At 72.6% G+C, this 57,671-nt stretch carries 43 protein-coding genes (1 of these 43 running past the window's edge); 22 read left to right on the top strand and 21 right to left on the bottom strand.

Annotated elements, in window-relative coordinates:
- The first annotated feature begins 285 nt into the window (after positions 1-285).
- The 6 genes from ACFVXG_RS15750 (at position 286) to ACFVXG_RS15775 (ending at position 6,921) form a co-directional block, all read left to right on the top strand.
- Positions 286-1,677, top strand: a complete 1,392-nt coding sequence (locus ACFVXG_RS15750) for an MFS transporter (protein WP_387927870.1) — start codon at positions 286-288, stop codon at positions 1,675-1,677.
- Between the two features lie 81 nt (positions 1,678-1,758).
- Positions 1,759-3,693, top strand: coding sequence for a helix-turn-helix domain-containing protein (locus ACFVXG_RS15755; protein WP_387927872.1), 1,935 nt, complete (start codon positions 1,759-1,761; stop codon positions 3,691-3,693).
- A gap of 108 nt (positions 3,694-3,801) precedes the next feature.
- A complete protein-coding gene (gene lipB / locus ACFVXG_RS15760) occupies positions 3,802-4,596 on the top strand; it encodes a lipoyl(octanoyl) transferase LipB (RefSeq protein WP_387928415.1) in 795 nt (264 codons plus the stop codon).
- A gap of 164 nt (positions 4,597-4,760) precedes the next feature.
- On the top strand, positions 4,761-5,714 hold the full coding sequence (locus ACFVXG_RS15765) for a lipoyl synthase (RefSeq protein WP_387927873.1): 954 nt from the start codon (positions 4,761-4,763) through the stop codon (positions 5,712-5,714).
- A 210-nt stretch (positions 5,715-5,924) separates the two neighbouring features.
- Positions 5,925-6,122, top strand: coding sequence for a hypothetical protein (locus ACFVXG_RS15770; protein ID WP_387927875.1), 198 nt, complete (start codon positions 5,925-5,927; stop codon positions 6,120-6,122).
- 109 nt (positions 6,123-6,231) lie between these two features.
- Positions 6,232-6,921, top strand: coding sequence for a DUF4191 domain-containing protein (locus ACFVXG_RS15775; protein ID WP_350504592.1), 690 nt, complete (start codon positions 6,232-6,234; stop codon positions 6,919-6,921).
- 106 nt (positions 6,922-7,027) lie between these two features.
- Here the strand turns inward: ACFVXG_RS15775 and ACFVXG_RS15780 are convergent, their stop codons facing one another.
- Positions 7,028-7,495 carry an RDD family protein gene (locus ACFVXG_RS15780; RefSeq protein ID WP_387927877.1) on the bottom strand — a complete coding sequence of 156 codons (468 nt, stop codon included), beginning with the start codon at positions 7,493-7,495 and terminating at the stop codon, positions 7,028-7,030.
- 384 nt (positions 7,496-7,879) lie between these two features.
- On the opposite strand from ACFVXG_RS15780, the gene glnA (ACFVXG_RS15785) reads away from it, so the two are divergent.
- Positions 7,880-9,292: a type I glutamate--ammonia ligase gene (gene glnA / locus ACFVXG_RS15785; protein WP_387927878.1), complete on the top strand. Its 1,413-nt coding sequence runs from the start codon at positions 7,880-7,882 to the stop codon at positions 9,290-9,292.
- 167 nt (positions 9,293-9,459) lie between these two features.
- Here glnA (ACFVXG_RS15785) and ACFVXG_RS15790 read toward each other — a convergent pair whose 3' ends face one another.
- The 3 genes from ACFVXG_RS15790 to ACFVXG_RS15800 form a co-directional block, all read right to left on the bottom strand.
- Positions 9,460-11,937, bottom strand: a complete 2,478-nt coding sequence (locus ACFVXG_RS15790) for a SpoIIE family protein phosphatase (RefSeq protein ID WP_387927880.1) — start codon at positions 11,935-11,937, stop codon at positions 9,460-9,462.
- 109 nt (positions 11,938-12,046) lie between these two features.
- The gene (locus ACFVXG_RS15795) at positions 12,047-13,141 is read right to left on the bottom strand and encodes a PP2C family protein-serine/threonine phosphatase (protein ID WP_387927882.1); all 1,095 of its coding nucleotides are present in this window, start codon (positions 13,139-13,141) and stop codon (positions 12,047-12,049) included.
- Positions 13,142-13,306: 165 nt separating this feature from the next.
- A complete protein-coding gene (locus ACFVXG_RS15800) occupies positions 13,307-14,524 on the bottom strand; it encodes a cytochrome P450 (protein WP_387927883.1) in 1,218 nt (405 codons plus the stop codon).
- Between the two features lie 134 nt (positions 14,525-14,658).
- Between ACFVXG_RS15800 and ACFVXG_RS15805 the strand changes: the two genes are divergently transcribed.
- The gene (locus tag ACFVXG_RS15805) at positions 14,659-15,015 is read left to right on the top strand and encodes an arsenate reductase family protein (RefSeq protein ID WP_387927884.1); all 357 of its coding nucleotides are present in this window, start codon (positions 14,659-14,661) and stop codon (positions 15,013-15,015) included.
- Between the two features lie 41 nt (positions 15,016-15,056).
- Here the strand turns inward: ACFVXG_RS15805 and ACFVXG_RS15810 are convergent, their stop codons facing one another.
- Positions 15,057-15,527, bottom strand: coding sequence for a pyridoxamine 5'-phosphate oxidase family protein (locus ACFVXG_RS15810; RefSeq protein WP_387927886.1), 471 nt, complete (start codon positions 15,525-15,527; stop codon positions 15,057-15,059).
- Positions 15,528-15,671: 144 nt separating this feature from the next.
- Between ACFVXG_RS15810 and ACFVXG_RS15815 the strand changes: the two genes are divergently transcribed.
- Complete coding sequence (locus ACFVXG_RS15815; protein ID WP_387927888.1) at positions 15,672-16,214, top strand: DUF1697 domain-containing protein; 543 nt, start codon at positions 15,672-15,674, stop codon at positions 16,212-16,214.
- Between the two features lie 149 nt (positions 16,215-16,363).
- Positions 16,364-16,909, top strand: a complete 546-nt coding sequence (locus ACFVXG_RS15820; RefSeq protein WP_350504601.1) for a DUF1707 and FHA domain-containing protein — start codon at positions 16,364-16,366, stop codon at positions 16,907-16,909.
- 37 nt (positions 16,910-16,946) lie between these two features.
- On the opposite strand, the gene ACFVXG_RS15825 is transcribed toward ACFVXG_RS15820, so the two are convergent.
- Entirely contained in the window at positions 16,947-17,909 is a 963-nt protein-coding gene (locus ACFVXG_RS15825) for a DUF1152 domain-containing protein (protein ID WP_387927890.1), read from the bottom strand.
- 69 nt (positions 17,910-17,978) lie between these two features.
- On the opposite strand from ACFVXG_RS15825, the gene ACFVXG_RS15830 reads away from it, so the two are divergent.
- Positions 17,979-18,590, top strand: coding sequence for a DUF6891 domain-containing protein (locus ACFVXG_RS15830; RefSeq protein ID WP_387927892.1), 612 nt, complete (start codon positions 17,979-17,981; stop codon positions 18,588-18,590).
- A 168-nt stretch (positions 18,591-18,758) separates the two neighbouring features.
- Here the strand turns inward: ACFVXG_RS15830 and ACFVXG_RS15835 are convergent, their stop codons facing one another.
- On the bottom strand, positions 18,759-19,553 hold the full coding sequence (locus ACFVXG_RS15835; RefSeq protein WP_387927894.1) for a hemerythrin domain-containing protein: 795 nt from the start codon (positions 19,551-19,553) through the stop codon (positions 18,759-18,761).
- Between the two features lie 182 nt (positions 19,554-19,735).
- Positions 19,736-20,797 carry an alpha/beta hydrolase gene (locus ACFVXG_RS15840; protein ID WP_387927895.1) on the bottom strand — a complete coding sequence of 354 codons (1,062 nt, stop codon included), beginning with the start codon at positions 20,795-20,797 and terminating at the stop codon, positions 19,736-19,738.
- A 429-nt stretch (positions 20,798-21,226) separates the two neighbouring features.
- Here ACFVXG_RS15840 and ACFVXG_RS15845 point away from each other — a divergent pair, with 429 nt between their 5' ends.
- Complete coding sequence (locus tag ACFVXG_RS15845; protein ID WP_387927897.1) at positions 21,227-21,979, top strand: SDR family oxidoreductase; 753 nt, start codon at positions 21,227-21,229, stop codon at positions 21,977-21,979.
- A 118-nt stretch (positions 21,980-22,097) separates the two neighbouring features.
- On the opposite strand, the gene ACFVXG_RS15850 is transcribed toward ACFVXG_RS15845, so the two are convergent.
- From ACFVXG_RS15850 to pulA, 3 genes are all read right to left on the bottom strand, one after another.
- On the bottom strand, positions 22,098-23,843 hold the full coding sequence (locus ACFVXG_RS15850; RefSeq protein WP_387927899.1) for a carbohydrate-binding module family 20 domain-containing protein: 1,746 nt from the start codon (positions 23,841-23,843) through the stop codon (positions 22,098-22,100).
- 273 nt (positions 23,844-24,116) lie between these two features.
- Complete coding sequence (locus tag ACFVXG_RS15855) at positions 24,117-26,447, bottom strand: M4 family metallopeptidase (RefSeq protein WP_387927902.1); 2,331 nt, start codon at positions 26,445-26,447, stop codon at positions 24,117-24,119.
- 656 nt (positions 26,448-27,103) lie between these two features.
- Positions 27,104-32,674, bottom strand: a complete 5,571-nt coding sequence (gene pulA, locus ACFVXG_RS15860; protein ID WP_387927903.1) for a pullulanase-type alpha-1,6-glucosidase — start codon at positions 32,672-32,674, stop codon at positions 27,104-27,106.
- A gap of 316 nt (positions 32,675-32,990) precedes the next feature.
- Here pulA and ACFVXG_RS15865 point away from each other — a divergent pair, with 316 nt between their 5' ends.
- Complete coding sequence (locus ACFVXG_RS15865) at positions 32,991-33,956, top strand: phosphatase PAP2 family protein (protein ID WP_387927904.1); 966 nt, start codon at positions 32,991-32,993, stop codon at positions 33,954-33,956.
- 71 nt (positions 33,957-34,027) lie between these two features.
- Here ACFVXG_RS15865 and ACFVXG_RS15870 read toward each other — a convergent pair whose 3' ends face one another.
- The gene (locus ACFVXG_RS15870; protein ID WP_387927906.1) at positions 34,028-37,054 is read right to left on the bottom strand and encodes a bifunctional [glutamine synthetase] adenylyltransferase/[glutamine synthetase]-adenylyl-L-tyrosine phosphorylase; all 3,027 of its coding nucleotides are present in this window, start codon (positions 37,052-37,054) and stop codon (positions 34,028-34,030) included.
- Positions 37,055-37,138: 84 nt separating this feature from the next.
- The gene (glnA, locus tag ACFVXG_RS15875; protein ID WP_387927908.1) at positions 37,139-38,500 is read right to left on the bottom strand and encodes a type I glutamate--ammonia ligase; all 1,362 of its coding nucleotides are present in this window, start codon (positions 38,498-38,500) and stop codon (positions 37,139-37,141) included.
- A gap of 185 nt (positions 38,501-38,685) precedes the next feature.
- Between glnA (ACFVXG_RS15875) and ACFVXG_RS15880 the strand changes: the two genes are divergently transcribed.
- Complete coding sequence (locus ACFVXG_RS15880) at positions 38,686-40,443, top strand: NAD+ synthase (protein WP_387927910.1); 1,758 nt, start codon at positions 38,686-38,688, stop codon at positions 40,441-40,443.
- A 227-nt stretch (positions 40,444-40,670) separates the two neighbouring features.
- Here ACFVXG_RS15880 and ACFVXG_RS15885 read toward each other — a convergent pair whose 3' ends face one another.
- The 3 genes from ACFVXG_RS15885 to ACFVXG_RS15895 all read right to left on the bottom strand — a co-directional run bounded on the left by ACFVXG_RS15885 (position 40,671) and on the right by ACFVXG_RS15895 (position 44,336).
- A complete protein-coding gene (locus ACFVXG_RS15885) occupies positions 40,671-41,714 on the bottom strand; it encodes an endonuclease/exonuclease/phosphatase family protein (RefSeq protein ID WP_387927912.1) in 1,044 nt (347 codons plus the stop codon).
- Positions 41,715-41,910: 196 nt separating this feature from the next.
- A complete protein-coding gene (locus ACFVXG_RS15890) occupies positions 41,911-42,540 on the bottom strand; it encodes a TetR/AcrR family transcriptional regulator (protein WP_387927914.1) in 630 nt (209 codons plus the stop codon).
- A 152-nt stretch (positions 42,541-42,692) separates the two neighbouring features.
- Positions 42,693-44,336: an MFS transporter gene (locus ACFVXG_RS15895; RefSeq protein WP_387927916.1), complete on the bottom strand. Its 1,644-nt coding sequence runs from the start codon at positions 44,334-44,336 to the stop codon at positions 42,693-42,695.
- A 277-nt stretch (positions 44,337-44,613) separates the two neighbouring features.
- On the opposite strand from ACFVXG_RS15895, the gene panB reads away from it, so the two are divergent.
- The 3 genes from panB to ACFVXG_RS15910 all read left to right on the top strand — a co-directional run bounded on the left by panB (position 44,614) and on the right by ACFVXG_RS15910 (position 47,484).
- Complete coding sequence (panB, locus tag ACFVXG_RS15900; RefSeq protein ID WP_387927918.1) at positions 44,614-45,483, top strand: 3-methyl-2-oxobutanoate hydroxymethyltransferase; 870 nt, start codon at positions 44,614-44,616, stop codon at positions 45,481-45,483.
- Between the two features lie 154 nt (positions 45,484-45,637).
- A complete protein-coding gene (locus tag ACFVXG_RS15905; protein WP_387927920.1) occupies positions 45,638-46,663 on the top strand; it encodes an ATP-binding cassette domain-containing protein in 1,026 nt (341 codons plus the stop codon).
- Positions 46,660-47,484, top strand: a complete 825-nt coding sequence (locus ACFVXG_RS15910; protein ID WP_387927922.1) for an ABC transporter permease — start codon at positions 46,660-46,662, stop codon at positions 47,482-47,484. The genes ACFVXG_RS15905 and ACFVXG_RS15910 overlap by 4 nt, the downstream gene beginning before the upstream one ends.
- 151 nt (positions 47,485-47,635) lie before the next feature.
- On the opposite strand, the gene ACFVXG_RS15915 is transcribed toward ACFVXG_RS15910, so the two are convergent.
- The gene (locus ACFVXG_RS15915) at positions 47,636-51,022 is read right to left on the bottom strand and encodes a BTAD domain-containing putative transcriptional regulator (protein WP_387927924.1); all 3,387 of its coding nucleotides are present in this window, start codon (positions 51,020-51,022) and stop codon (positions 47,636-47,638) included.
- A 226-nt stretch (positions 51,023-51,248) separates the two neighbouring features.
- On the opposite strand from ACFVXG_RS15915, the gene ACFVXG_RS15920 reads away from it, so the two are divergent.
- A complete protein-coding gene (locus tag ACFVXG_RS15920) occupies positions 51,249-52,064 on the top strand; it encodes a site-2 protease family protein (RefSeq protein ID WP_387927926.1) in 816 nt (271 codons plus the stop codon).
- A gap of 3 nt (positions 52,065-52,067) precedes the next feature.
- On the opposite strand, the gene ACFVXG_RS15925 is transcribed toward ACFVXG_RS15920, so the two are convergent.
- Both ACFVXG_RS15925 and npdG read right to left on the bottom strand, forming a co-directional pair.
- Positions 52,068-52,259, bottom strand: coding sequence for a hypothetical protein (locus ACFVXG_RS15925; protein WP_387927927.1), 192 nt, complete (start codon positions 52,257-52,259; stop codon positions 52,068-52,070).
- Between the two features lie 113 nt (positions 52,260-52,372).
- Positions 52,373-53,065 (bottom strand): NADPH-dependent F420 reductase, encoded by a 693-nt coding sequence (gene npdG, locus ACFVXG_RS15930; RefSeq protein WP_387927928.1) that lies wholly within the window; start codon positions 53,063-53,065, stop codon positions 52,373-52,375.
- 47 nt (positions 53,066-53,112) lie between these two features.
- Between npdG and ACFVXG_RS15935 the strand changes: the two genes are divergently transcribed.
- Together ACFVXG_RS15935 and ACFVXG_RS15940 are read left to right on the top strand one after the other, a co-directional pair.
- Positions 53,113-53,754, top strand: coding sequence for a hypothetical protein (locus ACFVXG_RS15935; RefSeq protein WP_387927930.1), 642 nt, complete (start codon positions 53,113-53,115; stop codon positions 53,752-53,754).
- Between the two features lie 46 nt (positions 53,755-53,800).
- Positions 53,801-55,129: an MFS transporter gene (locus ACFVXG_RS15940; RefSeq protein ID WP_387927931.1), complete on the top strand. Its 1,329-nt coding sequence runs from the start codon at positions 53,801-53,803 to the stop codon at positions 55,127-55,129.
- A 22-nt stretch (positions 55,130-55,151) separates the two neighbouring features.
- Here ACFVXG_RS15940 and ACFVXG_RS15945 read toward each other — a convergent pair whose 3' ends face one another.
- Positions 55,152-55,382, bottom strand: coding sequence for a hypothetical protein (locus tag ACFVXG_RS15945; protein WP_387927933.1), 231 nt, complete (start codon positions 55,380-55,382; stop codon positions 55,152-55,154).
- A 117-nt stretch (positions 55,383-55,499) separates the two neighbouring features.
- Here ACFVXG_RS15945 and map point away from each other — a divergent pair, with 117 nt between their 5' ends.
- On the top strand, positions 55,500-56,345 hold the full coding sequence (gene map, locus ACFVXG_RS15950) for a type I methionyl aminopeptidase (RefSeq protein WP_350504627.1): 846 nt from the start codon (positions 55,500-55,502) through the stop codon (positions 56,343-56,345).
- Between the two features lie 70 nt (positions 56,346-56,415).
- Here map and ACFVXG_RS15955 read toward each other — a convergent pair whose 3' ends face one another.
- Entirely contained in the window at positions 56,416-57,114 is a 699-nt protein-coding gene (locus ACFVXG_RS15955) for a bifunctional DNA primase/polymerase (RefSeq protein ID WP_387927935.1), read from the bottom strand.
- A gap of 448 nt (positions 57,115-57,562) precedes the next feature.
- On the opposite strand from ACFVXG_RS15955, the gene ACFVXG_RS15960 reads away from it, so the two are divergent.
- Positions 57,563-57,671: the beginning of a hypothetical protein gene (locus ACFVXG_RS15960; protein WP_387927937.1), read on the top strand. The gene runs 167 nt beyond the window's last position; 109 of the gene's 276 nt are visible here — the first part of the coding sequence; its start codon is at positions 57,563-57,565; its stop codon lies off the right edge, out of view.

The raw sequence follows: 57,671 nt of genomic DNA on the forward strand, positions 1-57,671 counted from the left end.
GTGCCGAAGCGGCGACGGGGCGACCGGGCAGGAGCGGGTGGGGGGGTGGGGGGGGTGGGAAACGGCGAGGAGCGGAGGTGGTCATGGGGTGGGGGGTGGGGGGTGGGGGGGTGGGGGGGTGGGGGGTGGGGGGTGGGAAACGGCGAGGAGCGGAGGTGGTCATGGGGTGGGGGGCCATAGGGGGGCGGTGGGATGTGTGGGTTGGGCACATGGGCCGGGGGGCGTGGGGTTCCTACCTTGTGGCGACACCGTCCCCCCGTTCCCCTGGACCTGGAAGTGGTGACCATGAACGCCCCTGCACGTGGTTCGGCGGCGCCCAGTTCACTCCCCCGAGTGGTGGCCGCGAGTCTGATCGGCACGACGATCGAGTGGTACGACTACTTCTTGTACGGAACGGCGGCGGCGCTGGTGTTCGGGAAGCTGTTCTTCCCGCACAGCGATCCGCTGACCGGGACGCTGCTGTCGTTCCTGACCTACGCCATCGGGTTCGCGGCGCGGCCGGTCGGGGCCCTGGTGTTCGGGCACTTCGGGGACCGGGTGGGGCGGAAGAAGCTGCTGGTGGTGAGCCTGCTGCTGATGGGCGGCTCGACCACGGCGATCGGGTTGCTGCCGACGTACGACTCGGTCGGGGTGGCGGCGCCGGTGCTGCTGACGGCGCTTCGGCTGGTGCAGGGGTTCGCGCTCGGCGGGGAGTGGGGCGGGGCGGTGCTGCTGGTGTCGGAGCACGGGGACCAGCGGCGGCGGGGGTTCTGGGCGTCGTGGCCGCAGGGCGGGGCGCCGGCCGGGAACCTGTTGGCGGCGGGGGTGTTGTCGCTGATGACGGCGGTGCAGTCGGAGAGCGCGTTCCTGGCCTGGGGGTGGCGGGTGCCGTTCCTGCTGTCGGCGGTGCTGGTCGGGGTCGGGATGTGGATCCGGCTGGCGGTGGAGGAGTCACCGCTGTTCCAGCAGGCGGCAGCGAGGCGGAAGAGCCGGCCGGAGGCCGAACAGGCGCCGCTGGTCGGGGTGTTGAGGCACCACTGGCGGGAGGTGCTGGTGGCGATGGGGGCCCGGATGGCGGAGAACATCTCGTACTACGTCATGACCACCTTCGTGCTGACCTACGCCGTGACCCACGCCCACTTCGACAAGCAGAGCGCGCTGAACGCCGTACTGATCGCCAGCGCCGTGCAGTTCGCGCTGATCCCGCTCTTCGGGGCGCTGTCGGACCGGGTCGGGCGCAAGCCGGTGTACCTGGTGGGCGCGGCCGGGGTCGGGGTGTGGGCGTTCGTGTTCTTCGGGATGGTGGACACCCACTCGTTCGGGCAGTTGGTCGTCGCGGTGACGGTCGGCCTGGTGTTCCACAGCGCGATGTACGCGCCCCAGGCGGCCTTCTTCTCGGAGCTGTTCGCGACCCGGCTGCGGTACTCGGGGGCCTCGATCGGCGCCCAGTTCGCCTCGGTGGCGGCCGGCGCGCCCGCGCCGCTGATCGCCACCGCGCTGCTCAAGGACTACGGGAGCGCCACGCCGATCTCGGTGTACGTGGCGATCGCGGCGGCGATCACCGTACTGGCGGTGCTGTGCGGGCGGGAGACCAGGGGGCAGGACCTCGCGGAGGTCGACGAACGGTCGCCGGAGGGACGGGCGGTGGACGGCGGCGCGGTGGACGGCGGCGCGGTCGGAAAGCCTGCTGTCACCTGAGGTTCGAGCCGATAGCATCGCGAGTTCTCGGCACCGACGGATCCGACGCCGATTGGCGGCCCGCACCATGAACCACCCCGGATGAACCACCCCGACGAGAGTGCCGCGCCCGCACTGCGGCAGCTGCTCGACCTGCTCGCCTCCGGCGCCGCCACCGAGGACTTCGCCGAGGTGCTGGCCGGCGCCCGCCGCCGCGGGGCGCCGGCCGGCGTCCTCGCCGAGCTCGACGACGCCACCTGGCAGGCCCTGCGGGTGCACCGCACGCTGCGTCAACACCGGCGCCGCGAGGCCGAGTTGACGGCCCTGTTCGACACTGCCGGGGACCTCGCCGCCTCCCGGGACCTGGACGCCGTGCTACAGGCGATCGTCCGCCGGGCCCGGCTGCTGCTCGGCACCGACACCGCGTACCTGACCCTGCCGGACGAGGCCGCCGGCGACACCTACATGCGGGTCACCGACGGCTCGGTCTCCGTCCTGTTCCAGACCCTGCGGCTCAGCCTCGGCGACGGCCTGGGCGGGCTGGTCGCGCAGACCGCCCGCCCGTACGCCACCCCCGACTACCGCGCCGACGAACGCTTCCACCACACCGGCACGATCGACGCGGGCGTGCTGGACGAGGGCCTGGTGGCGATCATCGGCGTGCCGCTGCTGCTCGGCGGGGAGGTCATCGGCGTCCTGTTCGCCGCCGACCGCTCACCGCGCGCCTTCTCCCCCGACGAGGTCGCGCTGCTCTGCACCCTGGCCGCGCACGCCGCGATCGCCCTGGACACCGCCAAGGCACTGGCCGACACCCGGGCCGCACTGGCCGAGCTGAACGCCGCCAACGAACTGGTCCGGGCCCACTCCGCCGCCGTCCAGCGCGCCGAACAGGCGCACGACCGGCTCACCGACCTGGTGCTGCGCGGCGCCGAGGTGCCGGACGTGGCCGCCGCCGTCGCCCACCTGCTGGACGGGGAGATAACCGTCCTGGACGCCGAGGGCGAGCCGCTGGCCGGACGGCCCGCCGCCGCGGCCGAACTCGCCGGGGCGATGGCCGCCTCCCGGGCCGAGGGCCGGTCCGTACGGCACGGCGGGCTGTGGGTGTGCGCCGCGCTGGCCGGGCACGACGCGCTCGGCACCCTGGTGCTGCGCGGCCGGCCCGACCTGGACGACGCCGACCGCCGGCTGTTCGAACGGGCCGGTGTGGTGACGGCGCTGCTCCTGCTGCTGCGCCGCTCGGTGGCGGAGACCGAGAACCGGGTCCGCGGCGAACTGCTCACCGACCTGCTCACCGCCCCCGACCGCGACCCGGCCGGGCTCACCGCGCGCGGCCGCCGGCTCGGGGTCGACCTCGCCCGCCCCCACCTGGTGCTGGCCGCCGAGCCCGCCGACGGCGACGGCGACGACCGGGGACGGCTGGCCGGCGCGGCCCGGCGGTACCTGTTCGGCTCCCGCGGCGTCAGCGCCGAGCACGGCGAGGCGGTGGTGCTGCTGGTGCCCGTCGCCCCGGGCGGCACCGACGACCCCGAGGAGACCGCCCGCCGGGCCGCCGAACGGCTGGCCCGGCTGGCGGGCTTCGCGGTCACCGTCGGCGCCGGCCGCCCCGCCGCCGGACCGGCCGCGCTGGCCGCCTCGTACACCGAGGGCCTGCGCTGCGTACGCGCCCTGCGGGTGCTCGGCCGCGCCGGCGAGGGCGCCTCGGCCCGGGCGCTCGGTTTCCTCGGGGTGCTGCTCGGCGACGGCCACGACGTGGACGGCTTCGTCGGCGCCACGCTCGGCCCGCTGCTCGCCTACGACGCCCGGCGCGGCACCGAACTGGTCCGCACCCTGCGCGCCTACTTCGACTGCGGGGGCAGCCTGACCCGCGCCAAGGACGAGCTGCACGTCCACGTGAACACGGTGGTGCAGCGGCTGGACCGGGTCGAGGCGCTGCTCGGGCGGGACTGGAACCAGCCGGAGCGGTCGCTGGAGCTGCAGCTGGCGCTGCGGTTGCAGCTGCTTTCGGGCCCGGGCTCGGACCCGGGCTCGGGCGGCTGAACGGGGAGGCCGAACGGGTGGCGCGGGCGTGGGCGTACAGTGGCGAGGTTGGTCTCGAACGCCTGGCAAGGAGCGGCAGCGGTGAGCGAGAACGTACGTTTCGTTCGAATGGGCATAGGCGAGCACGTCGTCCCGTACGAGGAGGCGTGGGAGGAACAGCAGCGACTGCACGCGCTGCGGGTCGCGGACGAGATCCCCGACACCGTGCTGCTGCTGGAGCACCCGCCCGTCTACACCATGGGCAAGCGCACCAACCCCGCCGACCTGCCGCTGGACGGCACCCCGGTGGTCGAGGTCAACCGGGGCGGCGAGATCACCTGGCACGGCCCCGGCCAGCTGGTCGGCTACCCGATCATCAAGCTCCCCGACCCGATCGACGTGATCGCGTACGTCCGTCGGCTGGAGGAGGCGCTGATCCGCGCCGCCGCCGACTTCGGCGTCGGGACCACCCGGGTCGAGGGCCGCAGCGGGGTCTGGGTGCTCGGCGAGAACATCCCGGACGCCGTGGTGGACCCGGCCGAGGTGGTCGACATCGGCAAGCTGACCCTGCGGATGGGCCTGCCGCTGGGCATCGACCCGCGGCTGGCCGGCCCCGAGTACGCGCCGTCCAACGCCGGGCAGCGCGGCGGCGACCGCAAGCTCGCCGCGATCGGCGTACGGGTCGCCCGCGGGGTGACCATGCACGGCTTCGCGCTGAACTGCGACCCCGAGATGACGTACTTCGACAAGATCGTGCCCTGCGGGATCCGGGACGCGGGCGTCGCCTCGCTGGCCGGCGAGCTGCGCCGCGACTTCCCGGTGGGCGAGGCGCTGCCGGCCGTCGAGCGGCACCTCCGGGACGTGTTCGCCGAGCTGCCGGAGCCGGCGCCCAGCCGCGCGCCCAGCCCCTCGCTCGGTGGCTGAAGTCCTCCGGAGTCTTCCAGGAGCACGCTGGAATCCCCCCAGCCACTGGGAATCTACTGGCCGGTAGCCGCGTTGCCCTGCGATTGCAGGGCGGCAGGCCCGGCGAAGGCCGTACAACCACAGGCGTACCCTGGGGGTACCCCGTCTAGTTCTAGGAGTCGCACGTGTCCGCTGTCGCGCCCGACGGCAGGAAGCTGCTCCGCCTGGAGGTCCGCAACAGCGAGACCCCCATCGAGCGGAAGCCCGAGTGGATCAAGACCCGCGCGAAGATGGGGCCGGAGTACAACGCCCTCCAGTCGCTGGTGAAGAAGGAGGGACTGCACACGGTCTGCCAGGAGGCCGGCTGTCCCAACATCTTCGAGTGCTGGGAGGACCGCGAGGCGACCTTCCTCATCGGCGGTGACCAGTGCACCCGCCGCTGCGACTTCTGCCAGATCGACACCGGCAAGCCCGCCGAGTTCGACCGCGACGAGCCCCGCCGGGTCGCCGAGTCCATCGTCACCATGGACCTCAACTACGCCACCATCACCGGCGTCGCCCGCGACGACCTGGAGGACGGCGGCTCGTGGCTGTACGCCGAGACCGTCCGCCAGGTGCACGCGATGACCGCCGAGCGCGCGGCCGGCCGCACCGGCGTCGAGCTGCTCATCCCCGACTTCAACGCGGTGCCCGAGCAGCTGGCCGAGGTCTTCTCCTCCCGCCCCGAGGTGCTCGCCCACAACGTCGAGACCGTCCCGCGCATCTTCAAGCGGATCCGCCCGGCCTTCCGCTACGAGCGCTCCCTGGACGTCATCACCCAGGCCCGCGCCGCCGGGCTGGTCACCAAGTCCAACCTGATCCTGGGCATGGGCGAGACCCGCGAGGAGGTCAGCCAGGCGCTGGCCGACCTGGTCGGGGCCGGCTGCGAGCTGATCACCATCACCCAGTACCTGCGGCCCTCGCTGCGCCACCACCCGGTGGAGCGCTGGGTGAAGCCCCAGGAGTTCGTCGAGCTCCAGGAGGAGGCCGAGGAGCTGGGCTTCGCCGGCGTCATGTCGGGCCCGCTGGTGCGCTCCTCGTACCGGGCCGGCCGGCTGTACCGGCAGGCGCTGGAGAAGCGCGCGCAGGCCGCGGTCTGACCTCGGGACCGGTTCGAGCCATTCGAGCCGATTGAGCCATCGGAAGGGCGGAGCCACGGCTCCGCCCTTCCGGGTTTCACCGCGCTTTGACTGCCTGGTCACGGGCTGGTAACACGGGGTGGGGACGATGGACGCCTGGTGGGCGTTCGATTGTTCTCAGCCACGAGTCTCGGCCCCGAGTCTTCTCAGCCACGAGGGGAGCTGTTCGGCATGCGGATGCGGATCCGGTCGGTGGGGGCGGCGCTGCGGTTCGCCGAGAGCGTCCTGCTGGCCCCCGGCCAGCAACACGCTCGGCGCAACGCCTGGGCGGCGGTGTGCGAGAACCGCCGGTACGCGGCGGACCGCCGGCACGACGCCCCGGCGGTCGGGCCCTCCGCCACGACGGGGGCACACTCCGTACGACCGTGAGGCTCCGCCGTCGCTGTGCGCGACGGTGCGCGGGCACACGGGTCACGGTTCGGGCGAACGGGTACCCGGGCTTGGATATCCCGTACCCGTGCCACGTACCATGAGCGTTATGGCGAGGGAAACATCCGAGAACCCCGGACGGCTGAAGCAGATCCGTCTGGCGTACACCATGACCAAGAAGGTCGACACCAAGATCGGCCTGATCATCGCCGGCGTCGGCCTGCTGACCTTCGGCGTGTTCCTCGCCATCGGCTTCGCAATCGACCATCCCATCTACCTGGGCATCCTGGGCTTCATCGTGGCCGTCCTGGCCATGGCGATCGTCTTCGGGCGCCGGGCCGAACGCGCCGCGTTCGGACAGATGGAGGGACAGCCGGGCGCCGTAGCTGCGGTGCTGAACAACATCCGGCGCGGCTGGAGCTCCAGCTCCACCCCGGTCGCGGTCACCCGTAACCAGGACGCGGTCTACCGCGCCGTGGGCCGGGCCGGCATCGCGCTGATCGGCGAGGGCAACCCCAACCGGGTGCGCCAGCTGCTGGCCTCCGAGAAGAAGAAGATGGCCCGTGTGGTCGGCGACGTGCCGGTCCACGACATCGTGGTGGGCACCGGGGAGGGTGAGATCCCGCTGAAGAAGCTGCAGATCCACCTGATGCGCCTGCCCCGTGCCATCACCGCCGCCCAGGTCACCGAGACCAACGACCGCCTGCGCGCGCTGGGCGACCTGCTCTCCAAGGCGCCGATCCCCAAGGGCCCGATGCCCAAGGGTGCCCGGATGCCCAAGGGCGGCCAGGTCCGCTGACTCTCCCCCGCCCCTGACGACCCAGAACGGCCCCGCCCCGGATCTCCGGAGCGGGGCCGTTCGGCGTTCGGGGGCGGGGCTGGATCCGACCTCTGGATCCGGACCTCTAGATCCGGACCTCGACGGTGCCGACGGCCTTGTCGTGCAGGCCCCGGGTGTCCCGGTCCCAGACCAGCGGCGGCACCACCAGGCACAGCAGCACGGTGCGCAGCAGGACCTGCGGGATGGTCGCGCGGCGCCCGTCCAGGCGGACCACCCGGAGGCCGAACAGCCGCTTGCCGAGGGTCGTGCCGGTGGTGGCGAGCAGGACGACCGCGACCAGGAAGAAGAGCGGGAGGGTCCACAGGTTGGCCTCGGCCGCGTCGCCCTTGGCGAGCAGGCCGTAGGAGACCAGCGAGACCAGCCAGCCGTCCACGAACACGGCGCCGATCCGTCGGCCGGGGCCGGCGATCGAGCCGGGGCCCTCCTTGGGCAGTCCGAGGCGCTCGCCGCGGTAGCCGAAGTCGGCACCCATCTTCTCGGCGGCCGCCTTGGGGCCGTCGATCCACGATCCCAACGCTTCTCTGGTGTCCACGAATCCACACTAACCGGGCTCACGCCCCGGACCGGCACCGGCTCCCCTCCCGGCGGGGCGCGGGGCGGGGTCCGGGACGGGCGCGCGGCGGGCGCGGACCCGGCCCGGACCCGGCCCGATCGGGGCCGGATCGAGGCCGGATCGGGGTCGGATCGAGGCCGGATCGGGGTCGGGTCCACGACCGGGTGAATCCCGCTCACCGGGCTTACAAGTGGTCCAGACCACTCATCGGAGGACCCCCAGGTCAGCGGGGCGATTTGCCCCGTCCCGTAGGCCTTTGTCGCCCGTTCGGCGGTCGCGGTTAACATCTAGGAAACGAGTGGGTCACCGGCCGGAAACGCCCCATTCCTAGGGTGAGCCCAATTCGCACGCCGAGGAGGATGGATGTTCAACAACGCCACCGAAGTGAAGCAGTTCATTCAGGACAACGACGTGAAGTTCGTCGATGTCCGGTTCTGCGATCTGCCCGGCGTCCTGCAGCACTTCTCCGTACCCGCGGCGACCTTCGACCCGTCCGAGACCCTGATGTTCGACGGCTCGTCGATCCGCGGCTTCCAGGCCATCCACGAGTCCGACATGGCCCTCGTGCCGGACCTGGCCACCGCCCGCCTCGACCCCTTCCGGGCCGAGAAGCACCTGAACATCAACTTCTTCATCCAGGACCCGGTCACCGGCGAGGCCTACAGCCGCGACCCGCGCAACGTCGCCAAGAAGGCCGAGGCCTACCTCGCCTCCTCCGGCATCGCCGACACCGCCTTCTTCGGGCCCGAGGCCGAGTTCTACGTCTTCGACTCGGTGCGGTTCGACACCAGCGCCAACGCGTCCTTCTACCACATCGACTCGGAGGCCGGCGCCTGGAACAGCGGCGCCGCCGAGGGCGACGCGCGCGGCTACAAGGTCAAGTACAAGGGCGGCTACTTCCCCGTCCCGCCGGTCGACCACTTCGCCGACCTGCGCGCCGAGATGTCCCTGGAGCTGGCCAAGGCCGGCCTGGAGGTCGAGCGCCAGCACCACGAGGTCGGCACGGCCGGCCAGGCCGAGATCAACTACAAGTTCAACACCCTGCTGCACGCGGCCGACGACCTGATGCTGTTCAAGTACATCATCAAGAACGTCGCCTGGCGGGCCGGGAAGACGGCCACCTTCATGCCGAAGCCGATCTTCGGCGACAACGGCTCGGGCATGCACGTCCACCAGTCGCTGTGGACCGAGGGCTCCCCGCTCTTCTACGACGAGCAGGGCTACGCCGGCCTCTCCGACACCGCCCGCTACTACATCGGCGGCCTGCTCCGGCACGCCCCCTCGCTGCTGGCCTTCACCAACCCCTCGGTGAACTCCTACCACCGCCTGGTCCCCGGCTTCGAGGCGCCCGTGAACCTGGTCTACTCCCAGCGCAACCGCTCGGCCGCGATCCGCATCCCGATCACCGGCTCCAACGCCAAGGCCAAGCGCATCGAGTTCCGCGCCCCGGACCCGTCCTCCAACCCGTACCTGGCCTTCTCCGCCATGCTGATGGCCGGCCTCGACGGCATCCGCAACAAGATCGAGCCCCTGGAGCCGGTCGACAAGGACCTCTACGAGCTCGCCCCGGAGGAGCACGCCAACGTCCCCCAGGTCCCGTCCTCCCTCCCCGCCGTCCTCGAGGCCCTCGAAGCCGACCACGAGTACCTCCTGGCCGGCAACGTCTTCACCCCGGACCTGATCGAGACCTGGATCGACTTCAAGCGCACCAACGAGATCGCCCCGATCGCCCTCCGCCCCCACCCGCACGAGTTCGAGCTCTACTACGACCTGTAGGAGTTCCTCTGAGCTGCGGAAGACGCAGTTCGGTTTTCCGGCGTTTCCGCAGGTCAGCACCTCGCTGACCTGCGGAAACGTCGGCTGGCCGAGCCGCGTCGACTGCTCTGGGGCTCGCGAGCGGATCTGCGTCGCCCGGGTTGCACACCGGGAGGCCGTGGTCGGGCTCAGTCGAGCGGCATCTCGGCCCAGATGGTTTTGCCGGTGAGGCCGTGTCGGGTGCCCCAGCGGTGGGCCATCTGGGCGACGAGCATCAGGCCGCGGCCGCCCTCCTCCCAGTCACGGGCGCGGCGCAGGTGCGGGGCGGTGCTGCTGGCGTCCGAGACCTCGCAGATCAGGACCTGGTCGCGGATCAGGCGCAAGGTGATCGGCGGGGCCGCGTAGCGGATCGCGTTGGTCACCAGCTCGCTGACGATCAGTTCCATCGGATAGATCTGGTCGCTCGCGCCCCACTCGGACAGCCGTTTCGAGACCGCCTTGCGGGCGGCAGCGACCGCGGACGGGGCGGACGGGACCTCCCAGGTGGCGACCCGGTCGTCGTCCAAGGCGCGGGTGCGCGCGATGACCAGGGCGACATCGTCACGGGGACGCCCCGCCACCAGGTCGTCGACGACCGCGTCGCAGGCGTCTTCCAACGACGGCCCGGTGCGTGCGAGCACCCGGCACAGCCGTTGGTACCCCTCGTCGACGTCGCGCTCGCGGGTCTCGATCAGACCGTTGGAGAACAGCGCCACCAGGCTGCCTTCGGTCAGTTCCACCACCGTCGCCTCGAAGGGCAGCCCGCCGACGCCGAGCGGCGGGCCGATCGACATCCTGGCGGCCTCCGGCGTGCCCCCGGGCGGCACGATCACCGGCGGCGGATGCCCGGCACTGGCCATCGTGCACGTCCGGGACACCGGATCGTAGATGGCGTAGCAGCAGGTGGCTCCGATCTCGCCGACCTCCCCACTGGCCCCGGCCTCCGACGACAGCCGTACCACGAGGTCGTCCAGTCTGGTCAGCAGCTCGTCCGGCGCCAGGTCCACGTCCGAGAGCGTGCGCACGGCGGTGCGCAGCCGGCCCATGGTCGCGGTGGCGCGGATGCCGTGGCCCACGACGTCGCCGACGACCAGGGCGATACGGGCACCGGAGAGTGGGATCAGGTCGAACCAGTCACCGCCGATCCCCGAGCGTGTCGACGCCGGGATGTACCGGGAGGCCGCCTCCATCGCCGCCTGCTCCGGCATGCGCTGCGGCAGGAGGCTGTGTTGCAGGGAGAGTGCGGTCTCACGCTCACGGGTGTACCGGCGGGCGTTGTCGATCGCGACGGCGGCTCTGGCGGCCAGCTCATCGGCCAGTAGGAGATCGTCCCGCCCGAACCGTTCCATGCGGTCGGCGCGGCTGCGGCGGTAGAACACGGCGACCCCGAGCGTCACCCCGCGGGCGCGCAACGGCACCGCCATCATCGAGTGGTAGCCCTGGTCCCGGATGATCGCGGCGCGGCGCTTGTCCACTTCCATCCAGTGGACGAATTCGGGGTCCTCGGCGTTGCAGAGCACTCCGGCGCCCGTCGCGAGCGCGCGCGCCGGCGGTGAGAACTCCGGATAGCTGTCGGTGGTACCGATCTCCAACACGGTCGGCAGCCGCGTGCCCGGGGCGAAGCGGTGCACGATCCGCCGGAGCATCACACTGCCGGAGAGCTCACCGTCAGTCGGTTCGATGTCGGCTTCGAGGGCGGTGAGCAGGTCGACGCTGGCGAAATCCGCGAGCTCGGGGACCGTCACCTCCAGCAGCTCGCGCGCGGTTCGGCCGAGATCCAGCGTGCTGCCGATCCTGCTGGCGGCCTCATTGAGCAGCACCAGGCGCTTGCGCGCCCAGAACTGCTCGGTCATGTCCCGGGCGACCAGGGCGACACCGTGCACCGTGCCGTCGGTGTCCTTCAAGGGGGCGAAGTCGACGGACCACGCGTGGATCCGGCGCTGGCCCCCGGTGCGCTGGAAGCTCTCCAGGTGCACCGGCTCGCCGCTCTCCAGCGCGCGGCGCAGTCCGTCGGCGAGCTTGACGGCCTGCGGCTGGGTGGTGATGTCGAGGATGCCCAGGCCGCGCACCGCGCTGTCCGGCAGGCCGACGACGGGGACCATGGCCTGGTTGGAGCGGCGGTACCTGAGCTGCGCGTCGTACAGCGAGACCGAGCAGCGCGGCAACTGCTCCAAGGCCCACCGTGCGAGGTCCTCGTCCTCGGGCCGGGGATCCGACCCCGTCAGCGCGCAGACGACGCGCCAGCTGTCCAGCGCGTCAGGTCCGTCAGGCGCGTCAGGCGGTGCTCCGTCGCGCGCCACGCCGTGGTGCGCGACCACGGTCACATCCACCCGCCGCCCGTCGCGGTGCCGTAAGACGAGCGGACCGCTCAGCCGTTCCGGGTTCCGGGCCATGGCCTGTCGTACGTCCTCGTGGGTGACGGGCTCAAGCAGCAGGTCCGCCGCAGGCCGGCCCACGACCTCGTCGGCGCGATAGCCCAGTAGCCGCTCGGCGTCGGCATTCCAGCGTGTCACGTAGCCGTGACCATCGACGATCGCCACCGCCGTGCCCGTTTCGCTGCCGCCCCGTGGGGTCGGCCGACCCTTTGGAAGGCGCCCATCCTGGTTCGTCACGGAATGATCACTCACAGAATCGCGGGAGCACCAGCCTAGCCCGGCCGGTCGACCAGCAACAACAGCACCGAAAGGGGCGCCGGGGAGCGCGCCGCTCCCCGGCGCCGGTGGGGGCGGGGTGGGGTTATTCGGGGGTGAGGGCCAGGAGGGCGAGGTCGTCGGCGAGGAGGCCGGCGTATTGGTGGACGTCCTGGGCGAGGAAGGAGACCACGCGGTCGGGGGTGGAGTTGCCGAGGGCGGCGAGGCGGGGGGCGAGGGGGTAGAAGGCGCCGGTGGCGTCGCGGGCCTCGCTGACGCCGTCGGTGTAGAGGAGGACGGTGTGGCCCGGGGGGAGGGCGACGGTGGTCGGCTTGGCGGGTTCGTCCTCGGGGCGGAGGTGGCCGAGGCCGAGCGGGAGGTCGTCGGCGCAGGCCACCGGGGTGATGGTGCCCCGGGCGAGCAGGAGGGGGGTGGTGTGGCCGCGGTTGACGAACTCCACGCAGTCGGAGCCCGCGCGGTACTGGAGCAGGACGGCGGTGACGAACAGCTCGTCGTCGCCGCGGTCGGCCGCGTCGCGCAGCACGGCGCGGTCCAGTTGGTCGGCGAGCTCGACCAGGCCCGGGGTGTCGTGGGCGGCCGCCCGGAAGGCGCCGAGCACGTCGGCGACGGTGCGGACCGCGCCGAGACCCTTGCCGCGGACGTCGCCGAGCAGTACCCGGACGCCGAAGCGGGTGTCGCACACCTCGTAGAGGTCCCCGCCGACCAGCACCTCGGCCTGCGCCGGGCGGTACAGCCCGGCCACCCGCAGGCCGCCGGCGCGCTCCGGCACCGGGCGCAGCACCGTGCGCTGGAGGGTCTCGGCGACCGTACGGGCCTGCAACAGGTTGCGGTTCTGCCGGGTGCGCTGCCAGGACAGGGCGGTGCCCATCACCCCGGACAGTGCGGTGGCGATGTAGACCCAGACGTGGTGCTGCTCGTTGATGTGGCCCGCGCGCAGGGCCAGCAGCAGCTGGAGGGTCAGGGCCCCGCCCGTGGTGGCGGCGGTCAGCACCGGGCCGTAGCTGAACGCGGCCACCACGGGCAGGGCGGTGAGCAGGAAGCCGGCGGCCACCGCGTCCGGTACGACGGCCTCGGCGACCAGGTCCAGGACCAGCAGGAGCACCGGCAGCCAGAGCACCCAGCGCGGCGCCCGGGGCTGCACGAGCGCGAGCTGCGGCGGGCGGCGGCGGGGCGCTGACACGGCGGGGACCTCCTGGCTGACCGGCCCTGGGTGTTTGGCCAGGAATGACCGGATTCGTCCCTCCATGCTCCCCCACGAACGGCCCGGTCACGAATGGCCGAACGTCCCGGATTCCGGCGGGGGTGGATTAGAGGGGATCAGGGCGGCGCGGCCCCGAACGGGAGGTCACCGGACCGTCACCGGCAGCGTCTCGTAGCCGCGCAGCACCAGGCGGTCACGCCGGGTCGGCACGCCGCCCTGGGCGAGCCGGGGGAAGCGGTCCAGCAGGGCGGACACCGCGAGCTCGCCCTCCAGCCGGGCCAGCTGGGAGCCCAGGCAGAAGTGGGTGCCGCCGCCGAAGCTGAGCGGCTGGCTGTCGGTGCGGGACGGGTCGAACACCCCCGGCCGGTCGTACCGGGCCGGATCGTGGTTGGCGGCGCCGATCAGCAGGGTCAGCCCGCTGTCGACCGGGACGGGCAGGCCCTCGATCGACAGGCCCGCCTCCAGGGCGACCCGCCCGGTGGCCTGGACCGGGGAGTCGAAGCGCAGCACCTCGTCGGTGAACCCGGCCGGGGTGACGGCCCCGTTGCGCAGCCCGGCCGCCACCCCGGGGTGGCGGAACAGCAGGGCGAGGCCGTTGCCGAGCAGGTTGGTGGTGGTCTCGAAGCCGGCCACCAGCAGCAGCACCAGGTTGGCCAGCAGCTCGGCGCCGGAGAGCCGCTCGCCGTCCGCGGCGGCGATCCGGGCCAGGTCGCTGACCAGGTCGTCCTGCGGGCGGGCCAGCCGTTCGGCGATCAGAGCCGTGAAGTAGTCGGACAGCTCGTCGGCGGCCCGGTCGGCCTCCGCCAGGTCGTCGTAGTCCGAGACGATCTCCAGGGCGACGGTCAGGTCGGAGGCGAGGTCGCGGAAGCGGTAGCGGTCCTGCTCGGGGACGCCGAGCAGCTCGCAGATCACCCCGACCGGCAGCCGGAAGGCGAAGGCGTCCATGAAGTCGACCGGGGAACCGTCGGCGCCCTGCTCGGCCATCCCGTCCAGCAGCCGGTCGACCGCCGCCTCCACCGCCGGGCGCAGTGCGGCGACCCGGCGGGCGGTGAACACCGAGGCGATCAGCGAACGGACCCGGGGCTGGTCGGGGGCGTTGCGCTGGAGGATCGAGCGGCCGAACAGGGCGAGCGAGGAGTGCCCGGCGAACTCCGGGGCGAGGCCGGCCATCATGTCGGCGGTCGCGACGCCGAAGGCGGGCGTGCGGAGCACCTTGTTGACCGCCGCGTAGCCGCTCACCACGAACATCCCGTCCCCCGCCCCGGTCACCGGGCCGAGCTGGTGCGCCCTGGCGTAGAGCGGGTACGGGTCGGTCCTGACCTCCGTGGTCATCAGCTGCTCGATGATCGCGGCGCCGTCCATGTGGTGCTCCCCTCCGATGTCCTGCTTCCTGGTTCGTGAACCACGGGCGGGCGCACCGGAGTTCCCGGCGCCGACGGACCCGGGCGGCGTCGACGGGGCCGGGGGCGGGCGGAAGCGCGGATAGGCTGGTCGGCATGGAGATCTGGATCAACCCGCGTTGTGGCAAGTGCCGGACGGCGCTCAATGAGCTGAACGCCGCCGGGGCGAAGTACACCGTGCGGCGCTACCTGGAGGACCCGCCGACCGCGGCCGAGCTGGAGCAGGTGCTGGAGCGCCTGGGCCTGGAGCCGTGGGACATCACCCGCACCGACGAGCCGATCGCCAAGGAGCTGGGGATGAAGGGGTGGCCCCGGGAGGCGGACGAGCGGGTGCGCTGGATCGCGGCGATGGCCGAGCACCCCGTGCTGATCCAGCGCCCGATCATCACCGCGGACGACGGGCACGCCGTCGTGGCCCGGACTCCCGAGGTGCTCAAGTCGGTTCTGCCGTAGGGCCCGTTCCCGGCGGGCCGGCAGGCCGGTCGGTGTCGGTGTCAGTGGAGCTGGGTCTTCTCCACCGGCCGGCCCGGGTGCCAGTTGAGGACCCACAGGGCGTCGCCGTCCAGGCTGGTGTGCACCACCTGCTGGAGGTCCAGCCGGAAGAGGTGGAACGGGGTGGGCGGCGGCTCCGGCAGGTCGGCCGCGAAGGCGGCGAGCTCGTTCTCGTCGGTGACCTCCACCGCGCGGCCGGAGAGCTTGGAGTCCCCGCCGGCCATGGTCTCGTCGCCCGGGTGGGCGTGCAGCGCGAAGCGGGCGTCCCGCTGGAGGTCGCGGGCCTTGACCGCGCCGTACATCGACCCGAGCCAGGCGTCGGCGCCGACGAAGTCGACCTCCGACCCGCTCACCCGGGGTGAACCGTCCTTGCGCAGCGTCGCCAGGACGTGGTGCTTGTTGGCCTCGAAGCGGGCCCGGACCAGGGCCGCGAGTTCGGGTGCCTCGTGCTCGAAATCCTGCCAGGTAGCCATGGCGCCAGTCTGGCACCCGGCACCGACAGCCGCCGGGTGCGAGACGGCCGCCGGGAACGGGACGACCGCCGGGTGCGGGACGGAGTCGGTGGCGGCGGGGTGCGGCCGGCGGGCGTTGTCGGTGGGCAGTGCCAGACTGGCGGGGTGACCACCACGTACATCGCGTTCCTGCGCGCCATCAACGTCGGCGGCCGGACGGTGAAGATGGAGCGGCTGCGGGCGCTCTTCGCCGAGCTGGGGCTGGAGGACGTCCGCTCGTACATCCAGAGCGGGAACGTCTTCTTCCGGACCGATGAGCCGGACCGCGCCGCGCTGACCGCACGGATCGAGGCGCACCTGGAGCAGGCGCTCGGCTACCCGGTGCCGGTGCTGCTGCGGACGGTCGACGAGGTGGCCGGGCTGCTCGCCGCCGAGCCGTTCCGGGGCGTCGAGGTCACCCCGGACGTCCGGCTGGTGATCGCCTTCCTCTCCGAGCCGCTGCCGGCCGAACTCGCCCTCCCGCACCGCTCGGCGAAGGGCGACGTCGAGGTGCTCGGCGCCGATCCGGGCGCCGCGTACATCGTGGTCCACCTGCGGGACGGCAAGTGGGTCACCAAGGAGATGTTCGGCAAGCAGTACCGGGGGGCGGTGACCTCCCGGTTCTTTCACACCACGGAGAAGATCCTGGCGGCCGCCCGGAAGGGCTGACGGTCCGTCCGCCGAGCCGGAACCCCGCAGGTGGGCGCGCTGGAACCGCGCGGGTGAAGGGGGCGTCTGTCGCTCAGTGAGGTACGAACCCTGCGCCGGACCGCGGCGTGATCTGGACAGTCGAAGCCCGTCGATCCGACAATCGGGCCATGACGCAGCCTGAGCTCCCCACCGGCGCCGTCCGGCCCTCCGACGCCGAACGGGACCAGGCGCTCGGGCTGCTCCGGGACGGCGCGGGCAGCGGCCGGCTGTCGCACGACACCTTCCTCGGCCGGATGGACATCGTCCTCCAGGCCACCAGCCGCGACGAGTTGGACGCGGCGGTGGCCGGGCTGCCCACCGGCGGGCCGGTCGAGCGCCTGGTGCTGCGGACGGTCGGCCGGGTCTCCGCCTTCGGCGCCCGGCTGAACCGGGCCTGGCGCACCGAGCGGCTGCCCGGGCTGAGCCTGCCGCACACCGGGGCGGGACTGCTGACCATCGGCCGGCTCCCCGGCTCGGGGCTGCGGCTGCACGACGCCTCCGTCTCCCGGCACCACGCCGAACTGCGGCACGAGAACGGCGGTTGGGTGCTGTACGACCTCGGGTCGACCAACGGCACCCATGTGAACGGGCGGCGGGTCGCGGGCGGGATCCCGGTCCGGCCGGGCGACCAAGTACGGTTCGGGAACCTGGAGTTCCGGCTCGCGCCGCACTGAGCCACTCCCCCGCTCCCCCGCTCCCCCGCTCCCCCGGTCAGTGCGGGAACGGCCGGGGCGGTCGCCGGCTGGGCAGTTCGTCCCGGAACTCCTCGATGAGGGTGGCGATCTGGCGGGTCACCACGGTGTCCTCCAACCGGTCCAGGTAGCGGTTCTCGGCGGCCAGCGCCTCGACCGTGACACCGAAGTAGAGCGTCATCAGCGGATTGACGAAGAGCTCCGCGCCCTTGGTCCGCTCGGTGAACTGGACGTCGCCGAACTCGCCGCGCAGCGCCGCCGCCACCGAGCCGTTGACGATGCTGGGGTGCTTCGGGAACGCCGCCCGGGCGTGCTCGACGGCGTCCAGGTACAGCGCCCCCTCCCGGCTGCCGCGCGGGATGGAGAAGGCGCCGAGGTAGCCGCCGGCCCGGTCGATCGCGGCGAGGTTCTCCAGCACCAGGGCGTGGTTGACGCCGTGGTGGGCGTCGATGCCGAAGCCCAGGCAGGCGACCAGCCGTTCCGGCACCTCCGACAGGCCCGCCACCGCGCCGAGGCTCGCCATGTCCTCCTCGGGGGTGCCGAGTCCGGTCTCGTCGCCGCGCATCAGGATGTCGGTGCCGCCGTCCACCAGCAGGATCGCGTCCACGCCCAGGTGGGCGACGAGTCTGCGGTAGGCCTCGCGCAGCAGCCGGACGCCGACCGTCGGGAAGGCCCACACGGTGTCGGGCATCCCGTGCAGCCGCAGCCAGCGGGCCAGCGTGCGCTCCGGGAAGTAGCCCTCGGGGGCGGGGGTGTCCGGCCCGATCCTGGCCACGTCGGGCTCGTGCCAGACCTCGCCCGGCAGGCCGTAGAGGTGGGTGAAGGAGAGGTTGGCCAGGTGCACCTCCTTGCCGGCGGCCCGCAGGGCGAGGGCGATCGGCAGTCCGGCGTAGACGTCGAAGCCGCCGCCGGCCCCGGCGATCAGGATCCGCTCGGCGGCCAGCAGACGGGTGATCAACGGGGGTTGCAGCAGAGAAGTCATCGCCGGACGGTAGCGCACCGGTGGGGACCGCGGGACGGGATTGTCAGTGGCGGGTGCGAGGATGCGGGCATGACCCAGGACACGGCGCTCACCCACGACGTGCTGCTCGAAGCCCAGGAGCGGGCACGCGAGTTGATCCGGTGCGGCTTCCAGGAGCCGGACGAGATAGCCGAGTCCCTGGTCGAGGTCCTCGACGACCAGGGGCTGACGCAGGAGGAGGCGGAGCGGATCGTCGCTCCGCTGTGGGAGGAACGGCTGGCCGAGCAGGCCCATTGGCCGGAGTTCACGGACGTGGACCGGCTGGGGGACGCCTTCGACCTGCTGGAGGATCAGGGCATCGTCGCGGCAATGGACTTCACCTGCTGCGCCGGCTGCGGCTACGCGGAGATCGGCGGCGAGGCGGACGAGGACTCCCGGGGCTTCGTCTTCTTCCACCAGCAGGACACCGAGGCGGCCGCGGCCGGGCGCGGGCTGATGCTGCGCTACGGCGGCTTCCGCACCGGGGAGGAGCCGGAGGAGTCGGACGAGGCGAACGAGGCGGCGGAGCGGCGGACGGTGGAGATCGGCCGGGCCGTGGTGGCCGCGGTGGAGTCGGTCGGCCTCCCGGTGGAGTGGGACGGGTCGCCGCACACGGCGATCCGGGTCGCTCCGCTGGAGTGGCTCAACCGCCTGCCGGAGTAGGGCCGGTACGGGCCCCGGGCCGGATGGCCGCCCTGGCCGTCCGGCCTGATCTTCCGGTCCCGCCCTGCCCGGTCCTGCCCGGTCCTGCCCTGCCCGGTCTCGTGCCCGGCATATGTCAGGAGCACGTGCCACGCGCGTAGATCGACGGCCCGCGAAAGGGCCCGGCGCTCAGTCGACCAGGCTCCCCAGCTCGCCGCCGGCCGCGCCGGCCACCGGGCCCCAGAGCGGCGCGGTGCAGCGCTGGTAGGTCGCCTGCCAGTGCGGCCAGTTGCGGGCCACGTCGTCGTCGCACTCGGCCAGCAGCCGCTCGACCAGCACCGGGTCGACCCCGTCCAGCAGCCAGGCCAGCGCGTCCGCCGTGCCCGGGCCGTCCGCCCCGCGCAGCAGGTCGAGCAGTTCGGCGAGGCCGCCGAGCCGGGAGTTGTCGGCGACCACCCGCTCCATCCGGGGCAGCAGCTGGCGCTCCTCGATCCGCAGGTGGGTCTCCAGCCGGGCGGCCAGGTCCTCCATGGCGTAGGCGACCGGCCAGGCGCTGCCGGTGTCCCGGCTGGCGATCCGGACCAGCGTGGTGACCCGGGTGAACGAGTGGTCCAGGTTGTGGTGGTCGGCCTCCAGCCAGTTGAGCAGCAGGCGCAGCTCGGGTGCGAAGCGCCGCACGATCGGCCAGATCCGGGTGTCCTGCTGCTCGTGGTGGCAGGTCAGCATCGCGGTCATGAAGGTCCAGTGGCGCAGGATCGCCTCGCCCTTGTCCTCCTCGTCGGGCTGGAGCAGGCGCAGCGCGTTGGGCAGCCGCGCGAGGTCCCGGCGGAGCGCGGCGTGCACCAGCCGCAGTCCGGCGAACCGGACGGTGACCGGCTCCTCGTCCGTGGCCGGCCCGTACGCGTCCGCACCCCGGGGGTCGACTCCGGGCTCCGCCTGGGCGGGGACGGAGACGGCGGGCGGGGGCAGCAGGTGGATCGGCATGGCACTCTCTTCACGACTGGGTGAGGGCGGACGGGGCGGCCGGTGAGGACCGCCCCATCCAAGGTGCTCGCAGTCGATCAGAAGCGAATCAATGTCCGATTGACGCGCAGGTCACGGGCCTGCGCGGGGGTGGGGCCGGGGCGGGGGCGGCTGCTGCGGCCACCCCTCCCCGAGGGCCCGGATCAGTCCGAGGCCGGTCCCGCCAGGTTGGCGCTGAGCCACTGCAGGGTGTCCGGGATCATCTTCTTGAAGTCCGAGGTCAGGTGCTTGCCGCCGGGCTGCTCGTAGTACTGGATGGTCACCGGGGCGACGGCCTTGGCCACCCAGCTCTTGACCAGGTCCTTCTCGTAGCCGTTGGCCCCGCCGGCGGTGACGTACATCTTCACGTCGGCCTTGCCCTGGGTGATGAGCAGGTTGGGGTTGTTGGCCGCCTTCTCGGCGTCGTGGCCCTTCCACAGCCCGGAGTCGGGGATGAAGTAGCCGTCGATCGGCACGGCGGCCTTGTAGACGTCCGGGTACTGCAGGGCCATCTTGGCGCTGCAGAAGCCGCCGGTGGAGGCGCCCATCACGCCCCAGCTGTCGCGGCCCTGGAGGGTGCGGAAGTTGGCGCGGACCCAGGCCGGGATGTCCTCGGCCATCCAGGTGCCCATCTTCGGCTGGCCCGGGATGTCGGAGCAGTCCAGCGCGTTCTTCTCGTCGCTGTTGAAGTTCTGCACCGGCATGATCATGATGAACGGGTGGGCCTTGCCCTGCTTGACCAGCTGCTCGTCCACCTCCTGGATCGGCAGCTGGTTGTCGGTCCAGGTGTTGTAGCCGTTGCTCTGGCCGCCCGCGTAGAGGGTCAGCACCGGGAAGCCGGTCTTGGCGTACTTGGGGTCGTTGTACTCGGGCGGCAGCCAGACCCAGACCTGGCCGGTGACGCCGGACTTCGCGCCGGTCACCTTGGTCATCATGATCGGGCCGGCGCCGGTGTCCCGGACCTTGTTGAGGCTGGCGGCCGGGCCGGTGGGCATCAGCACCTTGCCGTTGGCCGGGGTGGGCTGCTCGGCGGTGGGCGTCCCGGGGACGGCGCTGCCCGTGGCGCTCGGGCTGCCCGGGCCGCCGGTCGCAGCCGGGGTGCCGTCGGCCGAGGAGCTGTTGCCCTTCCCGCCGTCGGACCCTCCGCAGGCCGCGAGCGAGGCGGCCAGGGTGAGCACGGCGGCGCCGGTCAGGACGGCACGGGAACGGGACGACTGCCTAAGCACGGTGAGGACTCTCCGACCGATGTCGCGCCCGGTCCGTCTGACCGGGCGGCGGCCCCCCGGTGGGGCCGGACAGGCCCGGGGTCGCGGGCGCTGTGCGGTCCCCGGAGCGATGGTGCGCCGTCCTTCGCGGAGGCGCGCCTTCCTGCGATCTTATGACGTGGCCCGGGGTCGGCCGGTTGCGAGGTGGCCACCGGAAATCCAATGTTTGTTCGCGATCAGGTAAAGGCCTTCACCACGCCCGCCGGACGACGGGGGCCGTACGGCGGGGGGCACAGTCGCCGGGCCGCCCGGCCGTCCGGATTTTGGGCGCTTTGCCCAGTGACGGCGGCCCGCGCGTCCGGAACGATCGCCTCAGCACGCTCCCCGGCGGCGCCCGGGCAGAGTGTGACCGTACCGGTACCGAGCCACCGAGCCACCGAGGAGAGCGTCATGCTCGAACAGATCGCCGTCGTCACCGGAGCCGGGAGCGGCGTCGGCCGGGCCGTCGCGGTGGAGCTGGCCGCGGCCGGCTGGCGGCTGGTGCTGGCCGGCCGCCGGGCCGAGCAGCTGCGCGGGACGGCCGACGCCTTCCCGGCGGGTGTGCTGCCCGCCACGGTGGCGCCGACCGACGTCACCGACCCGGTCGCGGTGGACGCGCTGTTCGCGACGGCCGTCGAGCGGCACGGCCGGGTGGACCTGCTGTTCAACAACGCCGGGACCTTCGGCCCGGCCGTCCCGGTCGAGGAACTGTCGGTCGAGGACTGGCGGGCCGTGGTCGACCTCAATCTGACCGGTGCCTTCCTCTGCGCCCGGGCCGCCTTCCGGCAGATGAAGGCCCAGTCCCCGCAGGGCGGCCGGATCATCAACAACGGCTCGATCTCCGCGCACGTCCCGCGCCCGCAGTCGATCGCCTACACCGCGACGAAGCACGCGGTCACCGGCCTGACCAAGTCGCTCTCCCTGGACGGCCGCCCGTACCGGATCGCCTGCGGCCAGATCGACATCGGCAACGCGGCCACCGACATGACGGCCGCGATGGGCACGGGGGTGCGGCAGGCGGACGGCCGGATCGCGCCGGAGCCGACCATGGACGTGGCGGACGTGGCCCGCACCGTCCGGCACATGGCCGCGCTGCCGCTGGAGGCCAATGTGCAGTTCGCCACGGTGATGGCGACGGCCATGCCGTACGTCGGGCGCGGCTAGCCCGAATCCCCCGATGGCGCCACCCCCTCCCGGGAGGTTCGAAGCGGCACGGCCGCTCACCGAGGGACCCCCGTCAGCCGTGGGCTGACGGGGTCCCCGGGGGCCGATGAGCAGGGCGCTACGGGCGCCAGGTGTCGTTCAGCGTGACGTTCCCCGAGCCCGGCGCGGTCGCCGTCCGGTTGGCGCCGGACTCCCAGGTCACCGCCCCGCTCGCGTCCTTGCGCAGGTACTTGTACTGGAAGGACGTGCCGGCCGGCAGCGAGAGCGCGAGCGACCAGACCGGGTACCCGGCCGAGGAGAGCGGCAGCGCCTTGGCCGGGTCCCAGCCGCCGAGCGCCGCGGCGTCGCCGGCCACGTAGAGGTTCTGCCCGTACGCGGTGGTCGCGTTGACGTTGAAGGAGGCGCCGGAGGCGGCCGTGCCGGGCTGGACGTACAGCGCGACCGCGTCGCCCGCGCCGACCGTCGCGGTGAACTGCCCGTTGGCGCCGACCTGGTACGTCGGGCCGGTGCAGCCGCCGCCGGGCTGCGGGTCGCCGTGCTGGACGTCGCAGTACGTCCCGGCCGGGAGCCCGGTCTGGAAGGTCTGGGTGATCGCGCCGCTCTCGTGGTTGATCGCGACGTAGCCCCGGTTGCCGCGGCCGAAGGCGATCGCGTTGTTGCCGTTGGACCACCAGTCGGTCACCCCGGTGCCCGCGACGGCGTTGCGGAAGCCGACCATGTTGGCGATCTGCCGCCAGGCGTGGGTGCAGTTCCAGCCGTCCTGGTAGCAGGCGTTGACGGTGCCGCCGTTGGGCGGGCCGTCGTCGTTGTTGGTGAAGCCGTAGCCCGAGTAGACGTTGGGCGAGCCGTAGGTCGAGGCCAGCAAGAAGACGTTGGCCAGGGTGTAGGTGTTGCCGTAGGTGTAGTTGAGGGTGGAGCCGTTGCGCTCGGTGTCCCAGTTGTCGACGAAGCTGCGCGCCTGGTTGCTCGGCAGGTAGCCCCAGGAGGCGCCCCAGTTGCTGAGGTTGGCGAGCTTGTCGCTGGTGAAGACGCGCTTGAGGTCGGTGCCGACCCGGAACTCGTCGACGTCGCCGTTGCCGGTGTACTCGGAGGGCTGGATGGGCTCGCCCGCGCCGTAGATGACCTCCTGCACCCAGTAGGCGTTGGGGTTGGCCATCCGGGCCTTGATCGCGGCGAGTTCGGTGGCGGCGATGTGCTTGGCGGCGTCGATCCGGTAGCCGTCGACGCCGAGCGAGCCGAGGTCGTCCAGGTAGTGGGCGATGGTGGTCTGGACGTAGGCGCTGCCGGTGTCCAGGTCGGCCAGGTTGACCAGCTCGCAGTCCTGCACGTTGGTGCGGTCCTGGTAGTTGGAGATCGGCTGGCGGCAGGTGTGGAAGTCCTGGTCCTGGTAGGTGCCGGGGTAGTTGTACTTGGTGTACGCGGTGCCGCCGGTGCCGGTGCCGGAGCCGGCCGTCATGTGGTTGACGACCGCGTCGGCGATCACCTTGACCCCGGCCGCGTGGCAGGTGTCGACCATGTTCTTGAAGGACGTGCGGTCGCCGAGCCGCCCGGCGATCTTGTAGCTGACCGGCTGGTACGAGGTCCACCACTGCGAACCCTGGATGTGCTCCTGCGGCGGCGAGACCTCGACGAAGCCGTAGCCCTTCGGGCCGAGGGTCGTGGTGCAGGCCTGGGCGACCGAGTCGAAGCGCCACTCGAAGAGGGTGGCGGTGACGTCCTTGCCGTTGTTCGCGGGCGGGGCGGCCTGGGCGGCGGGGGTGCCGACGGCGGTGCCGAGCGAGAGGGCGAGCGCCGCCGAGGCGGCGAGCGCTCCGGCCGTGCGGGCGGGCCGGCGGGTGGGCCGGCCGGTGGGGGTGGTGACCACGTTGTCTCCTGGGGGTGGCTGGGGTGGGGGCAGCCGGGGTGAAGCCTGCAAGAAGCTTCTGTAACTTGCCGGAAACTTGCAGCGCTGAACCTAGGGCGACCGGAACAGGCCGTCAAGGTCCCAGGAGATTCGTTTCTGCATCGACACGAACCGGGGCACGAACCGGAGCACGAACCGGGGCCCGAACCCGAGCACGACAAGGGGCCCGGCAGCCGTAGCCGCCGGGCCCCTCACCTGTCCTGGTTCACCGGTCCGTCAGGAGCCGGTGCGACCTCAGCCGGTCTGGATGGAGGTGTCGTCGATCACGAAGCTGGTCTGCAGCGAGGAGTCCTCGGTGCCGGTGAACTTCAGGGTGACCGTCTGGCCCGCGTAGGCGGAGAGGTCGAAGGTGCGCTGCTGGTAGCCGGCCGCGGCGTCCACGTTGGAGTAGGTCTTCAGCGTGGTGCCGTTCACCGCCACGGTCAGCTTGTCGTACGCCGTGGTGCCGGTCTCGGCGGTGTCGATGTGCAGCCAGAAGCTCAGCGTCGCCTTGCAGCCCGCCGGGATGCTGACCGTCTGGGACAGCGTGTCGGTGTGGGTGCTGCCGTAGCCGTCCAGGTAGGCCTTCCAGCTGCCGCTGTGGGCCGGCTCGGAGGAACCGTTGTCGATCACACCGCTCGAAGCCGTCCACGGCGCCGCCGTGCCGGTCTCGAAGCCCTGGTTGCCCAGCAGCTGGGCCGGGGTGCAGGAGCCGCCGCCACCGCCGGTGACCGTCCAGGTGAAGCTGGTGGTGCCGGACTTGCCGGCCGAGTCCTTCACCGTGACCGTCACGTTGGAGCTGCCCGCGGCGGTCGGGGAACCGGTGATCACACCGGTGGAGGCGTTGATGGCCAGGCCCGCCGGCAGCCCGGTGGCCGAGTAGGACAGCGGGGCCGTCCCGCCCGAGGCCTTGATCTGCAGGTTGACCGAGCCGCCCACCGCGGTGGACTGGTTGCCCGGGCTGGTGACGCTGACGCCGCCCGGGTTGGGCAGCGAGCCGACGTTCACGGCGGCCCAGGCGGTGGCGACCGCGTTGTACTCGGCGCTGTTGGCGCCGTACAGGTCGGTGGCCGCGTTCAGGGTCGCGGTGCGGGCGGCGGCGTAGTCGGTGGTGGAGGTCATGTAGGCGGTCAGCGCCTTGTACCAGACCTGCAGCGCCTTGTCGCGGCCGATGCCGGAGACGGTGATGTTGTTGACCGTCGGGCTGTTGTAGTTGAAGCCGTTGATGGTCTTCGCGCCGCTGCCCTCGGACAGCAGGTAGAAGAAGTGGTTGGCCACGCCGGACGAGTAGTGCACGTCCAGGTTGCCGACGCCCGAGTACCAGGAGTCGGCCGAGGTGCCGTCCTTGGAGGGCTTGTCCATGTAGCGCAGCGGCGTGCCGTTGCCGTTGAGGTTGATCAGCTCGCCGATCCAGTAGTTCGGCGGGTTGGAGGGCAGGTTGGCGTAGAACTCGACGCCGGTGCCCATGATGTCGGAGGTCGCCTCGTTGAGGCCGCCGGACTCACCCGAGTAGTTCAGGTTGGCGGTGGCCGAGGTGACGCCGTGGCTCATCTCGTGGCCGGAGACGTCGATCTCGGTGAGCGGGTGGGTGTCGCCCGAGCCGTCGCCGTAGGTCATGCAGAAGCAGCCGTCGTCCCAGAACGCGTTGGTGTAGCCGGTGTCGTAGTGGACCCGGCTCATCGCGCCGACGCCGTCGTTCTTGATGCCGCTGCGGCCGAAGGTGTTCTTGTAGAAGTCCCAGGTGGCGGCGGCGCCGTACTGGGCGTCGACGGCGGCCGACTCGCGGTTGCTGGCCTGGCCGTTGCCCCAGGTGTCGGAGGACTTGGAGAACAGCGTGCCGTTGCCGGACGTGCCGTTGGCCATGTCGGTGGTGTACTGGCCGCCGCGGGTGGCGTCCTTGAGCGAGTAGGTGGAGCCGCTCTGGGTGGTGGTCAGCGGGACGGTGCCGACGAAGACGCCGGTGCCGGTGCCGCGCTTGATGCCGTCGGCCTTGCTGAGCACGGCACCGGTCTTGGCGTCGGTGACGACGTGCAGCTTGCTCGGGGTGCCGTCGGACTCGCGGCCGTTGACCACGGTCTCCCAGGCGAGCTTCGGGGTGCCGTCGGCGGCCCAGACGACCAGCCGGGGCGCGCCCTCGGCGGTGCCCTGCTCGGTGGCGAGCGCGGCCTCCTGGGCCTTCGGCGCGGCCACGGCGGGGGCGGTGTCGACGCCGGCGAGGTTGGCCTCGCTGGCCTTGGTCACGCTCTTGGTGGCGCCGGCGGCGTCCTGGTGGACGATCAGGTCGCCGCCGAGGACGGGGAGTCCGGCGTAGGTGCGCTCGTACCGCAGGTGACGACCGCCGTTGGCGTCCTGGACGACGTCCTTGGTGACCAGCTGCTCCTTGCCGTCCAGGCCGAGCGCCTGGGCCAGGGAGGTGGTCTGCTGGTTCGCCGAGGCGATCAGCGCGGCCCGGCTGGCCTGCTGGGTGGCGACGGCGGTCGGCGCGTCCGGGGCCGCCTGCGCGATCACCGGTATGCCGGTGACCAGCAGCGCCGTGGTGGCGGCCATGACGACCGCCGCCTTCCGGACGTGGGCGTGACGTGACATGCGGACTCCTTTTCCGACCGGCGCGCCGAGTGGATCGACCCGGCGTGCGCGGTGGACAGAACCTGGGCCGCGGTTGCGGCGCAGTGGGGGCCCCCGTCGGGTGCAACGGGGGTGCGGTTGCCGTGCGTTGCGGTGCTCTGCCGTGCTCTGCGGTGCGGTGCTCTGCGGTGCATTGCGGTGCATTGCGGTGCTCTGCCGTGCTCTGCCGTGCTCGCACGTCGTGCAGGGGTTTCGTTCGCAGGTCGGGACGCGCTGCACCTGAACTGGGGCAGCTGCACCGGGGGGTGGGGCCCCCTCGTCTGCAGCCGGAGGAATCGTGGCAGCAAACGCGCCGTTAATGACAGATGCATGCCACCGATTGGCCGATTATTTACCGAAACCGTATGCACAACGCTTAGTCAGTTGTGTTACGGCATGACCAGGTCTTGAACACGGTTTTCATGCCCCCGGCAAAGTTCGATCACCACCGGAGGTGACTGACCAGCGGTCAGGGCCGCCCCCCGCCCCGGCGGGCGCCCGGCAGCGCCGCCTCCGGGCGGCACGTCACAGTTCCGGCCGTGCCACCGCCGGTTTCCGGCCATTCCCCGGCCGGAACGGAACCGGGCCCCGCCCCGCCCGAACGGCGGTGCGGGGCCCGGGAGTCGGGTCCGACGGGATCAACCCTGCACGAACACCGCCACGGTGCGACCCGGCACGGTGAACGTCCCGGTCGCGGGGTCGAAGCCGGACTGCTGCACCACCCGGTCCACCCCGCCCGCCTGGACGGGGTGCAGCGCCTGGCTCGTCCCCTGCAGCGCGGCCACGGTCTGCGCCTGCGCGGTGGGCGTGGCGTTGAAGACCACCGTGAAGCCCTTCGCCGCCCCGGCCAGCCCGGTGCCGTCCAGGTGCAGGGTGATCACCCCGGGCGTCTCACCGGGCGTGCCGGAGAGCGGGTACGACAGCCGCTGCTGGACCTCGGCCAGGGTCGGCAGCGAGAACAGCGGCGAGGACTGCTTGATCCGCAGGAACTCCTGGTACTGCGCACTGGTCGCCCGGATGTCGGCCGCCCCCACCGTCAGCCGCGGGTTCGCCAGCAGCGGCCCGGCGGTCGGCCAGAGCTCCTGGTTGTCCTTGGCCGGCGGCAGGCCGCGGCCCCAGCCGTTGCCCTGCGAGGCCCCCGTCAATGGATTGGGCCAGTGGATCGCGTTGAACCAGTCGCCCGAGTCGTAGGAGTTGGAGTCCAGCGACTTGGAGCGCAGCAGGTCGCTGCCGGCCTGGGCGAAGCCCGCACCCTGGGTGAGCGCGGTCAGCGACAGCCCGAGCGCCTGCATCCGGGCCCGGTCGGCGGGCGCGGTGGTGGTCGGCAGCTTGTACGCGAGCGCGTCGAACAGGTCGGTGTTGTCGTGGGCGTCCACGTACTCCACCGCCTCGCCCGGCTTCGCCGCGTACCCGGTCGGGGAGCCGTTGTAGTCGACCTGGGCGCCGGTGACGGCCTTCCCCGAGCTGTCGGTGAAGGAGTAGCCGGCCAGGTTGCCGGTGAGCCCGACCTTCAGCTGGTCCATCTGGTGCAGCAGCCGGGCCTTCTGCTCCTGCGGACCGCCGTTCGCGGCCGAGCCGTTGGGATCGGTGTACAGGCCCGAGGCGAAGCCCTGCTGCGGCGCGGAGCCCAGCATGAAGTTGCCGCCGCGGGCGGCGTCGCGGAACCGGTCGTCGAAGGTGGCGATGCCGGTGCCGGCCATGTTGGCCTGGGTGGCCTGCTCGAACCGGGCGTTGTTCGCGACGGTGCCGAAGTTCCAGCCCTCGCCGTAGAGGAAGACGTTCTTGCCGTCCACGCCGTCCGACTCGGGCGTCATCCTCCGCAGCGCCGCCTGCACGTCCAGCATGGTGGACTTCGGGTCCAGGCCCATCAGGTCGAAGCGGAAGCCGTCGACCTGGTACTCCCGGGCCCACAGCGTCACCGAGTCGACGACCAGCCGGTTCATCATGGCGTGTTCGGGCGCGGTGTCGGCGCAGCAGCTGTCCGTGGTCACCTTGCCGTCGGCGTCCAGCCGCTGGTAGTAGCCGGGCACCACCTTGTCGAGCACCGAGTGGTCGGCCTGGCCGCTGGCGGCGGTGTGGTTGTAGACCACGTCCAGCACCACCCGCAGCCCGGCCGCGTGCATCGCCTGGACCATCCGCCGGAACTGCACCGTGCGCGCCGTCCCGTTCGGGTCGGTCGCGTACGAGCCCTCCGGCACGTTGTAGTGCAGCGGGTCGTAGCCCCAGTTGTAAGCGTCGTCGGCGGCGACGGCCGCCACGCACTCCTGCTGCTTCGGGCCGTCCGGGGGAAGGGACTTGAGGTCGCAGGCGGGCAGCTTCTGGTCCGCCCGGTTCTCGTGGATGGTGGCGATGTCGAAGGTCGGCAGCAGGTGGACCGTGGTCACCCCGGCCTTGGCGAGGTCCCGCAGGTGCTTCATCCCGGCCGAGTCCGACTCGGTGAACGCCAGGTAGGTGCCGCGCTCGGCCTCCGGGACGGTGGTGTCCTCCACCGAGAAGTCCCGGACGTGGAGTTCCTGGATCTGCTGCTGCGCGGGCGGGACGGCCTGCGGGCGGGCCTGGTCGTCCCAGCCCGGCGGCTTGAGCTCCTTGGCGTCCAGGTCGGCGACCAGGCTGCGCTTGGAGTCGGTGGCGAGCGCCACCGAGTACGGGTCGGTGACGGTGTTGACCACCAGCTGCTGCACCGAGGGCGCCCAGACCTTCACCTGGTACAGGTAGTACTTGCCGTCCAACTCCTTCTTGTCCCGGACGACTTCCCACACGCCGGTCTCGTCGTCCAGCTTCAGCGGCAGCGTCCTCGGGGTGCCCCCGGTGGCGCTGTCGAAGACCTGGACGGACACCTGCTGCGCGGTCGGCGCCCAGAGCGAGAGCGCGACCTTGCCGTCGTAGTAGGCCGGGCCGAAGTCCACCTTGCCGGTACGGCGGGCGTACAGGTCGTCCAGCACGCCCGGGGTCTGGACCCCGGTGCCGGCCAGCACGGCGCCGCTGGGCAGGTGTTCGGTGAACAGCAGCTGGCCGCGCAGCGCCGCCGGGACGCGCGCGGTGTCCCGGGCGTCCACGGTGAAGGCCCGGTAGCCCGCCAGGTGCGGGTACTTCGCCTTCTGGGCGTCGGTCAGCCCGCCCGCGACGGGGGTGAGGCGGATCCACTTCCCGGGCTTGGTCAGCACGCCCTTGTCGGTGCGGATACCGCCCTCGGGGTCGTAGACCAGCTGGGCGCTGGTGCCGCCGGCCAGGGCCTGGTCGGTGGCGCCGTAGTTCGCCGGGACGACGACGGTCCGCGCGTCGATCCACTGGGCCTTGGCGCTGCCGAGGTCCAACTGCGAGGCGGCGGCCGGGTTCTGCGGCAGCAGGTAGCCCTCACGGCCGCCGAGGATCCACACCTCCCTGCCGTTGACGGCGAAGTCCAGCGACTGGTCGGCGGGCAGGTCCTTGTCGTTGCCGTTGTGCAGGATGTAGCTGAGGCTGGTCGCCCCCGGGGCGAGCGGCACCTCGAAGACGGCGCCGAAGGCGTCGCGGCGCACCGGCTGCAGCGGCTTGCCCCAGTCGGTGGGGGTGGCGGCGCCGGTCCAGTCGTGCAGGCCCCAGCCGTCGTAGTTGCCGTCGGCCCGGTTGTAGTGGATGACGGCGGTGCCGGCGGGCGGGGTGCTGGTGGGGCCGGGGTTCGCGGTGCGGACGGTCGGGTCGCCCTGCTTCAGCCACACTTCGCCGGTGGCGCCCAGGTCGAGGTGGCGGTCGGCGTCCACGTCCTTGACGCCGTTCTTCTCGACGATGAAGCCGAGGTCGGAGGCGCCGGGCTTGAGCCGCACGTACGCGAAGGCGCCGTACGCGTCCCGCCCGGTGAAGGGGTGCCCGGCCGGCCAGCTGGTGCCCTCGCCGTCGGCGAGGTCGCCCCAGGCGTAGAGGTTCCAGCCGTCGTAGTTCCCGTCCGGCCGGTTGTAGTGGACGACGGCGTACGGGCGGGCGCCGGCGGTGGGCACCGGCTTGGGGGCGGGGGTGCCGGTGGTGAAGCTCGCGGTGGCGGAGCGCAGGTGGCCGCTGGAGTCCTGGACGACGGCCTTGTACCGGACGACCGTGCCGGGGGCGACGGCGCTCAGGTCCTGGGTGACCGCGAAGAGTCTTTGGCCGTCGGAGCCGGACTTGCCCGTGTCGGCGGTGCCGAGCGTCTGCCACGGCCCGTTGCCGGTCTGCGCGGCGAACGTCACGCGGTTGAAGCCGCCGCCGTCCGCCTTCGCCCCGATCGTCACGAGCCCGGTCGAGCCGTCCGCCGGCGGCTGCACCGACAGCTGCGGTGCGGCGTTCACGGCGGCGAGCTCGGCCCCCGCCTTGAGCACCACCGAGGACAGCGCCGGGACGGTGACGGTCACCTTGCGGTCGGCGCCGCTGGTGAGCCGCGGTCCGGTCGCGGGGTAGATCGGGTCGAAGCCCATCCCCGCCGAGAAGGTGTCCAGCGTGACGGTCTTCGCCTCGGTGGCGTTGTTGACCGCCACCAGGTACTCGACCTGCTGCCCGGCGTCGATCCGGGAGAAGGCGTAGACGCCCACGCCGTCGGCGGCGTAGCGCTGGATCTGGGCGCCGTCGGCGAGCGCCGGGTTGTCGCGGCGCAGCGCGGCCAGTCCGGCGATGCCCTGGTAGAGCTCGCCGCCCTGCCCGTAGCGGTCGGCCGGTCCGGAGGGGCCGCCGAGCACCCGGTCACTGTTGTACGAGGGCGTCTTGGAGGCGAACATGTCCTGCCGGGCGTCCTTGTCGCCGCCCGCGCCGGTGAAGCCCTGCTCGTCGCCGTAGTAGACGACGGGCTGGCCGCGGGTGAGGAACTGCAGCTCGTTGCCGAGCCGGTCCTTCTTCAGCAGGGTGGCGTCGTCGGCGCCGGGGTTGTCGGCGAGCAGGAAGGAGCCGAAGCGGCCCATGTCGTGGTTGCCGAGGAAGGTCGGCAGCTCGTAGGCGTCGCTGTCGGCGCTGGTGTAGCGGTAGTCCTGGCCGTAGACGTCGGCGAGGTTCTGCGCCGAGCCGCCCTGGGAGACGTAGGAGCGCGCGGCGCCCTGGAACGGGAAGTCCAGGGTGGCCTGGAGCTTGCCCTTGGTGACGTAGGGCGAGGTGACGGCCGGGTCGCCGGAGTAGACCTCGCCGAACATGAAGAACTTCTTGTTGCCCTGCTTGGCGGCGAAGTCCTTGAGTGCGGGCGCCCACTGCTGCCAGAAGGCCATGTCGACGTGTTTGACGGTGTCGATCCGGAAGCCGTCCACCCCGGCGTCCTTGACCCACTGCTGGTAGACCTGCTCGAAGCCCTTGACCACCCGGGGGTTCTGGGTGTCGAGGTCGTCCAGGCCGTTGAAGTCGCCCTCGGTGGCGGACTCGCCGACGAAGGTCGAGTCGCCCCGGTTGTGGTACAGCGCCGGGTCGTTGAGCCAGGACGGGCTCTTGGCGGTCGCGTCGGCCGGGGTGCGGAAGACCGGGGTGTAGGGGAAGGAGTCCTTGGTGGTCTTCGGCCAGGGGGCCCGCGCGTCGGCGGTCGCGGTCTCGTCGACCGGGTTGCCGTCCGCGTCGAGGGTCGGGTAGGCGCCGGTGGAGCGGTAGGCGTGCTGCTGCTCGGCGTAGTCGATGACGTCGGCGGTGTGGTTGGTGATGACGTCGAAGAAGACCTTCATGCCGCGCGCGTGCGCCTTGGCTATCAGCTCCTTGAGCTGCTCGTTGGTGCCGAAGTGCGGGTCGACCTGGGTGAAGTCGGTGATCCAGTACCCGTGGTAGCCGGCCGACGCGTCGGCCCCGCTGCCCTGCACCGGCTTGTTCTTGAAGATGGGGGCGAGCCAGATCGCGGTGGTGCCGAGGTTCTGGACGTAGTCGAGCTTCTGGATCAGGCCGGCCAGGTCGCCGCCGTGGTAGAAGCCCTTGTCGGTCGGGTCGAGGCCGTTGTCCAGCCGTCCGCCGGTGATGCCGCCGCTGTCGTTGGCGGTGTCGCCGTTGGCGAAGCGGTCGGGCAGGACGAAGTAGAACTGCTCGCGGGTGAGGTCGTGCCGCCCGGCGGTGGCCGCCAGGGCGGCGTCCGAGGGCGGGGCAGGCGGGGCGGCGGCGAGGGCCGCGGGGGCGCTGCCGAGGGTGGCGGCGGTCAGCGCGGCGGCCAGCAGGACGGCCGTGCGGCCGGGTCTGCGGGCGGGACCGCGACGGCCGGGGCTCCGTCGGGCGGTGCTCCGTCGGGGGCGGAGCGGCGTATCGGCCACTGAGGGCTCCCTTAGGGGAAGGGGCGATCGATTTCCCAGGAAGCTAGCGGCCTGCAATATGTTTCAGCAAGATGCAGAAAGCGTTTCGTGCCGGGAAAATCCAGGCCACCGGCCCGCCCGAGGACCCCGGTTACGTCCGGACGGCCGAGCGCGTGACAATGGGACGTATGTCCGTCCCACCGGTAACCCCCAGATCAGATCGCACCCCCTACCCCGGTGGGATCCGCCCCCTACCCCTGGAGGGGGACAACCGGTGAAGAATCCACTTCCAGAGGATGAGCAGACGGCTACGAGTGGTCTGGCAGACTTCTCGTCCATGGGGGAACCGACCGAGATCCAGCGAGGCGACGCCCGGCGCGCCGACGCGGCCCACGGTGGCGGTTCCGAGGCAGCCGAGGCCCGCCCGGCCCGACTGCCCGAAGGAGCCACCCGTGCCGCCCAGTCCCGCACCGCCGCCCTGCGCGGCCGCATCCGGGACCAGCGGCGCTCACCGGCCCGACCGCGGATCTGGTTCGAGCTCGCCCTGATCGGGATCAGCTACTGGCTCTACTCGATCGTGCGCAACGCCGTCCCGGAGCAGGAAGCGATAGCCCAGAAGCACGCGCGCTGGATCTGGGACCTGGAGAAGGACCTCGGCATCGCGGTCGAGCGCTCGATCAACCACGCCGTGGACGGCGTGGGGTGGCTCATCACCGGGATGAACTACTACTACGCGACGCTGCACTTCATCATCACCATCGGTGTGCTGGTCTGGCTCTACCGCAGCCACCCGGGCCGCTACGTCGCCGCCCGCACGGTGCTGTTCGTCACCACCGGGATCGCCCTGGTCGGCTTCTACTTCTTCCCGCTGGCCCCGCCGCGGCTGATGACCGACGGCGGCTTCATCGACACCGTGCAGGCCCACCACACCTGGGGCTCCTTCGCCTCCGGGCCCGCCGCGCACGTCTCCAACCTGTACGCGGCGATGCCCTCGATGCACATCGGCTGGTCGATGTGGTGCGGTCTGACGATCTTCTTCCTGGCCCGCCGGACCTGGGTCCGGGTGCTCGGACTGATGTACCCGGCGGCCACCCTGGTGGTCATCATCTCCACCGCCAACCACTTCTGGATGGACGCCGTCGGCGGCGAGATCTGCCTGACGGTGGGCTTCCTGGCCGCCCGCTGGCTCTACCACGAGTGGGTCTACAAGCTGCCGCAGGTACCCTCCCGGGAGCAGGCCGAGGAGCCGGTCACCGTCCCCGAGCAGTGGAGCGAACCGGCGGCCAGCAGCGCCCGCCGCTAGTCCGTGAACGCGAGAGGGGCCCCCGCCCGGCGGGGGCCCCTCTCGCGTCTCCGGTCAGTCGGCGTCTCCGGTCAGTCGGCCCCGTAGAACAGCCGGTCCACCACCGCCCGGGCCCGTCGGGTGGTGCGCCGGTAGTCGTCCACCAGCTCCCCGCTGTGCCCGGCGCCGTACCCGAGGTAGCGGGCCACCCCGGCCAGCTCCCGGGCCTCCCCCGGGAAGCTGTCCCCCGGCCGCCCGCGCACCAGCATCACCGCGGAGCGCACCCGGGAGGCCAGCACCCACGCCGCCTCCAGCACCTCCGCGTCGGCCGGCTCCACCAGCCCGCCCGCGACGGCGGCCGCCAGCGCGGCCCTGGTGCGGGTGGTCCGCAGGCCCGGCAGCTCGTGCCCGTGCTGCAGCTGGAGCAGCTGCACCGTCCACTCCACGTCCGCCAGCCCGCCCCGGCCGATCTTGGTGTGGGTGGTCGGGTCGGCGCCGCGCGGCAGCCGCTCGGCCTCGATCCGCGCCTTGATCCGGCGGATCTCCACCAGGTCCCGCTCCGGCACCCCGGTGCCCGGGTAGCGCAGCGGGTCGATCAGCTGCCGGAACCGGGTGCCCAGCTCCTCGTCCCCGGCCACCGGCTCGGCCCGCAGCAGCGCCTGGCTCTCCCAGGCGTGCGACCAGCGCCGGTAGTACGCCGCGTACGAGGCCAGGGTGCGCACCAGCGGGCCGCTGCGCCCCTCCGGCCTCAGGTCGGCGTCGACCAGCAGCGGCGGCTCGGTGGACGGCGCGGCCAGCAGGGTGCGCAGCTCGTTGCAGACCGCCTGGGCGGCCTTGGCGGCCTCCTGCTCCAGCGAGCCGAGCAGCGGCTCGTGGACGAAGAGCACGTCCGCGTCCGAGCCGTAGCCCAGCTCGTGGCCGCCGAAGCGGCCCATCGCGATCACCGCGATCCGGGTCGGCAGGTCCCCGTGCTCGGCCTCCCAGCCCGCCACGCAGGCGCGCAGCGCGCCCTGGAGGGTGGCGGCGTTGAGCGCGGTGAGCGCCTCCCCGGCGACGTCGAGCGCCTCGGCCGGGTCGTCCCCGAGCCGGCCGAGCACGTCCGCGGCGGCCGTGCGGAACAGCTCCCGGCGGCGCACCGAGCGGGCGGCCGCCACCGCGGCGGCGGTGGACCCGGCCCGGCCGACGGCGGCCAGTATCTCCGACTGCAGGGCCGCCCGGCCGCGCGGCACCGGGCCCTGCGGCTCGCCCAGCATGGCCACCGCCTCGGGGGCGCGCAGCAGCAGGTCGGGGGCGAGCCGGCCGGCCGACAGCACCCGGGCCAGCTGCTCGGCGGCGGCGCTCTCGTCCCGCAGCAGCCGCAGGTACCAGGGGGTGCGGCCGAGCGCGTCGGAGACCAGGCGGAAGTTGAGCAGCCCGGCGTCCGGGTCGGCGGACTCGGCGAACCAGCCGAGCAGCACCGGCAGCAGGGTGCGCTGGATCGCGGCCTTGCGGCTGACCCCGGAGGCGAGCGCGCTGATGTGCCGCAGGGCGGCGGCCGGGTCGGCGTAGCCGAGTGCCTCCAGCCGGGCCCGGGCCGCGTCCGGGGTCAACCCGGCGGCGCCGGTGGGCAGTTCGGCGACGGCGTCGAGCAGCGGCCGGTAGAACAGCTTCTCGTGCAGCCGCCGCACCTCCACCGCGTGCCGCTTCCACTCGCGCTGCAGCGCGGCCACCGGGTCGGAGCGGGTGTCGTCGTTGATCAGCGCGGTGAGCGAGCGGGCGAGGCGGCGCTGGTCCTCCTCGGCGGTGGGCATCAGGTGGGTGCGGCGCAGCCGGTGCAGCTGGATGCGGTGCTCCAGCGAGCGCAGGAAGCGGTAGGCGGTGTCCAGCGAGACGGCGTCCGCCCGGCCGACGTACCCGCCGCGGGAGAGCGCGGCCAGCGCCTCCAGGGTGTTGCCGCTGCGCAGCGCCGGGTCGGTGCGGCCGTGCACCAGTTGGAGCAGCTGGACGGAGAACTCGACGTCGCGCAGCCCGCCCGGGCCGAGCTTGAGCTGGCGGTCGACCTCGGGGGCCGGGATGGAGTCGATCACCCGGCGGCGCATCTGCTGCACGTCGGTGACGAAGTTCTCCCGGGCGGCGGCCTGCCAGACCATCGGGGCGAGCGCCTCGACGTACGCGGCGCCCAGCTCGGCGTCCCCGGCGACCGGGCGGGCCTTGAGCAGCGCCTGGAACTCCCAGGTCTTGGCCCAGCGCTGGTAGTAGGCGAGGTGGCTGGCCAGGGTGCGCACCAGCGGGCCGTTGCGGCCCTCCGGGCGCAGGTTGGCGTCCACCGGCCAGATGGTGCCCTCGCCGGTGGTGTCCGAGCAGAGCCGGGTGAGCGCGGCGGCCAACCGGGTGGCGGCCCGCACCGCCGCCTGCTCGTCCACGCCCTCGCGCGGCTCGGCGACGAAGATGACGTCCACGTCGGAGACGTAGTTGAGCTCGCGGCCGCCGCACTTGCCCATCCCGATCACGGCGAGCCGACAGGCCGCGGCGGCCTCCGGGTCCTGCTCGGCGGCGAGGTCCAGGGCGGTCTGCAGGGTGGCGCCGGCCAGGTCGGCGAGTTCGGCGGCGGTCTGGGCGAGGTCGGTGGTGCCGGTGAGGTCGCGGGCGGCGATGGCCAGCAGGCAGCGCCGGTAGGCGACCCGCAGCGCGTTCTCCGGGCTGCGGTCACCGCCCCGGACGCCCTCGGCGAGGGCGCGGCGGAAGTCCGCCGGCCCGGGGTGCATGTCGCGCAGCTCGAAGGTGACCAGCACGTGCCAGTCGTGCGGGTGCCGGGCCAGGTGGTCGGCGAGCGCGGTGGAGACGCCGAGCACGCCGAGCAGCCGGTCACGCAGCGGCTTGGACGTGGTGAGGGTGTCGCGCAGGGTGTGCCGCTCGGCCTGGTCGGCGGCCTCCAGCAGCCGGGCCAGGCCCAGCAGCGCGAGGTCGGGGTCAGCGGTGGCGCCGAGCGCGTCCAGCAGCACCGGGTCGTCGGCCAGGCCCTCCAGGCCGGGGCCCTCCAGCAGCCGGACCGCCTTCGCGGGATCGGTGAACCCGCGCCGCACCAGCCTGATCTCGGGCCGGCTGACCCTGCTCCCGGCCCGCTGCTCCTCCACCGCCATCGGCCCCTCCGTCCGTCCGCCCCCGCAGGCAGGTTACGCGCCTACACGACGCTGCGCCGGACGGAGGAGCCTCCGCGTCGGGGCTCAGAGCACCTGGAGGTTCTTCCGCAGCTCGAACGGGGTGACCTCGGAGCGGTACTCCTCCCACTCCTGGCGCTTGTTGCGCAGGAAGAAGTCGAAGACGTGCTCGCCCAGGGTCTCGGCGACCAGTTCGCTGCGCTGCATCAGGTCGATGGCCTCGCCGAGGTTCTGCGGCATCGGCTGGATGCCGAGGGCGCGGCGCTCGGAGTCGGTCAGCGCCCACACGTCGTCGTCGGCGCCGGGCGGGAGCTCGTAGCCCTCCTCGATGCCCTTGAGGCCGGCGGCGAGGGTGACGGCGTAGGCGAGGTACGGGTTGCAGCCGGTGTCCAGGGAGCGGACCTCGATCCGGGTGGAGCCCTGCTTGCCCGGCTTGTACATCGGCACCCGGATCAGCGCCGAGCGGTTGTTGTGGCCCCAGCAGATGTACGAGGGGGCCTCGCCGCCGGCGCCGGCGGTGCGCTGGGAGCCGCCCCAGATCCGCTTGTAGGAGTTCACCCACTGGTTGGTGACGGCGGCCGTCTCGGCGGCGTGCTTCAGCAGGCCGGCGATGAACGATCTGCCGACCTTGGAGAGCTGGTACTCGGCGCCGGACTCGTGGAAGGCGTTGCGGTCGCCCTCGAACAGCGAGACGTGGGTGTGCATGCCGCTGCCGGGGTGCTCGGAGAACGGCTTGGGCATGAAGCTCGCGTGCACGCCCTGCTCCAGCGCGACCTCCTTCATGACCAGGCGGAAGGTCATGATGTTGTCGGCGGTGGACAGCGCGTCGGCGTAGCGCAGGTCGATCTCCTGCTGGCCGGGGGCGCCCTCGTGGTGCGAGAACTCGACCGAGATGCCCATCGACTCCAGCATGGTGATCGCCTGGCGGCGGAAGTCGTGGCCCACCCCGCGCGGGGTGTGGTCGAAGTAGCCGGACTGGTCGGCGGGGATCGGCGCGGTGCCGTCGCCGGGCAGGTTCTTCAGCAGGAAGAACTCGATCTCGGGGTGGGTGTAGAAGGTGAAGCCCAGGTCGGAGGCCTTCTCCAGGGTGCGCTTGAGCACGAACCTGGGGTCGGCGTAGGAGGGTGAGCCGTCCGGCATCAGGATGTCGCAGAACATCCGGGCGGTGCCCGGGGTCTCCGAGCGCCACGGCAGGATCTGGAAGGTGGTCGGATCCGGCTTGGCGATCATGTCGGACTCGTACACCCGGGCGAATCCCTCGATCGCCGAGCCGTCGAACCCGATGCCCTCCTCGAAGGCCTGTTCCAACTCGGCCGGCGCCACCGCGACCGACTTGAGGAACCCGAGCACATCGGTGAACCACAGCCGGACGAACCGGATGTCACGCTCTTCGAGCGTCCGAAGCACGAACTGCTGCTGCTTGCCCATGGGGACAGTCTCACCTCTGCTCTTTACGCTCGTGTTACGCCCGGAAGGCCCCCGAACGACCTGATGGAGCGATTGCCCCCATCATGGCCGATCACGCCGCGGTACGGCAGGGGCGACCCCCCTGGCGCTCGCCTTCGGAGCACCTGCACGGGACATTGCGTCAGTTAGACGATTAGACTTCGAGCATGCCCAATCTCCGTCTCGCCCTGAGCCAGATCGACCCCTGGGTCGGTGACCTCGCCCGCAACAGCGATGAGGTGGTGCGCTGGACCAAGCAGGCCGTGGAGGCCGGCGCCCAGCTGGTCGCGTTCCCCGAGATGGCCCTGACCGGCTACCCGGTCGAGGACCTCGCGCTGCGCGGCTCCTTCGTCGAGGCCTCGCGCGGCGCCCTGGTGGAGCTGGCGGGCCGGCTGGCCGACGACGGGCTGGGCGAGGTGCCGGTGGTGGTCGGCTACCTCGGGCGCTCCGAGCACGCCTCGCCGCGCTTCGGCCGCCCGGCCGGCTCGCCGCAGAACTGCGCCGCGGTGCTGCACCGGGGCGAGGTGCTCACCCGCTTCGCCAAGCACCACCTGCCCAACTACGGCGTCTTCGACGAGTTCCGCTGGTTCGTCCCCGGCGACCAGCTGCCGGTGCTGCGGCTGCACGGGGTGGACGTGGCGCTGGCGATCTGCGAGGACATCTGGCAGGACGGCGGCCGGGTCAGCGCCGCCCGCGAGGCCGGGGCCGGACTGCTGCTGGTGGTCAACGGCTCCCCGTACGAGCGGAACAAGGACGACCAGCGGCTGGAGCTGGTGCAGCGGCGCGCGGCCGAGGCCGGCTGCACCCTGGCGTACGTCAACATGGTCGGCGGCCAGGACGAGCTGGTCTTCGACGGCGACTCGATCGTGGTCGGCGCGGACGGTGAAGTCCTGGCCCGCGCACCGCAGTTCGAGGAGCACCTGGTGCTGCTGGACCTCGACCTGCCGGCCGCGAGCAGCGACCACACCGACGGTCTGCTGCTGAGCGACGGGCTGCACCTGGTCCGGACCGAGCTGGGCGACGAACCGGCCCCGGTCCCGGTCGGCCCGCCCGCCGCCGCCGGCGTCGCGCCGCGGCTGTCCGACGAGGCCGAGATCTGGGCCGCGCTGGTCTCCGGCACCCGGGCGTACGTGGTCAAGAACGGCTTCCGGTCGGTGCTGATCGGCCTGTCCGGCGGCATCGACTCGGCGCTGGTGGCCGCGATCGCGGTGGACGCGCTCGGCGCCGGGAACGTGCACTGCGTCTCGATGCCCAGCCGCTACTCCTCCCAGCACTCCCGGGACGACGCGGCCGAGCTGGCCCGCCGCACCGGGCTGCACTTCCGGACCGTCTCCATCGCCCCGATGTTCGACGCCTACCTGGGCGCCGTCGAACTGACCGGCCTGGCCGAGGAGAACCTGCAGTCCCGGCTGCGCGGCACCCTGCTGATGGCGATCTCCAACCAGGAGGGGCACATCGTGCTCGCGCCCGGCAACAAGAGCGAGCTGGCGGTCGGCTACTCGACCCTGTACGGCGACTCGGTGGGCGCCTACGGCCCGATCAAGGACGTCTACAAGTCGCTGGTCTTCCGCCTCGCCCGCTGGCGCAACGAGGAGGCCGGGCGGCGCGGCGAGGTGCCGCCGATCCCGGAGAACACGATCAGCAAGCCGCCGTCCGCCGAGCTGCGGCCGGACCAGGTGGACGCCGACTCGCTGCCCGACTACGACCTGCTGGACAGCGTGCTGGACCGCTACATCGAGGGCGACGAGGGCCGGGACGCGATCGTCGCGGCGGGCTTCGACCCGGCCGTGGTGGACCGGGTGGTCCGGCTGGTCGACACCGCGGAGTACAAGCGGCGCCAGTACCCGCCGGGCCCGAAGATCTCGGTCAAGAACTTCGGCCGGGACCGCCGGCTGCCGATCACCAACCGCTGGCGCCGCGGCTAGGGCGTGTCTGACGATTCGCGTCGGATCAGCGCGCGGCGTTGGGGTGCGTGCATCGCAAGGCGGAGGAGGGAGTCCATGCGGTGGGGGCACCTCCCGGCCGAAGGCTGGGGGCCATCGGCGACCGACGACAACGCGGCGAGGTGCGCTTGTGCCCTGGGGGTACCTCCCGGCCGAAGGCTGGGGGAGCGTCGCGCGCCCGGCGGGAATCGTCAGACACGCCCTAGGGATCACTGGAACCGGTAGGTGGCGGCCACCGCGAGGTGGTCGCTGCCGTCCCGGGGCAGGGTGCGGGAGTCCACCGGCTTGAGCCCGCCCTTGCTCATGATCTGGTCGATCCGCGCCATCGGGAACGCCGCGGGCCAGCTGAAGCCGAAGCCGTCCCCGGCCGCGCCCTGGGCCGAGCGCATCTGCGAGGTGACCGGTGCCAGGCTGCGGTCGTTCATGGTGCCGTTGAGGTCGCCGAGCAGCAGGACCTTCTTCACCGGCTCGGCCTGGATCGCGTCGCCGAGCGCCTGGGCGCTGACGTCCCGCTGGTGGACGGTGAACCCGCCCTCGGCCTTGAGCCGGACGGACGGCAGGTGGGCGACGTACACCGCGAGCGGGCCCTGCGGGGTGGTGACGTGGGCCCGGAAGGCCCTGGTCCAGCCGATCTTCAGGTCCACCGGGGAGACGTCGCCGATCGGGTACTTCGACCAGAGCCCGACCGTCCCCTCCACGGTGTGGTACGGGTACGCCCCGGCGAGCCCGGTCTCGTACGTCCGCAGCTGGTTGCCGGCCAGCTCTTGGAGGGCGACGATCTGGGCGCCCGAGGCCACCAGGCCGCGGATGGTGCCCGGCACGTCGGTGTTGCCCGCCTCGACGTTGTGGCTGACCACCGTCCAGTCGCCCTGGCCGCCGCTCTTGTCGGACACCAGCCCGCCGAACAGGTTGACCCACAGCACGGCGGGCACCAGCAGGGCGAGCAGCGCGGTGGCGGAGCGGCGCAGCAGCGCGGGCACCAGCAGCACCGGGACGGCCAGGCCCACCCAGGGCAGGAAGGTCTCCAGCAGGCTGCCGAGGTTGCCGACGCTGTTGGGCACCTGGGCGTGGCAGCCCAGCAGCACGCCGGTGAGCAGGGCCAGCAGGGCGATGAGCAGCCCGCGCCGCCAGGTGCCGGAGCCGCGGGCGTTCCGGCCCCAGTGCCGCAGGCCGAGGAAGCCGCCGGTACGGCCGGCCGCCGCGCCCGCACCGCCACGGGCCGTGGTCCGTTCGGTGCTGTCCGCCTGCGCCATGCCGTGGCTCCCGTCGCTCGTGCCGTCGCCGGCCCGGTGTCCGGTCCGTGGGGGTACGGGCGCGGCGCCGGACTGGTGCCGGTTTGATCGGATACCCGGCTCAGCCTATGCCGGGACAGACGCGCGGCCCCGGGAGCGGGTTCCGGCGTGGCCCGCTTTGGTGAGCCAGGCCACGTCGGACACGAAGGAGTGAACCTCAGCGGCGCGCGATGCCCTCGAGCACGCAGTCGACCAGCTTGCGGGACAGGTCCGGGTCCTCCAGGTCGGTGTCGTCCGAGAGGATGCTGCGGTAGAGGATCGGCCCCATCAGCAGGTCGCCGAGCAGCTCCACGTCGAGGTCGTCGCGGATCAGGCCCTCGGCGACGGCCTGCCGGATCGCGAGGATCCCGACCTCGCGGCGCGGCCTGATCACCCGCTCCCGGTACGCGTTGTGCAGCTCCGGCAGGGCCTGCATCTGCCCGAGCGCCGCCTTGAGCACCCAGCGGGTGCGCTTGGCCAGGCCCCGCCGGCGGATGTAGTCGACCATCGCGATCAGGTCGTCGCGGGCGCCGCGGCCGGTGGGGGCCGGGATCGGCTCCTCCAGCCGGCTGACCACGTCGACCAGCAGGGCCTCCTTGTTGGGCCAGCGCCGGTAGATGGTCGCCTTGCCGACGCCGGCGGCGGTGGCGATGCCCTCGATGGTGAGTTCGGACAGCGCCTTGCCGTCGGCCATCAGGTCCTCGACGGCGGTGAAGATGGCCTGCTCGGCGGCCTCGCTGCGGGGCCGGCCGCGGCGTACCGCCGCGCAGGCCTGCCCGGTGTCGGCGCTCGGCGCGTCCGTCTTCATCCCCGCTGCCTCTCCCTCGCTGGGTTCCGGGCGCGCAGGCGCCGCGGTGGATCCGTCGGTCCGGCCCGGGGAGGGGTCGCCCCCGCCCGGACCGAGGCCCTGCCGGTCGGACGCACCGGCCGGCAGGGCCATTGTCGCTCAGCCGTCGCAGGTCAGGCGGCCGCGGCCGTCCGGGACTGGTCCTGCTGGCCGGGCACCTGCCCGCCCGGGCCGCCGGGCGCGCCGGGGGCTCCGGCGGCGGCGCGGCGCGGGAGCAGGAACCAGGCGACCAGCGCGCCGATCAGCGAGATGCCGACCGAGAGCGAGGCCACCACGTGCATGGCGTGGATGAAGGCGTCGTTCGCCGGGCCGATCAGCCCGTCGGCCAGGCCTCCGGGGACGTGCTCGATGAAGGCCCGGGTGGACTCCAGCGACTCGCCGGCCCGGTCCAGGTTCGCCCCGGCCTTCTCCTGCACGGCCTGCGGCAGCTGGTGCAGCGGGCCGGTCATCCCGTCGCGGTAGACGCTGGAGAGCACCGCGCCGAGCACGGCGACCCCGAGCGAGCCGCCGACCTGGCGGAAGGTGTTGTTGACGGCCGAGCCGGCCCCGGCCTTCTCGCGGGGCAGCGAGCCCATGATCGCGACGGTGACCGGCGGCATGACGTGCGCCATGCCGGCGCCCATCACCAGGCCGAGCACGATCAGCACCCAGATCGGGGTGGTCGCGGTCAGCACGGTGTAGCCGACGAAGCCGAGCGCGACCAGCACCATGCCGCCCGCGGCCGTGGCGGCGACCCCGAGGCGGTCGACCACCAGCCGGGCCCGGGGGGCGAACAGCAGTTGGGCGGCGGCCAGCGGGAGCATCAGCAGACCGGCCTGGAGGGCGCTGTAGCCGCGCACGCTCTGGGTGTAGAAGACGCCGAAGAACGAGACGCCCATCAGCGCGAAGAAGATCACCGCGACGACCACCACCGAGGCGCTGAACACCTTGTTGCGGAACCAGGTGACGTCCAGCGCGGGGAACTGCGTGCGGCGCTCGAACCAGACGAAGGCGACCAGCGCGAGCACGCCGAGCAGGGTCGGGCCCCAGGCCTCGAACGCGGTGAAGTCGGCCAGCTCGCCGCCCTTGATGATGCCGTAGATCAGCGCGACCAGGCCGATGATCGACAGCAGTACGCCGACCGGGTCCATCCGGCCCGGGTTCGGGTCCTTGGACTCGGGCACCAGGACGGCCATCGCGATCACCGCGACGATCACGATCGGCACGTTGACCAGGAAGACCGAGCCCCACCAGAAGTGCTCGATCAGCACACCGCCGGTGATCGGGCCGATGGCGATGGCCAGGCCGACCGCGCCGGCCCAGATGCCGATCGCCTTGGGCTGCTCCTCGCGCTCGAAGACGTTCATGATGATGGCCAGCGTGGCGGGCATCGCGAGCGCGCCGCCGACGCCCATCAGGGCGCGGTAGCCGACGAGTTCACCGGGCGAGCCGGCCATCGAGGACAGCAGCGAGGCGATGCCGAAGACCACCATCCCGGCCAGCAGGGCGCGCTTGCGGCCGAAGCGGTCGCCGAGCAGGCCCGAGGTGAAGAGCAGCCCGGCGAACACCAGGGTGTACGAGTTGATCGCCCACTCCAGGTCGCTCTGGGTGGCACCCAGTCCGACCGGGGCGGGGGTCGCGATGGTCTTCATCGCGACGTTGAGGATCGAGTTGTCGAGCACGACGACGAGCAGGGCGAGCACCAGGGTGCTCAGGATCGCCCAGCGCCGGCGGTGGATGGCTTCCGGCACACGGGGTGGCGCGGCTGCGGTGGTCATTGGTCTTCCCGTCCGTGTTGGCGTGGCACTGGCGGGCATTTGCGAGTCGTTCACGTCTCGTAACCCCCCGGACCAGAGTAGCGGCCAATACGATACGAGACGACTCCGTTTCGCAAAAAAGAGGCAAAGCCCGACGGGCGCGGGAAGCCGGTGTGGCGTGGATCGCACGCCGCCGACCGCACCCCTCTTTGCGCTCACGCCGGGGCGTGCAAGCATGGAGGTGATCCGGGGACGCCGTACGGCGCCACGAGACGACAACCCTTCAGGAGCCCGTTCGATGAACGCTTCTTCGCCTTCGCCTGCCCAGAACCAGGCGTCGACCGCCACGCTCTACGGCGGGGTCACCAACCGCCGCGTCACCGTCCGCGACCTCGCCGCCGCCAAGCCGCGCGGCGAGAAGTGGGCGATGCTCACCGCCTACGACGCCCTCACCGCGGGCGTGTTCGACGAGGCCGGGATCCCCGTCCTGCTCGTCGGCGACTCGGCCGGCAACTGCCACCTCGGCTACGAGACCACCGTGCCGGTGACCATGGATCAGATGGTGATGCTCAGCGCCGCCGTCGTCCGCGGCACCCAGCGCGCCATGATCGTCGCCGACCTGCCGTTCGGCTCCTACCAGGAGTCCCCCGCGCAGGCCATGCACAACGCGGCCCGGCTGATGAAGGAGGCCGGGGTCGGCGCGGTCAAGCTGGAGGGCGGCGAGCGCAGCGCCCGCTCGATCGAGCTGCTGGTCGAGGCCGGCATCCCGGTGATGGCCCACATCGGCCTCACCCCGCAGTCGGTGCACGCCTTCGGCGGCTACCCGGTCCAGGGCCGCGGCGACGAGGCGGCCCACCAGCTGCTCCGCGACGCCAAGGCCGTGCAGCAGGCCGGCGCCTTCTCCGTGGTGCTGGAGGCCGTCCCGGCCGAGCTGGCCGCCCAGGTCACCGAGCAGCTGGCGATCCCGACCGTCGGCATCGGCGGCGGCCCGGAGACCGACGCCCAGGTACTGGTCTGGACCGACATGGCCGGCATGACGGCGGGCCGGGTGCCCAAGTTCGTCAAGAAGTACGCGAACCTGCGCGGCGTCCTCGGCGACGCCGCACGCGAGTTCGCCGAGGAGGTCCGCACCGGGGCCTTCCCGGCGGCGGAGCACAGCTTCCACTGACGGCTCCCCCGCTCTGCCGCGCCCCTGCTCCGAGCCGCTCGGAGCAGGGGCGCTGTCATGCCCGGAGTCATGCCCGGACGGCGGTGACAGCGGGCTGACAGCGGGGGCGGGCGCGCGACAGGGGGCTGACAGCCGGGGCGGACAACCTGGGGGCATGACAGGAATCGCGACCGCCCCGAACACGCGGGGAACAGCCGGGAACGCCGTCGAGGTCCACGGCATCGTCAAGCGCTTCGGCACCACCAAGGCCCTGGACGGCGTCGACCTCACCGTCCGCGAAGGCACCGTCCTCGCCCTGCTCGGCCCCAACGGCGCCGGCAAGACCACCCTGGTACGGGTGCTCTCCACGCTGATCAAGCCGGACGCGGGCACCGCGTTCGTCGGCGGCTACGACGTCCTGCGCCAGCCCAAGCAGCTGCGCCGCACCATCGGCCTGACCGGCCAGTACGCCTCCGTGGACGAGCTGCTCTCCGGCTACGAGAACCTCTACCTGATCGGCCGGCTGCTCGACCTCTCCGCCCGCGAATCCAAGGCCCGGGCCACCGAGCTGCTGGAGCGCTTCTCGCTCACCGAGGCCGCCAAGCGGACCGCCAAGACCTACTCCGGCGGCATGCGCCGCCGCCTCGACCTCGCCGCCAGCATGATGGGCCGCCCCCGGGTGCTCTACCTGGACGAGCCCACCACCGGCCTGGACCCGCGCACCCGCAACGAGGTCTGGGACGAGGTGCAGCGGATGGTCGCCGAGGGCAGCACCGTGCTGCTGACCACCCAGTACATGGAGGAGGCCGAGCAGCTCGCCCAGGAGCTGACCGTCATCGACCGGGGCAAGGTGATCGCCAACGGCGGCGTCGCCGAGCTCAAGGCCAAGGTCGGCGGCCAGATCCTCCAGGTCCGCCCCGCCCACCCGGCCGAGCTGCCGGAGATGGCCCGCTGCCTGCACGAGAACGGGATCACCTCCGCCACCTTCTCCCCCGACGACGGCCTGCTCGCGGTGCCGCTCGTCGACGAGGAGCAGCTCACCGCCGTGATCGGGGTGCTCGGCGGGCGCGGCTTCGCGATCGCCGGCATCGACACCAAGGTGCCCAGCCTGGACGAGGTCTTCCTCGCCATCACCGGCAAGCCCACCGCCGACGCGGCCACCGCGCCCGCCGCCGACCTCGTCAAGGAGCCCGTCGCATGACCACCGCCACGCTCGCCCCCGCCCGGGCCGCGGACACCGACGAGACCCGGATCGGCCCGGCCGCCACCCTGCGCCACATCGGCGCGCTGACCCGCCGCAACCTGATGCGGATCAAGGCCGACCCGGAGTCGATGTTCGACGCCGTGCTGATGCCGATCGTCTTCACCGTGCTGTTCGTCTACGTCTTCGGCGGCGCCATCTTCGCCGGGGACCAGGACCACTACAAGCAGTTCATGATCCCCGGACTGCTCGGACAGACCGGCATGACGCTGGCGCTGGCCGTCGGCACCGGCCTGAACACCGACTTCCAGACCGGGGTGATGGACCGCTTCCGCACCCTGCCGATCGGCCGGGCGTCCGTCCTGCTCGCCAAGATCGTGGCGGAGACGCTGCGGGCGCTGCTCTCCTCCCTCATCCTGCTGACCTTCGCCTTCATCCTCGGCTTCGAGCTGAAGACCGGCGTCCCGGAGCTGCTGGCCGCGATCGGCCTGTCGCTGGTGTTCGGCATGTCGATCGTCTGGATCTCGATGCTGCTGGGCATGTCGCTGCGCAGCGCCCAGGCCGTCCAGGGCGTCTCCATGCTGGTCCTGATGCCGATGCAGTTCGGCAGCTCGATCTTCGCGCCGACCAGCACCATGCCGGGCTGGCTCCAGGCCTTCACCAAGGTCAACCCGCTGTCCGCGCTGGCCGACGCCTCCCGGGCACTGCTCAACGGTGAGGGGGCGGTGGCCCACCCGGTGATGATCGTGCTGATCTGGTCCGCCGCCTCGACCGCGATCTTCGCCCCGCTCGCGGTGGCCCGCTTCCGCAAGCGGACCTGAGCGAGCCGGTGGCGAGGGCCCGGCGGCCGTGGACGGGCCGCCGGACGGCGAGCGGCCGTTCAGCCGGTGACCAGGGGACGGGCACCGGCCGGCGGCCGCTCAGCCGACGGCCCGGCCGACCGCTCCACGGATCGACCGCCCAGCCGGCCGCTCAGCCGATCAGCTCCTCCAGTAGCTCCTGGGTCTGCTGCTGCGTCATCCCGCTGCCGGAGCCGTGCGCCGCTTCGTACTCGGCCTCGCCCAGCAGCTCCCGCACGACGGCCGCCGACCGCTCGCGCTCCACCCGGTCCAGGAAACCGCCCTTCGGGCCGTTCAGCTGCTTGTGCGCACCGATCAGCACCGCCGCCTGTCGGGCCCGCTCCAGGTCGCCGTCCCGCTCCACGTAGGCCACCAACATCCCGGCCACGGCCGGCACCACCATGACCGTCATCTGCTCGGCGAAACCGCTCGCGGCCGTCACCGAGATCAGCAGCCGACGGCCCTCGCGCAGCAGGGCGTGCCCCTCCTCCGGAGCCCCGGCCCGGGCCGTGATCCAGCCCCGGGAGCACAGCAGCAGCCCGCCGACGACGCCGGGGACGAAACCGCCCGAACTGATCCCGTCGAGCTCCGACAGCGCCGCCTTGGCCTCCTCGAACTCGCCGCGATGGGCGTGCAGGGCGCTGAGCGTCAGGTGGCCGAACAGCAGGGCGCCGGTGGTGGACTGGTTGAGGCCGGTGCCCTCGATGGCGGCCAGCGCCGACCGGATCATCCGCTCGCCGCGCTCCTGGTCGTACTCCAGCAGGGCGCTGCCGAGGTTCACCTGCAGCATCGGCACCTCGTGCGGCGCGCCCAGCTCCTCGGCCAGCGCGATCGCCCGCTCGTACGCGGCGACCGCGCCCACGGCGTCGCCCCGGTTCGCCAGCGACTCACCGCGGGCCGACAGCGCCTGGGACACCCCCCAGAGGTCGCCGGCCTGCTCGAACAGCTCCAGGGAGCGCTGGCCGTCCCGGATGCTCTGCTCCTCGCCCTCCGGCCAGTCGTTCAGCATCCTGGCCCGGACCTGCAGGGCGAACGCCAGGTCGCTCGGATCGCCGTGCAGCTCGCAGCCGCGGACCGCGTCGTCCATCAGCTGCTTCATCAGCTCCAGGCGGCCGGCCAGGAAAGCACCGAACACCCGCATCAGCGCCGGGAACCGGTAGCCCTGCGGCAGCTCCGGGGTGTAGCTGTCCAGCAGCTGCTCCGCGATCCTGACCGCGTCCTTGTCGCCGAGCACGTCGAGGTTCCCCTCGAACATCCCGATCAGCCGGAACATCGCGGCCAGTCGGCGGGCCTCCTCGACCACCCCCGCGGGCATCGGCACGCCGTACTCGAGCACGTTGCGCTCCAGCGGCACCGGCGGCGGGGCGTCCGGGGCGAACGGGTCCGGGCCGAGCGCGGCGATCGCGTTGTACCAGCCGCGGGCCTCCATGCTGTAGCCGCGCAGCGACCAGTACCAGCCCATGCCGACGCCCAGGACCAGCGCCTGCTCCTCGTCCGCGAGATCGATCGCGCGGCGCAGCGCGGCCCGGATGTTGTCCTGCTCGCGCTCCAGCACGTTCAGCCAGTGCAGCTGCTGCGGGCCGTGGACGTTCAGGTCGGCGGTGGCGACCAGCGCGCGGAAGTGCGCCAGGTGGCGGGCGCCGGTGGCGTCCCGCTCGGCGGCGGACCCGGCCAGGCGCTCGGTGGCGTACTCGTGGATGGTCTCCAGCATCCGGTAGCGCGGCTGGCCGCCGTCGTCCGCCAGGTCGGCCACCAGCAGGGACTTGTCGACCAGCGAGAGCAGCAGGTCGGCGACCTCCGGGCCGACCACCTCGGTACCGTCGGCGCAGACCGCCTCGGCGTCCTCCAGCTGCCAGCCGCCCGCGAACACCGAGAGCCGGCGCAGCACCGCCCGTTCCCGCTTGCCCAGCAGGTCCCAGCTCCAGTCGACCACCGCGCGCAGGGTCTGCTGGCGCGGCAGCACGGTGCGGCTGCCGGCGGTGAGCAGGGCGAAGCGGCCGTCCAGCCGGTCGGCGATCTGGCGGGCCGTCATCACCCGCAGCCGGGCGGCGGCGAGTTCGATGGCCAGCGGCAGGCCGTCCAGGCGGCGGCAGATCTCGGCGCAGGCCTCCGGGTCGCTCTGCGGGTCGAAGCCGGGGCGGGCGGCGGCGGCCCGCTCGGCGAGCAGCCGCAGCGCCACCGGGTCGGGCAGCGGCTCGACCGGCAGGGCTATCTCGCCGGGCACGCCGAGCGGCTCCCGGCTGGTGGCGAGCACCGTCAGCCCCGGGCACTCGGCGAGCAGGGCGTCGACCAAGTCGGCGGCGGCCTGGATCAGGTGCTCGCAGTTGTCCAGGACGAGCAGCATCCGGCGGGGACCGCAGTGCTCGACCAGTCGGCGCACGGGGTCCTCGGCGCGCTTCTCCATCACCTCGGTGACCATGCTGGCGCTGTGCAGCACGATCTCGCGCAGGCCGAGCGCGGAGACCACGGCGGAGGGGACGGCCTCCGGGCTCTCCAGCGGGGCGAGTTCGGCCAGCCAGACGCCGTCCGGCCAGTGCCCGGCGGATTGCTCGGCGCGGCCGGCCTCGACCGACAGCCGGGTCTTGCCGGAACCGCCCGGGCCGGTCAGGGTGACGAGCCGGTGCTCCGTCACCAGGGCGCGCAGGGCGGTGAGATCGGCGTCCCGGCCGACGAAGCTGGTCAGCCGGCCGCGCAGGTTGCCGGTGACGCGCGGGAGTTGGGACGCGGGGGCGGGGGCAGGCGCGGAGGCGGGCGCGGAGGCGGACGCGGGGGCAGGCGCGGGCCGGGCGGCGGCTGGGGGCGGTTCCGCCGATGTGAGCAACTCGCCGTAGCAGGACTGGAGTTGGCGACCGGGGTCGACTCCGAGCTCGTCCGCCAGGGCGCGCCTGGTGCGCTCGTAGTGGCGCAGCGCCTCGGCGGTGCGGCCGCTCCCGTGCAGGGCCCGCAGCATCAGCAGTTGGAGGGGCTCGTCCAGCGGCTGCCGTTCGCACAGCTCGGCGAGTTCGGCGACCAGCTCGGCGGCCCGGCCGAGGCCGAGGTCCGCGGTGATCCGGTGCCGGCGGGCCTCGTCCCGCTGGGCCTCCAGCCGGGCGGCCGCGGCGGCGCGGTCGGGCAGGTCGGCCAGGGCGGGGCCGCGCCACAGCGCCAGGGCGGCGCGCAGTCGCTCGGCGGCCAGGGCGTCGTCGCCGGCGTCGAGGGCGTGGCGGCCCTCGGCGCTCAGCCGCTGGAAGTCGGCGAGGTCGGTGGCCGGGTCGGCCAGCCAGTACCCGGCCGGGCCGGAGCCGACCCGCTCCCGGCCGATGGTGCGGCGCAGCCGGCCGACCAGGGTCTGCAGCGCGGCGGAGGAGTCCTGCGGTGGCTCGGCCTCCCACACCTCGTCCACCAGCAGGTCGGCCGGGACCGGCCGCCCCTGGCGCAGGGCCAGCGCGGTGAGCAGCGCCCGCAGCCTGGCACCGCCGAGCGGGACCGGCGTGCCGTCGTCGTGGTGGGCCGTGGTGGTACCGAGGATGCCGTAGTGCACCGGTCCATTCTGGTCGATGAACGGGCACCCGGGCGCACAATTGTGCTGGCCCTTCCCCGGCCCCTGCCCGGCCCCTCCCCGACCACTCCCCCCGCCCTCGGCTCCGGCGGAACCGGACAGCTCCCCTCGGACGTTCACCCTGGGCGGCTTGTCCGGCCACCGGCCCGCCCGGCATGATCGGTTCCTGCCGGTATCCGCCATCCCTCTGTCCACGGAGCACCCACAGATGACCTTCGCCGCCACGCCGCGCTCCCGCAGCGAGGACCGCCGGATCAGCCCGGTGTTCTGGGTGCTGCTCGCCACCCTCGGCACCTCCGGCTGGGCGGTGTACTCGGGCTTCGGCAACGCCTCGTTCGGGGTGTTCCTGTTCGTGGTGTCCGGCTGGATGGTCTCGCTCTGCCTGCACGAGTACGCCCACGCGCGCACCGCCCTGCACGGCGGCGACATCACCGTCGGCGCCAAGGGCTACCTCACGCTCAACCCGCTGAAGTACGCCAACGTGCTGCTCAGCTTCGTACTGCCGATCGTCTTCGTGATCCTCGGCGGCATCGGCCTGCCCGGCGGCTCGGTCTGGATCGAGCGCAGCCGGATCCAGGGCCGGCTCAAGCACAGCCTGATCTCGGCGGCCGGGCCGCTGGTGAACCTGGTGATCGCGGCGGCGCTGCTGGTCCCGATCGGCGCGGGCTGGCTGGACGACCCGACGGTGCACGCGGTCTGGAACGGCTACGAGCTGTCCTACTCGCCATTCTCCGGCGCCCTGGGCTTCCTGGGCTTCCTCCAGCTCAGCGCGGCGGTGCTGAACCTGCTGCCGATTCCCGGTCTGGACGGCTACGGGATCGTCGAGCCGTGGCTGTCCTACCGGACCCGGCGCGCGGTCGAGCCGTTCGCGCCGTACGGGATGCTCGCGGTGTTCGCGCTGCTGTGGCAGCCCGAGGTGAACTCGTTCTTCTTCGGGATCGTCCACGACCTGATGGGCCTCTTCGGCGTGGACCAGAACTACGCGACGCTCGGCCGGTACCTGTTCAGCTTCTGGAAGAACTAGGACTCAGCCCTGCTGCTCGGCGGCCGCCGCCTCGGCGATCTTCGCCTTGCGCCGGTTCAGCCAGAGCACATTGCTCGCCACACCGGCCAGCGGGAGCCAGATCAACCCGATCCAGAAGCCCTCGACCATCGAGACCACGGCGGCCGCCAGCGCGAGGACGACGACGAGCAGGGCGAACAGGGACGTGCGAGGCATGGGGCGAAGCTCCTAGGACCGGGTACGGACGGCCGGACGACGGCCGCCACCCATTGTCGCCGACCTCACCTCCGGACCCGTCCAGGGGTGAGGTCGACACGACCCGTGACTTCCTACACGTCGGTGATCCGCAGGCCCGCGTGGGCCTTGTAGCGGCGGTTGACCGAGATCAGGTTGGCCACCAGCGCCTCCACCTGGTGGGCGTTGCGCAGCCGGCCCGCGAAGATGCCGCGCATGCCGGGGATCAGCCCCGCCAGCGCCTGCACGATGTCGGTGGCGGCCCGCTCGTCGCCGAGCACCATGACGTCGGTGTCGATCCGCTCCACCGACTCGTCCTGCAGCAGCACCGCCGAGAGGTGGTGGAAGGCGGCGGTGACCCGGGAGTCCGGCAGCAGCGCGGCGGCCTGCTGGGCGGCGCTGCCCTCCTCCGGCTTGAGCGCGTAGGCGCCCTGCTTGTCGAAGCCGAGCGGGTTGACGCAGTCGACGACGATCTTTCCGGCGAGTTCCTCACGCAGCGCCGTCAGGGTGGCGGCGTGGCCGTCCCACGGGACCGCGACGATCACCACGTCGCTCTCCCGGGCGACGGTGGCGTTGTCGGCGCCGCGCACGCCGAGGCCCAGCTCGGCGGCCGAGGCCTCGGCCCGGGCGGCGTCGCGGGAGCCGATGATCACCTGCTGGCCGGCCTTGGCCAGGCGCAGGGCCAGCCCACGCCCCTGGTCGCCGGTGCCGCCGAGGACACCGACCACCAACTGCGAGACGTCCGGCAGCTCGTGGGCCGGGTTTGTCGCTGAATCGAGGGAAGTCATGGGCTGATCTTCCCAAATCGGCGGCCCGGCGCGACATCCTGGCCCGCATGGACGCAGTGAGAGTTTCGGCACTTCGTGAACGACTCACGGGCACCGGCTGGTTGGAGGCGGTCGGCGGCTTCGCGGGCTCGCTGCGGCGCTCGGTGGAACGCCGCGGGGCCGGTGAGCTGCTGCTGGTCGGCACCGAGGCGTACGAACCCTGGCACCTGGCCGCCCACCTGGAGGACGAGGCCGCCTGGTCGGCCGTCCCCCGGCTGGCGCCCACCCTGCTGCGGCACGCACCGCCCGCCGCCGCCCCGGCCCACCTGGCCCATGGCCTGCGGCGGCTCACCGGGGCCGGGCGGGGGGCCACCGTGCTGGTGGTGGCCCCGGGGGCGGCCGGCGCCCCGCTGCTGGAACGGGTGCAGGACGCCCGCCGGCGCGGCGCGACCGTGCTGGCCCTGGACGGCGCCGACCCCACCACGTCGGCCGCCCGCGGCGGCCTCGCAGGCCACGGTGGCTTGGGCGACCTCGCCGGCCTCGCGCACGAGCGCCTCGCCGTCGGCACCGCCGCCGAGGAGCCCTTCGACCTCGCCCAGCACCTGGTCAGCGCCGCCGCCGGGCAGCCGCTCGGCCGCCGCTCCGCCCTGGGCCGGCTGGCCGACCTCGCCGGGCGGCTGACCTCCGCGCCGCCGCTCAGCCGCTGGTGAAAAACCCGTTGCGACGGGCGAACCGGCCGTCCCAGGATGGTGGTTCGTGAACGACGACGAACCACCTCATACCGGTCGGCCACGCGCGCTGCTGCGCTCGCTGACGCCCGACCTGACACCGTGGCGCGCCTCCCGCGACTTCCGCTACCTCTGGACGAGCGGCTGCGTCACCAGCTTCGGCAGCTTCCTCACGTACGTCGCCGTGCCGATGCAGATCAAGGAGCTCACCGACTCCTCCTTCGCGGTCGGCCTGATCGGCGCCGTCGAACTCGTCCCGCTGATCGTCTTCGGCCTCTGGGGCGGCGCCCTCGCCGACGCCCTCGACCGCCGCAAGCTGGTGCTGCGCTCCGAGGCCGCGCTCGGCCTGCTGGCCGGACTGCTGCTGCTCAACGCGCTGCTGCCGCACCCGGTGCTCTGGCCGGTCTACCTGGTCGCCGCGCTGGTCGCGGCCTGCGACGGCCTCCAGCGGCCCGCCCTGGACTCGCTGCTGCCGCGGATCGTCGCGCACCAGCACCTGACGGCCGCCTTCGCCCTCAAGTCGCTGTACCACAACGTCGCTTCGGTGGCCGGGCCGGCGCTGGCCGGCGTCGTGGTGGCCTTCTCCGGGGTGCAGACCGCCTACGCGCTGGACGTGCTGACCTTCGCCGTCTCGCTGCTGCTGCTCGTCCGGATCAAGGCGGTGCCGCCGCCCACCGGCGCCGAACGCCCGTCCGTACGGGCGGTGCTCACCGGGGTGCGGTACGCGTGGAGCCGCAAGGACCTGCTCGGCACCTACGCGATCGACCTCTGCGCCATGCTGTTCGCCTTCCCGGTGGCCGTCTTCCCGTTCCTGGCCTCGGACTTGGGCGCGGACTGGGCACTCGGCCCGATGTACGCGGCCTCCGCCGTCGGCGCCCTGCTGGTCGGCGCGACCAGCGGCTGGACGTCCCGGATCCACCGGCACGGCCGACTGCTGGTGGCCGCCGCGGTCGGCTGGGGCGCGGCCATGGCGCTGGCCGGACTGGCCGGGAGCGTCTGGCTGGTGCTGTTCGGGCTGGCCCTGGCCGGCGGCGCCGACGAGATCAGCGGACTCGCCCGCTCCACCATGTGGAACCAGTCCATCCCGGACGAGGTCCGCGGCCGGATGGCCGGCGTCGAGCTGCTCAGCTACTCCGTCGGCCCCCAGCTGGGCCAGGTCCGGGCCGGCACCATGGCGGGCCTGATCGGCGTGCGCGCCGCCGTCTGGACCGGCGGCCTGGCCTGCGTCGCCGCCGTCCTCGCGGTCGCCGCCGCCCTCCCCCGACTGCTCGCCTACGACGACCGCACCGACCCCCACACCGCCGCCGTCCGCGCCGAACACGAACGCACCACCCGCGAATCCCCCACCCCGGCCTGACCCCAGCCCGGCGCCCGAGCGGTCACTCGGGGCCCTCGTCCTTCGGGCGGTCGCTCCAGCGCGGGTCGCCCTGCCACTCGCGGTTGCGCTCGTCGGCGAGCTGGAGGGCGTGGGCGGCCTCGTCGGGGGTGGCGTAGGGGCCGAGGCGGTCCTTGGCGGGGCACTCCGGGCCCTCCTCGACCTTGGCGTGCTTGATGCAGTAGAACCACTCGCCGGGCTTGCCGGTCGGCTTGCGGTGGAATCCCAGGGGCATGGCGCTCTCCCGTCCAGAGGTAGCGGGTCGGTACAGATCATTCCCCGGGCGGGGCCGCCGTGCACACCGCGCGGGAACCGCCGGGCGGCGGCGGGGGCGGCGACTAGACTCGCCGCCATGGCTCTCGTACCCGGCATCCAGTCCCCCACCCGCAAGGTCCCGGCGCACATCGCGCGCCCCGAGTACGTCGGGAAGCCCGCTCCGACGCCGTACACCGGGCCCGAGGTGCAGACCGCCGAGACGATCGAGAAGATGCGGATCGCGGGCGGGATCGCGGCCCGGGCGATGGAGGAGGCGGCGAAGCTGATCGCCCCCGGCGTCACCACCGACGCGCTGGACGTCGTCGCCCACGAGTACATGTGCGACCACGGCGCCTACCCGTCCGACCTCGGCTACCGCGGCTTCCCCAAGTCCGTCTGCACCTCCGTCAACGAGGTGATCTGCCACGGCATCCCGGACTCGACCGTGCTGCAGGACGGCGACATCGTCAACATCGACGCCACCGCGTACATCCACGGGGTGCACGGCGACCTCAACGCCACCTACCTGGTCGGCGACGTGGACGAGGAGTCCCGGCTGCTGGTCGAGCGCACCCGGGAGTCGCTGAACCGGGCGATCAAGGCGGTCAAGCCGGGCCGTCAGATCAACGTCATCGGACGGGTCATCGAGTCCTACGCCAAGCGCTTCGACTACGGCGTGGTGCGGGACTTCACCGGACACGGCATCAACACGTCGTTCCACTCCGGCCTGATCGTCCCGCACTACGACAGCGAGCGGGCCACCGAGGTCATCAAGCCCGGCATGACGTTCACCATCGAGCCGATGCTCACCCTGGGCACCTACGACTACGAGATCTGGCCGGACGGCTGGACGGTCGTCACCAAGGACCGCAAGCGCACCGCCCAGTTCGAGCACACCCTGGTGGTCACGGCGGACGGCGCGGAGATCCTCACCCTGCCGTAGCCCCGCCGCCGGCACCGGCGCGCCCCGAGCCGAAGGGGCGCGCCGGTGCCGAGCGGGCGAGTAACGGCTTCTAGCCGATGAGCCACTGCTCCTCGGCGACGGCGCCCACCTCGGTGCAGGCGTCGGTGAGCACGTCCAGGACGCGCAGCGGGTCCGGGAGCGGCAGTTCGGGCCCGCGCAGCCACCGCACCTCGGAGCCGTCCGGCAGTGCGGCCGGCGGGAGCAGGGTGTAGGAGCCGCGGCAGTGCCAGCGCAGGCCGGGGTGCTCGGACACGGTGTCCGGGGTGGAGTCGAGGGCGCTGTCCCACCACTCGTCCTCGTCCTGGGGGGTGCCCCGGGTGGCGGTGAAGAACAGGTAGCGGTCCTCGCCGACGGCGGCGACCGGGCCTTCGACGCCCAGGGCGGTCAGCCGCTCCAGGGCGAGCCGGCCGGCCTCGGCGGGGACGTCCAGCACGTCGTGCACCCGCCCGGTGGCGGTGACGAAGTTGGCCTGGGGGTCGCGGGAGAGCCAGCGGGAGAGCTGGTCGGGGTCGGTGGTGGCCTGGGTCTGCCAGGCGAAGGAGACGGGGTGCCGGGCCGGGGCCGGACAGGCCACCCGGTCACAGGAGCACCGGTAGCCGGCCGGGTGGGCGGCGGGTGCGAGGGGGAATCCGGCGCGCACCGCGCCGAGCAGCTGATCCAGTCTGGCGGCCGGGTCCGCGCCTCCCGGGCGGGCCCGCTCTCGGTCACGCTTCTGCCACCAGGTCGTCCACCTGCTGCCGGCTTCCATCGGGCCCCTTCCGCGCAACTGCCGTGCCTGGTGCGACACAGCGTTCGACGTACCACTCCGACGCAACGCGCGGCGCCCCCCGCTGCTTCCCGGGACGGTGCTCGGCCCTGCTGTCCGCGCCCCGCCGACCGCGGCCGGGGTCACCGGACGACCGACGCCCGGGTCTCGGTACGCCTGTCGCGGCAGCACGCTGTCCGCGCCGGTGACGGCCGGAGGGCACGCTGACTCGCGCCTCGCCCGGCCCGTACGGGGCCCGCTGGCCCGGGGTGAACCCCGAGGGCGTAACAGGAAGGATAAGGGTGCGCGGGGCCTCCGAATGACCGGGGGCGGTGCCTCTCCGGTCACACTCCGGGCACGCGGGCCACACTCCGGGCACTCCGTCGCCACCGGGTCTCCGCCCCCGGGTGCTCCCGCCGTGGTCAGCGCGTGGAGGTGAGACCCTGGAGGGGTGAAGAGCGCGGACACCGAATTCGTCGGCGGGCCCCTGGACGGGACGGTCCTCCCGATCCCGCTGGGGCCGATGCTCGGCGTGCCCAAGAAGTACAAGGTCCCCGTCC

Origin of the sequence: Kitasatospora sp. NPDC058162, from assembly GCF_042884005.1 — a bacterium.
Classification (GTDB): domain Bacteria; phylum Actinomycetota; class Actinomycetes; order Streptomycetales; family Streptomycetaceae; genus Kitasatospora.

Bases quoted from the DNA above. Each gene is read 5' to 3' on its own strand.
- ACFVXG_RS15955 (WP_387927935.1), bottom strand. From the start codon at position 57,114: ATGGAAGCCGGCAGCAGGTGGACGACCTGGTGGCAGAAGCGTGACCGA.
- ACFVXG_RS15920 (WP_387927926.1), top strand. From the start codon at position 51,249: ATGACCTTCGCCGCCACGCCGCGCTCCCGCAGCGAGGACCGCCGGATC.
- ACFVXG_RS15805 (WP_387927884.1), top strand. From the start codon at position 14,659: ATGGAGATCTGGATCAACCCGCGTTGTGGCAAGTGCCGGACGGCGCTC.
- ACFVXG_RS15855 (WP_387927902.1), bottom strand. From the start codon at position 26,447: ATGTCACGTCACGCCCACGTCCGGAAGGCGGCGGTCGTCATGGCCGCC.
- ACFVXG_RS15885 (WP_387927912.1), bottom strand. From the start codon at position 41,714: ATGGCGCAGGCGGACAGCACCGAACGGACCACGGCCCGTGGCGGTGCG.
- npdG (WP_387927928.1), bottom strand. From the start codon at position 53,065: ATGACTTCCCTCGATTCAGCGACAAACCCGGCCCACGAGCTGCCGGAC.
- ACFVXG_RS15945 (WP_387927933.1), bottom strand. From the start codon at position 55,382: ATGCCCCTGGGATTCCACCGCAAGCCGACCGGCAAGCCCGGCGAGTGG.
- ACFVXG_RS15870 (WP_387927906.1), bottom strand. From the start codon at position 37,054: ATGGCGGTGGAGGAGCAGCGGGCCGGGAGCAGGGTCAGCCGGCCCGAG.
- ACFVXG_RS15835 (WP_387927894.1), bottom strand. From the start codon at position 19,553: ATGCCGATCCACCTGCTGCCCCCGCCCGCCGTCTCCGTCCCCGCCCAG.
- ACFVXG_RS15775 (WP_350504592.1), top strand. From the start codon at position 6,232: ATGGCGAGGGAAACATCCGAGAACCCCGGACGGCTGAAGCAGATCCGT.
- ACFVXG_RS15890 (WP_387927914.1), bottom strand. From the start codon at position 42,540: ATGAAGACGGACGCGCCGAGCGCCGACACCGGGCAGGCCTGCGCGGCG.
- ACFVXG_RS15820 (WP_350504601.1), top strand. From the start codon at position 16,364: ATGACGCAGCCTGAGCTCCCCACCGGCGCCGTCCGGCCCTCCGACGCC.
- ACFVXG_RS15895 (WP_387927916.1), bottom strand. From the start codon at position 44,336: ATGACCACCGCAGCCGCGCCACCCCGTGTGCCGGAAGCCATCCACCGC.
- ACFVXG_RS15865 (WP_387927904.1), top strand. From the start codon at position 32,991: ATGGGGGAACCGACCGAGATCCAGCGAGGCGACGCCCGGCGCGCCGAC.
- map (WP_350504627.1), top strand. From the start codon at position 55,500: ATGGCTCTCGTACCCGGCATCCAGTCCCCCACCCGCAAGGTCCCGGCG.
- ACFVXG_RS15750 (WP_387927870.1), top strand. From the start codon at position 286: ATGAACGCCCCTGCACGTGGTTCGGCGGCGCCCAGTTCACTCCCCCGA.
- ACFVXG_RS15910 (WP_387927922.1), top strand. From the start codon at position 46,660: ATGACCACCGCCACGCTCGCCCCCGCCCGGGCCGCGGACACCGACGAG.
- ACFVXG_RS15880 (WP_387927910.1), top strand. From the start codon at position 38,686: ATGCCCAATCTCCGTCTCGCCCTGAGCCAGATCGACCCCTGGGTCGGT.
- ACFVXG_RS15905 (WP_387927920.1), top strand. From the start codon at position 45,638: ATGACAGGAATCGCGACCGCCCCGAACACGCGGGGAACAGCCGGGAAC.
- glnA (WP_387927908.1), bottom strand. From the start codon at position 38,500: ATGGGCAAGCAGCAGCAGTTCGTGCTTCGGACGCTCGAAGAGCGTGAC.
- lipB (WP_387928415.1), top strand. From the start codon at position 3,802: ATGGGCATAGGCGAGCACGTCGTCCCGTACGAGGAGGCGTGGGAGGAA.
- ACFVXG_RS15830 (WP_387927892.1), top strand. From the start codon at position 17,979: ATGACCCAGGACACGGCGCTCACCCACGACGTGCTGCTCGAAGCCCAG.
- ACFVXG_RS15800 (WP_387927883.1), bottom strand. From the start codon at position 14,524: ATGGACGGCGCCGCGATCATCGAGCAGCTGATGACCACGGAGGTCAGG.
- panB (WP_387927918.1), top strand. From the start codon at position 44,614: ATGAACGCTTCTTCGCCTTCGCCTGCCCAGAACCAGGCGTCGACCGCC.
- ACFVXG_RS15810 (WP_387927886.1), bottom strand. From the start codon at position 15,527: ATGGCTACCTGGCAGGATTTCGAGCACGAGGCACCCGAACTCGCGGCC.
- ACFVXG_RS15935 (WP_387927930.1), top strand. From the start codon at position 53,113: ATGGACGCAGTGAGAGTTTCGGCACTTCGTGAACGACTCACGGGCACC.
- ACFVXG_RS15845 (WP_387927897.1), top strand. From the start codon at position 21,227: ATGCTCGAACAGATCGCCGTCGTCACCGGAGCCGGGAGCGGCGTCGGC.
- glnA (WP_387927878.1), top strand. From the start codon at position 7,880: ATGTTCAACAACGCCACCGAAGTGAAGCAGTTCATTCAGGACAACGAC.
- ACFVXG_RS15925 (WP_387927927.1), bottom strand. From the start codon at position 52,259: ATGCCTCGCACGTCCCTGTTCGCCCTGCTCGTCGTCGTCCTCGCGCTG.
- ACFVXG_RS15770 (WP_387927875.1), top strand. From the start codon at position 5,925: ATGCGGATGCGGATCCGGTCGGTGGGGGCGGCGCTGCGGTTCGCCGAG.
- ACFVXG_RS15825 (WP_387927890.1), bottom strand. From the start codon at position 17,909: ATGACTTCTCTGCTGCAACCCCCGTTGATCACCCGTCTGCTGGCCGCC.
- ACFVXG_RS15755 (WP_387927872.1), top strand. From the start codon at position 1,759: ATGAACCACCCCGACGAGAGTGCCGCGCCCGCACTGCGGCAGCTGCTC.